Genomic DNA, 56,588 nt, shown 5'->3' on the forward strand with positions numbered 1-56,588 from the left:
CAGACTCCGCCGTACGTGGGCTCACCCGACCCGGGCCCCCCGATCCCCGCCGGGCCCGGCGGGGATCGGGTCCGGTCCATGTGTGGTCGCCGAGGACGGGGGCTCCTCGGCGACCGGCGCGCAACGCGTCCCATGCGCGGCCGGTCCGCGCTCGACCCATGCGGCCGGTTCACCGTCACCCGTGCGCGGATCACGCTCCCGCGGCGAGGGTGGTTCGGGGCCCGCCGCCGGTGGAATACCCAAAGGGATCCAGGACGGATCGAACACCGGTGGCGATCGGGCGATCCCACACCAAACCTCCGGGTCCGCTACGCGCGTCGGCCACGGAGCGCAGTCGACCGACTCCTTGCGCAATCGTCCACATATGCGGCCAAACGGGCGCGGCGCGTGGTAAACCCAAAATCTGGGTAATGGTAACCACTCCGCTTGGCAAGGATTCCCGCTTCGAGTCGACCGCCCCCTCGTCGCACCGGTCATCGACACGGCAGCATCTGCGGCGTCGATGTCACTCGTGACAGATCCGTCACATGGAGGAACACCCACGTGAAGAGACACACTCTCGTCGCGTTCGCAGCCGCCACTACCTTGGTGGGCGGGCTCCTGACCCTCGCACCGCCGGCTTTGGCGGACGACTCGCCCGCACCCCAGGCCGAGTCCGCATCCACCCCCATCGCCTGGAAGAACTGCGGCAGCTCGAACTACCCGACGCTGGAATGCGGTTCACTCCAGGTCCCGATGGACCACAGCAACCCCGGCGGTCGGCAGATCACCATCGCGGTGTCCCGGATTCCGCACACCGCGGCGAAGTCGCTCGGCCCGCTGCTGGTCAACCCCGGCGGCCCCGGTGCGCCGGGTCGAGGACTGGCCGGCTACGTCGCGAAGAACCTGCGCCCCGAGGTGGCCGCGCAGTTCGACGTGATCGGCTTCGACCCCCGCGGTGCGGGTGCCAGCGAGCCGCACCTGGACTGCGTACCGGGCTTCAACAACCCGGTCCGTCCGGACACCGTCCCGGACAACTTCGGTGACGAACTGACCAACATCAAGCGGGTGTACCAGTACGCCCAGGCGTGCGGCGACAAGTACGGCGACTTCCTCAAGCACATGAACACGCCGGCCTCGGCCGCGGACATGGACTCGATCCGCGCCGCCCTCGGAGCCAAGCAGATCAGCTACTTCGGGTACTCGTACGGTACTTACCTCGGTGCGGTCTACGCCAAGCTGTTCCCGAGCCGGGTCAAGCGACTGGTGCTGGACAGCATCGTCGACCCGAGCAAGGACAGCATCTGGTACGGCGGCCAGCTCACCCAGGACGTCGCCTTCAACAACAACATGAAGGCCTTCTTCGGTTGGGTCGCCAAGTACGACGCGAACTACCACCTGGGTACCGACCCGGCCAAGGTCGAGCAGGCCTGGTACACGATGCGCGACAAGCTGAGCAAGAACCCGGCCGAGGGTGTCGTCGGCGGCGCCGAGGTCGAGGACGCGTTCGCGCAGGGCGGCTACAACGACTCGACCTGGGCCGAACTGGCCGAAGGCTTCTCGGGATACGTGGTCGACAACGTCACCGCTCCGCTGCGTACCGCGTACGAGGATCTGGCGGCGGCGAGCCCGGGCAACGACAACATCAACAGCGGCTACCTGGCCACCCAGTGCCGGGACGCGGCTTGGCCCAAGGACTGGGCGACCTGGCACCGGGACGCGGTGAAGACCTACGCCAAGGCGCCGTTCCTGACCTGGAACAACGTCTGGTTCAACGCGGCCTGCGCGTTCTGGCCGACGTCGAGCCTCAAGCCGGTGAACGTCGCCAACGACAGGTTGCCCAAGACCCTGCTGTTCCAGGCGACCAACGACGCCGCGACCCCGTACGAGGGTGGCGTCACGATGCACCGCCTGCTCCGTGACTCGGCCCTCGTGGTCGAGCAGGGCGGCCGCAACCACGGCATCTCGCTCAGCGGCAACAGCTGCCTGGACGATTACCTGAACGAGTACCTGGTCACCGGCAAGACCCCGAAGGGCAGGGGCCACGGCCCGGCCGACGCGGTCTGCGGGAAGCTCCCCGACCCGGTACCGAACCCGGCGGGAGCGGACCTGAAGACCGCCGCCGCGCCGAAGCTCTCCAAGACCGACCTGTAGGTCTGCGCCACGGCGCCACGGCGCCACGGCGCCACGGCACCGCGAACGCCGAGGCGAGGCGCCACGGCGCCACGCCGACGCGACAACCGCACTGCGCGTACATCCGGGCCCGCCGCGAAATCGGCGGGCCCGGGTGCGTTCCCAGGCGGCCCTGAACTCCTGCCAACCGCCCGGTGGTTCACGTCCGTTGTGCGCGCCGGTGCGATGTGGCCGACCTCGTCCTGCCGTAAGGTCTGCTGCCGAGGTTCCGGTGAAGGGGGACGGCGGTGCACCTGACGGGTGTCGGCAAGCGATATGCCCTGCGCGGCCCATGGGTGCTGCGCGGAGTGCACCTACACCTGCCGCGCGGTGGGCTGGTCCGGGTCGAAGGCGACAACGGCAGCGGCAAGTCCACACTGTTGCGGGTCGTCGCCGGGGTCTGCGAACCGACCACCGGCAGCGTCACCGAACGTGGCTCGGCCGCCTACGTCCCCGAACGATTCCCGCCCGAACTGCCGCTCACCGCCCTGCGATACCTCACCCACCTGGGCCGACTGCACGGTCTCACCGGCCGGGAGAGCCGGCGGCGGGCCGAGGACTGGGCCGAGCGGCTGGACTTCGTCGACAAGGTACGGGCGCCGCTGCGCGGGCTGTCCAAGGGCACCTGCCAAAAGGTGGCGGTCGCCCAGGCGTTCATGGCCGAACCGGATCTGCTCGTCCTGGACGAGGCGTGGACCGGACTCGACGCCCCCTCGCGCGACGTCCTGGACGGTTGTGTCGTCGAGCGGGTCGAGGCCGGCGCGACCGTGGTCTTCGTCGATCACGACCCGCGCCGCCTGGCGGACGAAGTGACCGACACGTACCGGGTCGAGGCGGGTGCGGTCGCGCCCGCGATCTCCACCGCGAACGCGATCCGGGTGGTGATCGACATCGACACCGGCCACCGGCCCGAACTCGACCGCCTGCCCGGCGATCCCGTCCGCGAGGAGACGCGACCGGGCGTGCTTCGGCTGCACAGCACCACGGCGCACTCCGACGCGTTGTTGCGTCATCTGCTCACCGCCGTGCCCGGGGTCGGCGTGCGCGCGGTGCACCGGGAAGGAGACGGCGCGTGATCTCCGCCGTGGTGCGATATCAGGCCGCCCTGGTGTTGCGGTCCCATCGATGGGTGCCGCCCGCGCTGGTCTACGCCGCGGTGATGGCCATCGGCGCGGCCGGCGGCGACCCGTTGCTTGCCTCGTTCGGGTGGGCCGCCGCCGCGATCATGCCGATTGCGGTGTGGCTCACGCGGGTGTCCGTCACGGTCGAGCCCGCGGCGGCCCGACACACCACCTCGGCCGCGGTCGGACCCGGCCGGGCGCATCTCGCCGCGCTGTTGATCGCCCTGGTCCTGACCTGTGTGCTCGCCGCGCTGTGCACCGCGGCCCTGGTCGCCTCGACCGACCGGATCGCCGACCACGCCACGCACGGCGTGAGTCGGGGCGAGGCGATCGCTGCGGGAGCGGTGGCCCAGCTGGTCACCATCCTGGCGGGCGTCGCGATCGGCGCGCTGACCAACCGCCCGCTGATGCGGCGCCCCGCGTACGCCGTCCCGCTCGCGGCGCTGGCCACCCTGACCGCACTGGTGGTCACGGGCAGCCCGGCGGCGCGCGTCCTGGAGGTGGTCACCGAAGCCGCCGAGCACGACCGGGTCGACCTGCCGATCACCCAACTCGCGATCGTGGCGAGCGTGTTCGTGCTGTCGGCCGCGGCCGCCTGTCGAGTCGCGTCCCGGGTGGAACACGACTGAGCCGCACCGCGTCCGCACCGGGTCAGGATGCGCCGAGCCACTCGGCCAGGTAGGGCGGGATCTCCTGGTCCCGGTCCGGGCGGATCGGGCCGCGGGTGGTGGTCAGCGGGACCACGCCGGCGTAGTGCGGCAGGTCGAGGTCGTCGGGGTCCTCGGCCAGGCCGTGGTCGCGGATCTTCGCCGCGACCCGGTCCAGTTCCAGTCGGAAGACCGCGGTCTGCGCGTTCTCCTTCGGGCTGGGTTGGCGGACGTCGTCGGCGCGACCCGGGACCAGGTGGTCGATGATCACCCGGTAGGCGTGCGACTGCTCGTCCGGGTCGGTGACATGCACCAGCGGGCCGTGTGCGATCACGCAGCGGTAGTCCATCGAGTGGTGCATCGCCGAGCGGGAGAGCACCACCGAGTCCACGTGGGTGACCGAGACCGCCACCGGCAGGCCCTCGGCGCCGCTCGCGCGCGCGGCCAGGGCGAGCTGTCCGCCGCTGGAGGTGTGCAGGTACAGCCGTTCGCCGTCGCGGCCGAACGCGAGCGGGAGCAACTGCGGCAGGCCGCCGAGGGTGAACGAGACGTGGGCGAGGAAGCCGGCGTCGAGGATCGCGTGTACCGCCTCGACGTCGTAGCGCATGCGGTCGCGGTGGCGATGCGGGGTGGTGGCCGCGGTGACGGGGTAGTCGGTCATTCCGAAGATCCTTTGTACTAGTTCAAAATGGTCATTGGGGTAGTACAATAGGGCCGGCTCCGGGGAGGATGTCAACGGCATAATCCGACGATCCGCCGGATGTGGACCCGCGGCCGGAATCCGCTCCCGGATCCGGCTTCGCATCCCACCCCCGGAAGCCGCCGCCCCGGCATCTCGCAGCCACACCCCGCAGCGCGACGCCCAGACGCAGGAGAACCATGGCCATCACCGGTCGCACCGCCGCCGACATCGCCGCATCCGTCGAACGCGACCTGCACGCACGCGAACTCGCACCCGGCGACGCGCTGCCGCCGGTGCGCGCACTCGCGACCGAACTGGGCGTCAACGCCAATACCGTCGCCGCCGCGTACCGCACTCTGCGCGAGCGGGGCATCGTGGAGACCCACGGTCGGGCCGGCACCCGGATCCGAGCCCGCCCGGCGACCACCCGGCGCGACGACCTGGGCCCCGGCGTGCCACCCGGCACGCGCGACCTGTCCAACGGCGAGCCCGACCCCGCCCTGCTGCCGTCGCCAACCTTCCCCGATCCGAGCGGCTGGCGACCGCTCTACCTGCACGGCGCTCTGTACGAGCCGTTCGCCGACGCGGCCCGGGCGGTGCTGCGCGCCGGCGGCGTGGGCACCACCCACCTGGCCGCCACCTCCGGCGCGCTGGACGGCATCGAGCGTGCGCTCACCGCGCACCTGCGGCCCGGCGACCTGGTCGCGGTCGAGGATCCGGGCTGGGGCAACCTGCTCGACCTGCTCGCCGCGCTGAACCTGACCCCACGGCCGATCCCGGTCGACGACGACGGCCCCGACCCGGCCGCGACCGAGGCCGCGCTGCGCGCCGGCGCCCGCGCGTTCGTGGTCACCACCCGCGCGCAAAACCCCACCGGCGCCTGTGTGTCGGCCGAACGGGCCGCCGAACTGCGCCCCATCCTGGCCGCGCACTCGCACGTGCTGCTCCTGGAGGACGACCACGGCAACGACATCTCCGGCCTGGACCTGCACACCCTCACCGGTGTCGGCACCCACTGGGCGCACATCCGCTCGGTGTCCAAGGCCTACGGGCCGGACCTGCGCTGCGCGATCCTGACCGGCGACGCGGTGACCGTCGACCGGATCGGCGGTCGGCAGCGGCTCGGCCCCGGCTGGGTCAGCCACGTCCTGCAACACGCGATCGCGCACGCGTGGACCGACCCCGACGTGGCCGAACACATCCGACTCGCGCGCGAGACGTACCGGGTGCGCCGTACCCGACTGATCGACGCGTTGCGCGCCCGTGGAGTGGCCTCGGTCGGTCGGACCGGGATCAACGTGTGGATCGAGGTGCCCGACGAAACCACCGCCGTGGCCGGCCTGCTCGCCCGGGGCTGGGCGGTCGCCCCCGGCTCGCGATTTCGGATCACCTCCGCGCCCGGCCTGCGGATCACCGTGTCCACCCTCACCGCCGAGGAGACCGAGCGGTTGGCCGACGCGGTGGCCCTGGCGGTACGGACCGGGAACCGGCGGCAGACGCGGTGAATCCCCGGGGCGGGTCATCGCGTGGGCGAATCATCCGATATGAATCCGGTATGAGAGGTGGGGCAAACCGAACCACCAGGTCGGGGGGTGTCACCCTCGATCCGGGTGCCCCGCGCCGGGGAGCATGAGCACACTCCACCATCACGACCGTTACGCCCCCGAGGATGCCCCCATGCACACGTTCCTGAAGGCCCCGTTCACGAAACGGACGTGGGCCGAGGCCGGCTACGCGATCCTCACCTTCCCGCTCGCGATGTTCGGATTCGCCGCGATCTTCCTGTTCGCGGTCTTCGGGGTCGCGCTGACCGTCACCCTCGTCGGCCTGCCGATCCTGGCCCTCGCGGTGATGGGCGCACGGGCCTGGGGCGGTGTGCACCGGGGGCTCGCGCGCGCCATGCTCGGGGTCGAGACGCCGCCGCTGCGCACGTTCCGGCCCAAGCGCGGCCCGCTCGGGCTGCTGGGTTCCTCGCTGGGCAACGCCGAGGGCTGGCGGGCGATCGCCTACCACGTGCTCAAATTCCCGCTGAGCGTGCTGACGCTCCTGGTGACCGGCACGTTCTGGTGCTACGGGCTGGTCATGCTGGCGTACCCGCTGCTCCTGGTCGTGTTCGACCCGCACACCACCGACGCGCACGGCGTCGACCGCCGCTCGGGAATACAGATCAACGAGCTGTACTTCGACACTTGGCCGCTCGCGCTGCTGGTGAGCCTGTCCGCCATCCCGATCCTGCTTATCGCCCCCTGGGCGGTCCGCGGGGTCGTCCACCTCGATCGGTTGCTCATCCCCGCCCTGCTCGGGCCGACCAAGTCCGCACAGCGGGTGGCCGATCTGGAGGAGACCCGGGCGATCGCCGTCGACGACTCGGCCGCGACGCTGCGCCGGATCGAACGCGACCTGCACGACGGCGCGCAGGCCCGACTCGTCGCGCTCGCGATGAACCTCAGCATGGCCAAGGAGAAGTTGGACACCGAGGACACCGAGCGGCCGATGGACGTGGACCGCGCCCGCACGCTCGTGGACAGCGCGCTGGGCAACGCCCGCGAGGCGATCGTCGAACTGCGCGACCTCGCCCGGGGCATCCACCCACCGGTCCTGGACCAGGGCCTGGACGCCGCGCTGGCCACCCTGGCCGCATGCAGCGCGGTCCCGGTGCAGGTGCACACCGACATCGACGTGCGTCCGCCCGCCACGATCGAGACCATCGCGTACTTCTGCGCCGCCGAATTGCTCACCAACGTCGCACACCACTCCGGCGCGAGTGCGGCGACGGTCGATGTACGGGTCCGGGACGGCCGGTTGCGCATGACGGTCAGCGACAACGGCGGCGGCGGGGCGAACGCGAGCAAGGGAAGCGGCCTCACCGGCCTGGTCGAACGCGTACGCACGGTGGACGGCACGCTACGGATCGTCAGCCCACCGGGCGGGCCGACCGAGGTGACGGTGGAACTGCCGGCCGGCGGGTGAGTACCGACCGGGACACCGGGACCGAGGGGTGGTCGGGGCATGGGACGATCGAGCCCATGCGCATCGTCATTGCCGAAGACGCCGCGATCCTGCGGGACGGCCTGGTTCAACTGCTCCTCGACCGCGACCACGAGGTCGCGGCCGCCGTCGCGGACGCCGACGCCCTGCGGGCGGCGGTGGTCGAGCACAAACCGGACGTGTGCGTGGTCGACATCCGGATGCCGCCGACCCACACCGACGAGGGCCTGCGGGCCGCGATCGACATCCGCCGAAGCCACCCCGGCATCGGGGTGTTGGTCTTCTCGCAGTACATCGAGACCCGGTACGCCGCACAACTGCTCGGCGGCAACGCGGCGGGCGTCGGCTACCTGCTCAAGGAACGCGTCGTGGACACCCGGGACTTCACCGACGCGCTGGAGCGGGTCGCGGCCGGCGGCACCGCGCTGGACCCCGAGGTGGTCACCCAGCTGTTCGGCGCCGGACTGCGCAGCGGCGGTCTGAGCACGCTCACCCCGCGCGAGCACGAGGTACTCGGGCTGATGGCCGAGGGCCGCACGAACGCGGCGATCGCCAAGAAGCTGGTGGTGACCGAGCGCGCGGTGGAAAAGCACGTCGGCAACATCTTCACCAAGCTCGACCTGCCGCCTTCGGACACCGATCATCGTCGGGTGATGGCGGTATTGCGCTACCTACAGCTCTGAGCGCCGGCCGGCTCCGAGCGCCGGCGCCGGGGAGCGGTGTGGGATGTCCGGATCGCCCCCTCCGTGATCCGCGCATCCCACACCGTCCTCGGGCCGACCGCGGCATCGGCCGCGGCGGCCCCGGGGCGGATCTCCTCAGGGCAGTGCCGGTTCCCCGCCCCGCACGTCGGCCCGCGTACAGTCGACCGCGTTTCGCGCGCCGAGCACGATCGAGGTGAACGCGGCCGGTTCGGGGCCGGCCGCGGGCGTGATGGTGCCCACCTCGTGCGTCCCGTAGGCGGTCTCGTCCGCACCGTCCACGCCCAGTGCGACGATCGCCGACACCAGCGCCGCCAGGATGCCCGCCGTCGCCGCGGGCACGGCGAGCCCGCGAGTCACCCGACCGCTCTCACCGGCCGGGCGGCACGCCACGCCCCGCGCACCCGTGTAGCGGTGCTCCGCCGCCGCCACTCCGGCGCCGAATGCCAAGGCGTGGCCCGGTCGTTCCGAAGGCAGGTCGCCGCCTTCGGCCGGATGTGCCGCTCGTCCGTCGCGCTCCACCAGGGGATGCGCGCCATCGAACCCGTGCCGCTCGGGTCGCCGTCGAACCTGGTCGGCGCCGTGGCCGGCTGCGGGTCCCGCCGCAGCAGCCGCGAGCACGGGGCGGGCGCCCGGTGGCCGCCGCCACCGGGCGTTCCCGCATACGCCAAGGGCGCCCCAAGCCGCGCCCCCGTGGGCACCGGATCGGTGGGAGCCGCGCTTTCGCTGCGGTCGAATACACGCATGCGCGACCTCCCCCGAAACGCCGTGCCCGCCCCACCCCGGGCGGGCACGGCGTAGCGCGAGGCTAGGGCCGTTCCTTGTGGGTTTCCTGTGAACGGGCCGCCGGGGAAGGGATTTTCCCGGCGGACCGGGGCGCCGCGCGGGATTTCGGTACGTCGGCCCGGGTCCGGGACACGGCCGACGCGGGCCGGGGGTTTGACGTGCCGGGCGCGGGCGGATTCGCCGGCCCCGGGGTTCGGATGCCCAACCAGGCGCGCTCTTGGGCCGCGACCGGGTCGGCGCGCAGCGGCAGGACCACCTCGATCCGGGTGCCCCGTCCCGACGGCGGTACCCCGACGGTGACCCGGCCGCCGTGCAGCGCGACCTGCTGGGCCACCAGGGTCAAACCCAGTCCGGCGCCGGGGCTGTCCGGGCCGCGCCGAAAACGCTCGAAGACCACCTCGCGCAATTCCGGTGCGATGCCGGGCCCGTCGTCGTCCACGCACACCACGCCGCAGTCCATCCCGGGCAGCACCTTCACCAGCACCCGACCCGCCCCGTGCACCAGCGCGTTGCCCACCAGGTTGTCCACGAGCAGGCGCAGCCCGGGTGCGAGTCCGTACACGACCACCTCGTGCGGCGCCTCGACCCGCACGTCGACCGTCTCCGGGTCGGTCGACTCCTCGGCGCCGGGCCGGCGGCTCGGCGCGGCCCGGACCGCCGCGTGCGCGATCTCGCCCAACTCGACCGGCCCGAACGCCGATGCGTCCACCAGATCGCCCTGGGCGAGCGCGCGCAGCGCGGTCAACACCGACAACACCCGTTCGTGGCCCACCCGTAGGTCGGCGACCACGTCCTCACGCTCGGGCGAGGCCAGGTCCGGATAGGTGGCCAGCACGTCCAGATCGGTACGCATCCCGGTGAGCGGGCCGCGCAGTTCGTGGTCGACGGTGGCGGCGAACGAGCGTGCGGTCTCCAGCGCTTCCCGGGTGCGCGCGGTCTGCGCCGCGTACCGGCCCAGCACGTCGTCGAGGGTGCGGCCGAGTTCGTCCACCTCGACCACGCCGGACGGCACGTGCACCGCGTCGTGCGCACCGTCGTCCGGATCCAGCCGGGCGGCCCGGCGACGCAGCGCGCGCAGCGACCGGGTGGCCGCGGCGCCGGCGGCGAGTCCGGCCAGCCCGGACAGCGGCACCGTGAACGCGGTGACCACGTACACCCGGCGGCGCAACAGCGCGGCCTGCGCTGCGGGTTCGCCCGAGGGCACGAAAACGTACAACGAGCCGCCCGGCAGCGGCCGGGTCACCATCCGCCACGAACGCCCACCCGCGTGCACCGTCACCGGGGTCGGCGCCCGCGCGGGCAGCTGCGCATCCTCCGGCGGCTGGGGACCCACCAACAGCGGCCCCTCCGGGGTGTCGAGGCGGAGGCCGACATCCAGGGCCAGGCCCAGGATCCGGTACTGGCGGGTGCGGATCGCCTGTTGGCGCTCGTCCAGGTCGGCCCGGGCCAGGATCCGTGCGGGTGGGGTCAGGCGGTCGGCCCGTTGCTGGAGCTGCTGCTCCTGACGTTGCATCAGGTCGTGTCGGGCCCAGCGCACCACGAGGGTTCCCGCGCCCAACACGAGCAGGGGCACCAGGACGGCGACCGACAGTGCGACCCGGGTGGAGAGCTTCATCCGGAACCGCCCGAGGCACGCAGGACGAAACCGACCCCGCGCACGGTGTGCAGCACGCGGGGTCGACCACCCGCCTCCAACTTGCGGCGCAGGTAGCTGACGAAGGTGTCGACCACGTCCGTGCGCACGTCGAAGTCGTAGCCCCAGACCCGGTCCAGCAACTGATCCCGGGTCAGCACCAGGCCCGGATTGCGGGTGAAGACCTCCAACAGCGCGAACTCACGACGGGTCAACTCCAGGGTGGCGCCGTGGCAGGTCGCGACGTGCGCGGCCACGTCCACCGCGACCGGGCCGACCCGCAGGACCGGCTCGCCGGCGCCGACCGTCGGGCGCCGGCGGAGTAACGCCCTTAATCGAAGGTCGAGTTCGCGCAGATCGAAGGGTTTCACCAGGTAGTCGTCGGCGCCGCTCTCCAACCCCGCGATGCGATCGGCGGTCTCGTCGCGCGCGGACAACATCAGGACCGGCGTCTCGGCGCCCCGGGCCCGCAGCGCGGCGCACACCTCGATGCCGCTGACCCCGGGCATGGCCACGTCCAGGACCACTACCTGCGGGTCGAGCGTGCCGGGTGGGATCGACGCGGCGGGCACGATCGGCGCTGCGGGCGCGATCAGTTCGAGTGCGCGGCCGCCGTCGGGAGCCAGGGTGACGCGGTACCCGGCCAGGCGCAGGCCACGCTCCAAGGCCCGCCGGATGGAGGGGTCGTCGTCCACGACCAGGACGTGCGGCGGGTGGTCGGTGTCCGGTTCCGCGGTCACCGGGTCGCGGCCTCCGTTTCCGCGGCGGATGCATGCGGTATATGCCGCCGGCCGAACGCCTCGATGCGATGTGTGCTGCCCATGTCGTCGGCTCGACCCATGTCGTCCCCCGGAAGGCTGTTGCCGCTGTCGCCGAAGTTGTCGGTGCACAACCTATGGCGGGAAAGCATGTGCTGTACGGCGAATGACGGCTCGTCAACGAGGTGGTGGGGAAGGGGCGTCGGGGTGGTCGGGGGGGTGGTGTGGAGGGAGGGGCGGGCAGGGTCGCCCGGGGCGTGTCCGTCGCCGTGGCGGACATCCAGCGGAACCAGTTCGTGCGGGTGATCGGGATCTGCGGGTTGTGCAACAACCACAACACGTGCCCGGCCTGGTCCCGGGTCCACGGCTCGCCGGAGACCTGCGCCTTCGCCAACCGGGCGCGCAGGTCCTCGCCGTCCACCACGCGGGCGATCCGCGAGTACTCGCGGTCCTTGCACCGATGCCGGCGGTACAGCACGAGTTCGACGAGGTCGATCAGCCGGGCCCGGGCCGGGGCGTGGTGCCCGGGGACGGCGAGCAGCCGGATCAGCCGCTGCTTGGTGCTCCAGACCTTGGCATGCCGGGTCCATTCGACCGGATACCGGGCCTCCCATTCCAGATAGGTCAGCGCGTACGGCAGCCCGCCCCAGTCGGGCACCTCGGCGGGCGCGGGCGGCTCGGCGAGCAGGGCCGCGGCGGGCGTGCGCAGCCACGCGGTGCGAAAGCGCCGCCAGGCCGCCTCCTCGGCGGTGACCGAGCGGGGCACCCGCAGCACGATCGTGTCGTAGGCGGCGCGGGCCTCGCGGGTTTCCCGGGTCACCTCCAGATACCGGTCCAGGGCGCGTCGGTGCGCGATCTCGTCGTCAGACACGAGCGCGCGCATCCAGCCCAGCCGGGTGTCCCAGTCCTCGATCGCGCCGCGTTCCGTCACGCCGACGATCTACCCAGGTGTCCGCAGAACAAGTCCGCCATCGGGCGAGCCGCGCCGGGGGACTCGTCGCGGTGGACCGCGGGGTGCCCGCTTCGACGGGTTTCGGGGGGCCGGGGTCGGCGCGCGCGTGGCGCTTGCGGCGCTGGGTGTGTCCGCTTCGACGGGTTTCGCGGGCCCGGGCTGCGGTCTCTGTGGGGCTTGCTGCGCTGGGTGTGTCCGCTTCGACGGGTTTCGCGGGCCCGGGTCGCGGTCTCTGCGGGGCTGGTGGCGCTGGGTGTGTCCGTTTCGACGCTTTCGGGGCCCGGGCTGCGATCCCTGCGGGGCTCACGGCGCCGGATCTGTCCGCTTCGGGGTGCGGCGAGCGGACGGTCGCCGTGCGTGAGGGGCGACGGTCCGGCCGCAGAGCAGAGGGCTCGGGGGCGATGCGCCGGCGGGGGTGCTCCGGCGGGGTCGGGGCGGGGTGGTGGGATTCGCCGGTCCGGCGGCCGGGTCAGGCGCTGCCCGTGGCGAGTTGGGGGGTGCGGGTGATGCGGCCGGTGAGCGCGAGCGGTGGGGTGTTGGGGTGGGTGGGGCGCGGGGGGAGGGCGGCGACGCCGGAGCGGTTGGGGCCGGCGGTGGCGAGTTCGGCGCGGATGCGCACCTCCATCAGGGCGCCGGCGGGTGCGGCCAGTGCCTTGGCGAGGAGTTCGCAGGCGGCTTCGGTGCGGCCCTCGGCGCGTTCGACCACTGCAAGCGCGTAGAGCGCGTAGGCGCCGACGGGGGTGAGCCCCTTGGTGCCGGTCAGCCGCAGGGCCTGCCAGGCGCCGTCGCGCGCCTCGGCGATCCGGCCCTGGGTGGTCGCGGCCATCGAGAGCGCGGCCAGGAACCACGCGGCCAGCGTGCCCTGCCCGGTGGAGCGGGCCAGCCGCAGGCCCTCGGCGGCGTGCGTCTCGGCCTCCACGGCCCGCCCGGACAGTGCGCCGGCCACCGCGAGCGGCATCAGGGCCGCCGCGAGGGCGCCTCGGGCGCCGTGGGTGCGCAGTACCGCAGCCTCGTCGAGGAGGACCTCGTAGGCGGCCTGGTCGGTGGCCGCCGCGTGGACCGCCAGCGGGGTGACCTCCCACAGCGCGATGCCCAGGCCGTACAGCCGGGCCCGGGTGGCCGGGGCGACCATCGCGGGCGAAACGCCGTCGGCGCCGAGTGCGGCCACGACGGTGCGCAGCGGGTCGTCGTCGGCCAGGGGGAGGGCGGACAGGGCGGCGCGGGCCTGGGTGGTCCGGGCGCGGTCGCCCGCCTCCCATGCGGCGCCGGTCGCGGCGAGCAGGAGCGCGGCGCGGCCGTGGGCCGCTTCCAAGAGCAGTGCTCCCGCTTCGGAGCGGTGTCCTTCGGCGTGCCGAAGGGCGGCGCGGAGCCGGATCGCGGTGCCGGACGAGTGCGCCGAGGCGCCCTCGTCGACGACGCCGGGCAGGTCGGTGGCGTCGGCGGTGTCGAGCAGGGTGCGGGCACGGGCCGGGAAGCCCGCCTCCCACGCGGCGTATGCCGCGGCCACGTAGCGGCGGCGGGCCACGGGGGCGTCCGAGGTCAGTCGGGCGGCCTGCTCCCAGGTCGCGGCGGCGGCGCCCGCGCCGAGCTCGCGGCGGGTGCGGCCGGCGCCGGCTTCCAGGGCGGCGGCGAGATCGGCGTCGGGGCCGGTGGCGAGCGCGGCCAGGTGCCACGGTCGCCGGTAGGCGAGAGCACCGCTCGCGGCGTAGACCAGTGCTCCGTGCAGTGAGCGGCGCTCCGCGGGGGTGAGCGAGCGGCGCACCTCTTCGCGTGCCGCCGCGTTCCGGAACCGCACCCGGTGTTCGGCGGCGTCGACCAGCCCGGCCCGCAACACCGCGAGCCGAGCGCTCCGCCCGATGCCGATCCGGCGGCCGGCAACGGCCAACTGGTCCAGGTCGGCAGCCGGTTCGAGCGCGGCCAACGCAAGCAGCCGACGCGCATCCTCGGGCAACGCCGCGAACGGTACGTCCCCACCCGCGACCGCCGCGCCGGAACCCGGCCGGCGCCCCCCGGCCCCGGCGGCGCCCCGGGAGGTCTCCGTCGCCGGCCGCGCCGCCGCAACCGCGTCGAAAGGCGCGACGCCCTCCGGGAGTCGCCTGCCTGCGGCGCCGACTCCGTCGCCGGCGGCCGCCGTTGCCCGCTCTGCGCCGTCGGCGACCGGGAACACGGCGTCCGCCGGGCCGGCTTCCGGCCGACCGCGTCGGGTGTCCGACGCCGGGTGGCTCGTCACGGGCTCCGTTGCGTGGGTTGTGCGATCGGTGTCGGTGTCGTTGATGGTGGCCGTGGCCGTGTCGGCGTCGATGCCGGTAACGGTGCCCGTGTCAGCGCCGGTGTCGGGGCCGGAGGGCCGGCCGGCGGAAGCCGCCCCGCCCATGGCCGAGCTGTCGCCGACCCTGCGATCCGAGGCTGCCCGCTCGGCTGCACCGGGTTCGACCCCGCTGCCGCCGATCGCGCTGCTGTCGGCCGCGCTGCCGACCATGGCTCCGATCGTGCCTTCGCCCGCGGTGCCCGCGATGCCCGCGGTGCCCGACGCGCCCGTCGAGCCGGCGATCCGCTCGCCCGCGCCTTCGCCCGCCGCGCCCGCCGATGCCGGCGCCTCCGCCGCGCCCGCATCGCTCGCGACCCGTGCGCCCGCGTCCCCGGCCGGCTTCGCCGCTGCCGAGTTCGCGTCCGCACCCGCGCCTTCCCGCGTCGCGCGAAGGACGGCGATCGGCACACCCTCGGCGCGCCGCGCGATGTAGGCGACGACCGCCGCCGAGGCCGCGTCGAGCCAGTGCGCATCGTCGACGAGGATCAGGACCGGTTGTTCCCGGGCGGCGATCAGGACCAGCGAGCAGGCCGCCGCGGCCACCACGCCGCGATCGGCCGCGCCGGGAGCCAGGCCGAGCGCGGTGCGCAGCGCCTGGGCCCGGGTGTGCGGGAGTCGGCCGATTCTCGGGTGCAGGCCGGCCAGCAGCTGGCGCAGTGCGGTGTAGGGGAGGGCGCCTCCGCCGCGCGGTCCGGCCGTGCGCAGCACGGTCATCCCCTTCGCCTGCCACATCGCCTCGCCCAGGAGCGTCGTCTTGCCCGCCCCCGCGGCCCCGCGCAGCACGATCGCTCCGCCGTCACCGGCGCGCGTCCGTTGCAGCAGTGCCGTGACGGCGGCCAGTTCGTCGTTCCCTCCGTGAAGCACGGAAACTCTCCTCGCATCTCGCTCACACCCCCGTGGTGTGGCCGGCGGCCCCGCCGGATCCGGCCGGACCGCCGCACTATGAGCCTGAGCTTGCCCGTTCCCGGTCAACACATGTTCAACATTCACTCAACGTGTGAAGTCCGGACCAAGTAATTACGGACATGTGACACCGACATCGGGTCGACGTCACGCCGGCATCCGGCTGAATATCCGTCAGTCTTTCGGCTGAAGGTCCGTCCGAATGCCCGTCAGTCCTTGTACTCCGGTCGTCGCTTGTCCTTGCGGGCCCGAATGGCCTCCTCGAAGTTCTCCGTGGTCAGTCGCACGTACAACTGGGCGTGCCCCTCGTGGTCCATGTGCGAGTGCATGCTGCTCGCCTCCATGCCGGACCACAGCAACCGTTTGGTCACTTCCACCCCCACTCGACTGAACCCGATGATGCGCTCGGCGAGTTCGTACGCGTCGTCGAGCAACTTCTCGCCCGACACCACGCGCGACACCAGTCCGATCCGCTCGGCCTCGGTCGCGTCCACGTCCCGTCCGGACAACATGATCTCGAATGCCCGAGACGACCCGATCGCCCGGGGGAGCAAATAGCTGATTCCGAGCTCGCTCGCGGTGAGTCCGTTGTTGATGCCGGCCGCCCGGAAGTAGGCCGTGTCGGCGGCGATTCGGATGTCGGTGGCGGTGGCGAGGCAGAAGCCGCCGCCGATCGCCGGGCCGTTGATCGCGCCGATCACCGGTTGGTGCATCCGGCGCAGTCCCAGGATCACGTCGTCCAGGATCTCCATCGAACGGCGGGCGATGCTGGTTCGGGTCAGACCCTTGATGCCGGGGATCCGGCCGGAATTCTCCAGATCCGCACCGGAGCAGAAACCCCTCCCGGCGCCGGTCAATATGACGACACGCGTATCGTTGTCGGCACTCACGGCTTCCAGAGCCTCACGAAAGGGGACCATGACGTCGAAGGCCATGGCGTTCATGCGGTCCGGTCGATTGAGGGTGATGAGCGTGACATGGGGGCGGGGCTTGTCGACGAGTACGAAGGACATGGGGGCGTCATCCTCGGCATGATTGAGGGGCAAAGGGCTTCGAGTCGCACGGTGTCGGACCGGGCGACCGGGGAACCGAAGAGTGCGAATCCGGTTCCGGTGCCGCCGATCGGGACGAGTCGCCCGATCGTCGACCGGGCGGTCGACCACGAACCGGCCGACGCGACACGTTCGGTGTCGCGCCCATGGTTCGGGGCGCGTGCCCGGTCCGCGGTGCGCGCCTGGTTCGGGGCCCGCACGTGGTTCGGGACACGCAAGCCATTCTTGACCAAGTCAACGAAACCGCTCAAGGCCGATCCGCGGCTCTTCGACGCCTTCGCGGGCGACTACGACCGCTATGCGGGACTGTGCGACCCCCTGGGCGAGTGGCTGGCCGGGCTGCAACTGACCGGTGACCGTGCGTTGGACGCCGGCTGCGGCTCCGGCCGCCACGCACTGGCCCTGGCCGGCTCCTACACCGACGTGCTCGCCGCGGACGTGAGCGCGCCACTGATCGAGGTCGCCCGGGTGCGCCGCCCGCACGAGCGGATCCGCTACGAGGTGGCCTCGCTCACCGACGTACACGACGGCGAGGGCTTCGACCTGGTGCTGAGCATGGGCACCCTGCACCACCTCCCGGACCTGGGCGCGGCGTTGGCGCACCTGAAGTCGCTGGTCCGACCCGGCGGCGAGATCGTCCTGGTCGACAACGTGGCCACCGTGCCCGCCGCGACGCGCCGGCAGTACATCGCCGGTGCCGCCCGCGAACTGGCCCGCGACCTTCGTCACATGCGCGCCCGGGACGCCTGGTGGTTGTACCGCTTCCGCACCGGCGCGGCATGGCTGGACCACCTGATGTCGGACCACTACCTGACCCGCGCGCAGTATCGGGCCCGCTACGGCGCGGTCTTCCCGGGCGCGGACTTCGTCGACCTGTCCTTCGCCACCGCGATGCGCTGGCGCCGGGCCGACGGCTCGGCGGCGGTATAGGAGGTCGGCGCGATGCCCGGACAGGCCACGACCCCGACCGCGCCGGTGCGGGTCGACCTGGGCGCGGTGGCATACCCGACGGCGCAGGTCGACATGACGCGCTGGGTCGCCGAGCGGCAGCAGGAACTCGCCCCCGACCGGCTGTTCTTGCTCACCCACCCGCCGGTGATCACCTACAGCGCGCGCACCCCGGCCGCCGACCTCCCGGATCCGGCGTCACCGATCCCGCTGGTCGAGGTGGACCGTGGCGGCCACGCGACCTACCACGGGCCGGGTCAGCTGATCGGCTACCTGATCGTCGACGTGCGCGCGCTGGGCCCCGGCGACCTGGTGCGCCGGGTGGAGAACGGCCTGCTCGCCGCCCTGGACACGCTCGGCTTCGCCGCGATCCGGCGCGAGACTCCGCCCGGCGCACCGAGTCTGGTCGGCATCTGGACGCCCGACCACCGCAAGCTCGCGTCGATCGGAATGCGGATCCGACGCGGCGTCAGCAGCCACGGCTTCGCACTCAACATCGACCCCGACCTGAGCGCGTTCACCACGTTCACCGCGTGTGCTCTCCCGGACACGACGATGACATCCCTGGCCGAGCTCGCCGCCGAAGCCGGCCGCGCGACCCCGACCGAATCGGCCGTCCGCGACGCGGTGGCCGGCGCGCTTGCGGAGGAACTGGCGGGCCGTTAGGCGGTCTCGCCCCCGCCGATCCGCCCGCTCGGGTGTCGGAGCCGGTCGCCGGGGTGTCTGGTCGGTCGGGCGGTGCGTCGGACCCGGTAAAGGAGTCGGCACGTGTCGTCCGTCCGGCACGCGGGCGGGGTTCGGTCCGGTGCTTCGCATCCGTGTTGCTCGTCCGCCATGCGGCCGGCCATACCCTGTTCGGCTCGGCCGACTCGGGCTCGGTGGCCCATCCGGCCACACCCGGCGCCCGCCGCCCACCACCCGTCGGGTCGGCGGCGGGCGAGGCGGGGTCAGTCGGCGCGGATGCCGGTGACGTCCCACAGGTGGTGGATCGGGTCGTGGACGAAGTAGCGCGCGAAGGACTCGACGGTGAAGGTCGTGCCGTCGCTACGGTTGCCGGTACGGGTCCACTGGTCCTCGGCGACCGCCGCGAACGCGTCGGCCAGCGTGGCGCCGGCCGTCGCGAGGTCGGCCGCGACCCGGATCGGGTCCTGCTCGGCATAGCGCGATTCGACGGCTGTGGCGTCCTGGTCCCAGTTCGCGAAGTCCGGGCCGTCCTGCGTCAGCATCAGCCGCAGGCGCTCGTCGAACAGGACGAAGACGTCGCGGACATGGCACGCGTACTCGGTCGGAGACCAGGTGCCCGGGTTCGGCCGGACGCGCAGTTCGTCGCCGCCGGAGACGAGCAGCTCGTGCCATGCGGCGGCGTTCGCGCGGGTCAGGGCGGGGACTCGGGCGCGCGGGACGGCCGGGGTGTCCAGGCCGCAGTCGGGACAGGCCGACTCGAGGACCCAGGTCCAGCTCTTGGTCTCGGGAGTGATCATGCGCCGAGAATGGCCCACCCGACCCGGCTCGAACAAGGCATTTCCCCGCGAAGGCTACCGTTCGCCGCGGGCTACCGGTCCGCCGCGGGGCCGGCGACGTTCGCGATCATGCGTCGCAGGACGCGCACGGTGGTGGCGTAGTCCGCGTCCGTGATGCCGTCGTGGATGTGGGCGCGCACGGAGGGGCCGATCGCCTTGACCCGCAGCCGGGCCGCTTCCCCCTCCGGGGTCGCCGCCAGCAGGTGGTCCGGCGTCTCGGCGAGCCAACCGCGGGCGACGAGCGCGGCCGACTCGGCGGCGAGGTCGTCGCCGGGCAGCAGGTACTCGCTCATGGCGGCGGTGAGGTCGGCCACCGAGCGCGGCTCGCCGTCGGGCGAGAGGTCGTCGGTGGAGAGGTGCCGCAGCAGCCAGAACTGCGGCTGGGTGAGCCCGAGCTCGGCCTGCCGGCTGCGGATGTAGGCGATCACCTCACGGTGCGCGAGCCCGGTCCAATAGCCGACGGGCTGCCCGGCGAGTTCGGCGTCGGTCTCGGTCTCGGTCTCGGTCTCGGCGACGGTCTCGGTCGTGGCTTCGGTGTTCATCGGCGTGTCCCTTCCGGCCTGTGGTGATCATGAGACTAATCCGCACGAGGGAGCTCCGAATCCGTGGCGCTACGGGGGTTCCACGGTGCCGCCGGCATCGAGCGCGGGACCGGATCGCCCTTCGCGAACGCGGACGGTCGGGGCGCCGCCGCCCGAGCGTGATTCGTGCCGCATGTGGACGACCCGCCCTCGCCCGGCCGCGGCACGTCCTACGATCGGGGACATGTTCGTGATCACGTTGACCTACGTCGCCCCCCTCGAGGACGTCGACGCGCTGCTGGCCGGGCACCTCGAATGGCTCGACCGGCATTACGCGACCGGCACGTTGCTGGCTTCCGGCCGTCGGGTGCCCCGTACCGGTGGAGTGATCCTGGCGCGTGCCACGGATCGGGCCGCGCTCGACGCCGTGCTTGCGGAGGACCCGTTCCGTCGCGAGGGTGTGGCGACGTACGACGTTGTCGAATTCGTGCCCACCAGGACCGCGCCCGGTCTCGAAGGGCTGCTCCCGGCGGACTGAAGTGCCGTCCATAGCCGTTCATTTCCAGCACATTTGATGGCGATAACTCACCAATTGAGACAACAAACGAGTACAGGCTTCCGCATTCACGCCTTCGGGTGATTTCGTGTTGAGAACACACCCGGTTCGGGCGATGGGCGTCGTCCACTCGCCGGGGCGTGCATTCCGCGCCGGGTACCCCAACCGCAGCACCCCTTCTCCGCTCGGCGCCATACCCGGGTACACCGGACACGACGGCACAGCTTGCGACAGGACGTGTGGGGGAGGCGCTGACCGATGCGCGTGCGAGAGACCCGACTGCCGGGGTGGCCTGCGGAATTGTTCGTCCCCGAACTCCCGGTGGCCACCGCCCGGCTGCGTCGACGGGTCGCCGACTCGGTTGGTCCCGACGGCGCGGTGCGCGGTCCGTGCCGCAGCCGTGTGCTCGAATCGGCACTGTTGTTGCGCCTTCTGGAGCGCACCGGTATCGAAGCCGATCACCACCGTCGGGTCACCGGTTTCCTGACCGATTGCCTGGCCGGCGCCGAACCCCTGGACCGGTTGCTCGCAACGATTGCTTTACGCCACGTCGGCGACACCTCCGAACACGGCGCGGGCGACCTGCTCGACCGATTTCTGCGCCGGGCGCCGGCATTTCTCAATGCCCGCAAGCGGGTCATGCTGGAAACCGTGCTGTCCCTGCTCGGCCCACCGCGCCGGGCCGCCCGCCGGCCGTTCGACCCGGACGCGTTCGAAACCGGCAACCTGCATCCGTGGGCGCACGTGCAGACCGTCGCGCTCAAGGTCGCGCTCGCCGACCTCACCGGTCACGCGGACGAGATCGCCCCGGCCGAACTGCGCCTGCTCGTGGACACCCAGCAGGGCCCGGGGGTCTGGGAGGGCAACATCCTGGTGCACCTGCTGGTGCTGCACGCGCTCGCCGACCGGCCGCATCTGGACGCGCTGCTCGTCAACGGCGTGGCCAAGGCACTGGCCCACCAACGTGCCGACGGTGGGGTGCCGTTCGTGACCGACACCGACACGTGGTGTGCGGTCACCGCGGGCGTCGCGCTGGACGCCTCCGGTGCGCCGTACGAGGTCCGCCGGCGGATCGGCGACCACCTCGCGGCGGGCCAACGGCCGGACGGCGGTTGGTCGTACACCGACGCGGCGGTGCTCGCCGACGTGGACGACACCTCGGTGGCGATCGAGTTCCTGCACGCCACCGACCCGGTGCGCTACCGGCGCACCATCGACTTCGGCCTGCGCGCGTTGTGGTCCTATCAGGGTCCGGACGGCGGATTCCCCACGTACATCACCGGTGCGCCGTCGGAGGCGTGCATGACCGCCGCCGCGGTCAACGCACTGAGCGTACGCGCGTCACGACACGTGCAACGGATCACCGCCGGGCGCCGGTTCCTGGCCGCCGCGCAACACCCCGACGGCACCTTCGAACCGGACTGGAGCCGAAGCCGCTACCACTCGATCTTCCGCGCCCTGCTGGCCATCGACGCCTGCGGCCCGGACGCCTACCGGGCCACCGTCAAGCGGGCGCTCGTCGCCATCCGCGAGGGGCAGAACCCGGACGGCGGCTGGGGCCAGCAACCCGGCGACCCCAGCGACGCGATCAGCACCGCCTACGCCCTGATCGCGTTGTGTCGGCAGAGCGACCCGCGCCCGGTGGCGCGCGGCGTCGAGCACCTGCTGGCCGCACAACGCGGCGACGGCGGGATCGAGTCGGTACCGGACATGCTCGGCACCAGACCGTTCCTGTACGTGATCCCTTGTCTGGCCGACCACTTCACCCTGCTGGCCCTGGGTCACCTCGGCAATCGACTGGCCCTGCGCGCGCATCGTCGTTCGGGTACCCCGCGGGGCCGGGGCGCGTCGGCGGCGCAACCCACGACTCTGCGCGCTCCCGCGCCCGGCACCGCCGGATTGCGCGGCGGGGGCAGGAACACTCCAACGCAGACCGGCGAAAGGAGCCCGGCGTGAGCACACCCACCGTCGTCGACCTCCCGATCAGCTTCCATCTGCCGAAGCTCGCGAACCTGTTGCCGATGACGTTCCATCCCGAGACCGACCGGCTGATGCGCGAATCGCGCTGGTGGGCGCACCGGCACCTGGGCTTCGCCTACGCCGGCGACGCCGCTCGGATCGACAAGAACGTGGACGGAACGCTGCTGGTGTCGTTGTCGGTTCCGCACGCCGACTACGAACTCGCCCTGACCACAGCCAAGGTGATGAACTACCTGATCGGCATCGAGAACAGCCTGGTGGACAAGGCGGGACTGGGCGGCAGTTCGTTCGCCACCCGCAACGTCTTCGGCCGCTTCATGTCCGACCTGCTCGGCTGGGGGGACGGCTCGACCCCGCTGCGCGAGGACTTCTCCTGGTTGCGCGAACGCATGCCGCCCGCCCGCTGGATTCGTTTCGTGTCCTACATGGAGGACTTCGCCCACGGCTTCACCACCGAGCTGGAGAGTTGGCGCGACGCCGGGATATCCGACTACGACACGTACATGGACGACCGTCGGCACAGTCTGGGCGTGCGCTGGTTGTTCGGCTTCGCCGAGGAGGGCGTGCCGGGTGTGGCACTGTCCCAGGAGGCGTTTCGCACCGCCGAGATGGTGGCCCTCCACAACACCGCGATAGACGGATACACGCTGATCAACGATCTGGTCTCGTACCGCAAGGAACTGGTCATGGACGACCGGGTGAACCTGGTCTACTACCTCGGGGAGGCCGAGGGGCTCGACCTCGAAGGCGCGATGAACAAGATTTGCGGGCTGATCGACGCCACCGAGCGCAAGTTCCTCGACCTGCGCGACCGCATCCTGGCCGGCCCGCACGGCGGCGAACCGGGGATGCGGGCCTACCTCGACGAGGTCGGTCACGTGATGACCTCCAACCTGTGGTGGGCCACCGTCAGCAAACGCTACGAACCCGGCGGACTGGGCTGGGACGGCTCGACCGCCGGCACCATGACCTTCCACCGGGACCGCGCCGTGTTCGTCCCGGATCCCCAGCCGGGCGGGTGAGCGGCCGCCAACCCCGTGCCCGCCGCGGCCGGGCTCCCGCCGAGGCCGACGGCGACCCGGCGACCGACCGCGTGCGACTCGCATCGGCCCCTTGCCTTTCCCGGCGATCCCCCGCCGACGCGCGCCGTCCGCGCGTCGGCGGACTTTGCCCGAACCTGACACAACGTCAAGGGTGCTTCGGGGCGGCTTTAATCATTCACTCATGTAGCACGTCCATGCTGCCTACATGGACTTTCCGCGTTGTGGCACCCCGCGTCATGCGGTTCGATCCGGCTCGCACCCCGCACGGAGGGCGCGACCGCCGGTCGCGCCCCGGCGAAATCGGCGGGCCCGCGGCGAGGTGATCGCCGAGTTCGGGGCAGGCGCTTGTTGATGGCCATCTCCTTCGACGACAGGCGGACCCGCGGACGCCGCCCGACCCGGGCGCCGAAACCCACGACCGGCCCGCGACCGACCGGCCCGACCACGACCCGCCCGACCACGACCGGCCCGCACGCCGCCGGCCGCCGGCCGCACCTGCACCGGATCGACCTGATCCGTGACATCGCCTTCCTGTGCGTGATCGTGGTGCACGTCATCGGCGTCACCTACCCGTTCCCGGGCGAGGGCCCCGCGTTCACCCAACTCGTCCTGCACGCCACGCGCGCGGTGTTCTTCTTCGTCAGCACGTTCGTGCTCTTCCACAGCGCCTACGGTCGCCCGCTGCGGGTCGGCGCCTTCCTCGGCAAGCGCTTCAAGCTCCTGGGCGTGCCGTATCTGCTGTGGTCCACCGCCTACTGGGTGCTGGGCGACCACACGCGGATCCGGCACGACCTGCCCGGCGCGCTGAGCGATCTGCGCGGCGGCATCGTCTGGGGCGGCTCCTGGTACCACCTGTACTTCCTGCTCGTTTCGCTCCAGATCGCCGTCCTGCTCCCGCTCCTGCTCAAGCTGGTCCGGGCCTGCGCCGGTCGGCACCTGCTGCTGCTCGCGGTCGCCGGCATCGGGCAACTCGCGGCGCTGATGGTGCTGTTCCACGAGACACCGCTGAGCGGACCGCTGGAGTGGTATCGCATCCACGGCGGCATGCTGCTGCCCACCTACGGCTTCTTCGTGCTGGCCGGCGCGCTCGTCGCGGTACACCTGGACACCTTCCACGCCTGGGTCCTGGGCCACACCCGGACCATCTGCGTGGGCACGCTCGCGATGCTCGCGCTGACCTACGCGTGGTACCGGCACACCGTGACCGCGGGCCGGGACACCGCGACCGCCTCGATCGCCACCCAGCCGGTGAGTCTGCTGTGGGGGCCGGTCGCGGTGCTCGCGCTGTACGCCGTGGCCACCCGCTGGGAACGCGCCCGGACGCCGATCCCGGGTCGGCGCGCCGCCGCACGCGGAGCGCAACTGGCCTTCGGCGTCTACCTCGTCCACCCGATGATCCTGCGGCTGCTGGAACTGAACGGGTTCGTCGCCGCGTTGCCGTGGTCGCCCGCCGTCGACACCGCCGTACTGGCGGCCGTGGTCGCGCTCGCATCCGCCGGATTCGCCTGGCTGGTCGCGCGGACCCCGCTGAGCCCGTGGCTGATCGGCCGCGAGCGGGCGCGGGGCCGGCGGGCGGACCGGTCCACCCGGTCCGCCCGGCGGGCCGGGCCGGCGCCCGCGGGTCAGCAGACGGGCAGCAGATCCTTCGCCGAGCCGGTGGTCTCCAACCAGGCCTCGGGCGCGTAGCCGACGCCCTGGCCGGTGGTCACGAGTACCCACTGGTCGCTCTTGCCGCCGCGCCAGCCGTACACGTTCGCACCCTTGGCCCGGCAGGTCGCGGTCAGTCGGGTGCCCGCGCTCACCTCGGCGACGGTCTTGCCCCCGCCCGGCTTCTCGCGTATCTCCAGGCCGATCGCCTGGCGTGCGATGACCGCCAGCTTGACCGTCGAGGTGGGCGAGGGCACCGACGACCCACTCGGCCGCGCGGACGGATTCGCCGCCCCGGAGGCATTGGGCAGCGCGGTAGCCGCGGCCGACTTCTTGCCGTTGTCACTGCCCCCGGAGGACAACAACCACCACGCCAGGATCACGATCGCGCCGACGATCACCGCGCCGATCACCAGACCGTTCCCGGTCCTCGGCGGGCGCGGACCACCCGCGCTCGCCGCCCTACGGGCGAGCGTCATTCGACGCCAATCGAACCGGGACGATCCCGCAGACGGCATGGTGACTCCTTCACACGGACGTGCGGTGGTACGAGGGAACTCGGTACGTGCCAATCGGTACTCGATTCTTCCGTGTACCGACCCCGTCACGGTAAAGCGATCCGGAATCGCCGCGCCGTATGATTCCCGGCCACATGTCGTATCCGACCCCTATGGTCGGCTCATGACCTCTGCGTTGCCACGGATCAGCGACGATGAACGACGAGCGCGTTTGGGCATTCGGCATCGCCTGGCGCCGGGCGCACGGGCCGCGAACGCCGAGGACGCGGCCCGTGCCGTGCTCCTGCTGCACGCCACCGACCCCGCCACGGTGTACATGTCCACCTGCGCGCGCCTGGCCGAACCGTCGTCGGCCGAGGTCGAACGTGCGCTCTACGACGACAAGTCGCTGGTCCGGATGCCCGGCATGCGGCGCACCGTCTACGTGGTGCCGCGCGAGATCGTGCACGTGGTCCAGCGCTCCAGCACCGACGCGGTCGCGATCACGCAGCGCCGGGTGATGCTCCAGTTCCTGGCTTCGGGCGGTTACGACGAGGCGTGGCTGGACGAGGTCGAGACCGCCACCGTGGCCGCGCTGACCGAGTTGGGCGAGGCGACGGCGATGCAACTGGGCGAGGTGGTACCGCAGTTGCGCACCCAGATCCGGGTCGCGATCGGCAAGCCGTACGAGGCGAACCAGGGGGTGTCCACGCGGCTGCTGTTCACCCTCTCGTGCGAGGGCCGGATCGTCCGGGCCAAGCCGCAGGGTTCGTGGTTGTCCAGCCGGTTCCGGTACACCATCGCCCCGCCGCTGCCGGAGATCGGCAGGACCGAGGCCAAGGCCGAACTGGTGCGCGGGTGGCTGGCCGCGTTCGGGCCCGGCACGTCGGACGACCTCAAATGGTGGACCGGCTGGACGGTGGCCGACACCCGCCACGCACTCGCGGCGGTGCGTGCGGTGGAAGTCGCCTTGGACAACGGGAGCGTCGGCTACGTGCTGCCCGGCGACGAGGAGCCGGGCCCGACGCCGGAGCCGTGGGCGGCGCTGCTGCCGGCGCTGGACGCCACGCCGATGGGTTGGAAGGAGCGGGACTGGTACATCACGCCCGACCTGCGCGAGCGCCTGTTCGACCGGATGGGCAACATCGGCCCGACCGTGTGGTGGAACGGCCGCGTTGTCGGCGGGTGGGCCACCCGGGCGGACGGAGAGGTGGTCTGGCAGGCACTGGTCGACCTCCCGCCCGAGGCGAACAAGGCCATCGAGGCCGAAGCCGCCCGACACACCTCGTGGTTGGCCGGCATGTGTGTGACCCCCCGCTTCCGGGTGCCCCTGGAGCGCGAGCTGAGCGGCTAGGACCGCTGCGGCGTCGCCGGATTCAGGGCCGGCCGGCCGTCGCGGACAACTCGGCGGCGGTGCGCGTGGTGCGGGGTGCGGTGGTGTAGACGATCAGGAGCAGGTCGGGGTCGCCGGGAAAGGACAGGCTCTCGTAGGCGGTGTCCAGCACGCCGCCGTCGGCGGTGCGCAGGCGCTTGGTGCCGTGGGTCTTCTCGGCCACCTGGTGGGCGTCCCACAGCGGTCGAAAGCGCGGGTTGCCGGCCGACAACTCCTCGACGAGGGCGGCCATCCGCGCATCCGCGGTGTGCCGCGCGGCCTCCAGGCGCAGGAACGCGACCGTGTCGGCCGCGACCTGTTCCCAGTCCGGATAGAACCGACCCGCGTCCGGCGACAGGAACGTGTGCCGCGCCATGTTGCGCTCGTGCGGCGCCATCGCGCTCAGCCCCATCACCGCGTCGGCGGCCGCGTTCCAGGCCCGCACGTCCATGCACGGGCCGAGGACGAACGCGGGCGCGTCGATCCGGTCCAGGAGCACCTGTACCCCCGGCCGGGCCGTCGACGGGGCGACCCGCCGCGCGCTCGCCCGGGTCGGCCGGGCCAGATCCCACATGTGCTCGTACTCGGTCGGATCCAGCCGCAGCACGCGCCCGATCGCATCCAGCACGGCGTCCGAGACGTGCTGCCCCCGGCCCTGCTCCAGCCGCACGTAGTAGTCCACGCTCACACCGGCGAGCTGCGCGACCTCCTCGCGCCGCAACCCGGCCACCCGACGCTTGCGCCCGAACACCGGCAACCCGACCTCCTCGGGCCCGACCCGGGCCCGACACGCGCGGAGGAAGTCACCCAGTTGTTCGAACGACGCATTGCTCATGCCCGGACTCTAATACCGTGCCCGGCACCGCGCCCCACCCGCGCTTTCCCCCGCCGACCGGTCCCGAGGGTGGTACGGGCAGACCCAGGAAAACGCGGGCTCTGGGTGTGCGTCGCGGGCGCGGGCAAGGTTGGCCGGGTCGGCGGGGAACACGCCTCGCCCACCGCTTGCAATTGGAGTCTTCCCATGAGCTACACCGCGCTTGCCGGTCGGATCGCCGTCGTCACCGGAGCCGCCAGCGGCATGGGCGCCGAGACCGCCCGGCTGCTCGCCGCCCACGGCGCGCACGTCGCGCTGCTCGCCCGCCGCGAGGACCGGCTCAAGGACCTGGCCGCCGAGATCACCGCGGCCGGCGGCACCGCCCTGGCCGTCGCGGTCGACGTCACCGATCAGGATTCGGTGGACGCCGGCGCGGCCCGGATCCGGGCCGAGCTCGGCCGGGTCGACCTGGTCGTCAACTCGGCCGGGGTGATGCTGCCCAACCCGCTCGACGACGGCCGGATCGACGAGTGGACCCGGATGATCGACACCAACGTCACCGGCGCGCTGCGGATCATCCGCGCGTTCACCGCCGACCTGGTGGCCGCCGCCGCGGACGGGCGGGCCGCCGACCTGGTGGACATCTCCTCGATCGGCGCGCACGTGACCTTCCCGAACTACGCGGTGTACGGCGCGACCAAGGCCGCGCTCACCCACCTGTCCGCGTCCCTGCGCAGCGAACTGGGCCCGCGCGACGTGCGGGTGACCAACATCGAGCCGGGCCTGACCGAAACCGAACTCGGCTCGCACATCGACAACGTCGACCTGGGTGAATCGGGCCAACTGGGCGCCATGTTCGATGCGATCGGCAGCCTGGCCGCGAGCGACGTGGCCGATCTGGTGGCATACGCGGCAACCCGGCCGCGCCACGTCAACCTGCGCCAGATCGTGATCCTCCCGACCCGCCAGGCGTGAATCGCGGCGCGCCGGACCGACTCCGGCCGCGATCACGCCGGTTCGGCCCGCCGGGGTGATGTTGCGCCGGCCGGGGGGTGTTGACTATGACTTGTCAGGCCCGCCCGCCACCCCGTACGAGGAGCCTTCCGTGGCGTTGTTTCGTCGCCAGTCCCGCAACCAGCAGAACGCCGCCTGGGGGCAGGACGTGCGCGGCGTCCTGATGAGCGCGCCGCCGGATCGCATCCGCCAGGATCTGCGGCTGATCGTCAGCCGACCCGGCCCGCACCTGGGCATGCAGGGCATGGTGTGGCCGCTGGGCGATCGCGGCGAGATCGTCGCCGTGGCGTGCGTCAAGGGTCCGGACGGCGTCGCCGTCACGGTCGAGACGCCGATGGTGCAGCACTGGGGGATGGCGGTGGAGGACGTCTGGCTCCAGGCCGCGACGAACCTGCGGATGGAGGGCTACGGCGGCACGCCGATGGACATCTCCACCGGCAGCACGCTGCATTCGCTGCTCGGCCAGGGCTGGCCCGGCTCCGCCCAGCTGTTCCGGCTCGGCGAGGCGATCGGGGACCCGCTGCGGGCGGGTGCGCTGGTGTCGCTGCCGGTGGACAACTGCCTGCTCGCGCTGCCGCTGACCTCGCAGCGCACCGTGGGCATGGCCGGCTTCGTGCTGAAGACCGCCCAGGAACTGACCCGGGACCAGCAGGCCCTGTCCACCGGGATGTTCTGGTGGCACGAGGGCATCCTGGAGGAACTCGAAGTCAACTGGCAGGGGCCGGAGCACGCCAGGCTGACCGGGTCCGCGCGATTCGGGCAGGTGGTCCGGGCACTGCCGCCCCAGTGAGTGATCCGTACCGGCCCCGCTTCCGCCGTCCACTCCGTACCGAGGTGCCGTCATGCCCGCTGTGTTCTCCGAACTCGTCGTCGACGCGAACGACGTGCCCACCCTCGCCGAATTCTGGCGTCGAGTGCTCGACTGGGACCTCACCGTGCAGGGTGAGGACATCGAGCTGAACGCGCCCGACGGGTCGCTGCCCACGATCCTGTTCGTGCCGGTCCCCGAGGGCAAGGCGGTCAAGAACCGGCTGCACATCGACGTCAGCCCGGCGATCGGCTCGGACCAGGAGAGCGAATTGGCCCGCCTGCTCGCCCTCGGTGCCAAGCCCGCCGACGTCGGCCAGGGCGAGCAGAGCTGGCACGTGCTGACCGACCCCGAAGGCAACGAGTTCTGCCTGCTGCGCACCCCCAAGTAGCCGGGCACCCGCGATCCGCCGCCCGCCCCCGCCCCCGCCGCGCGGGCGCGGGCCCAGGCGCGCGGCACCTCCGGCTCACGTCTCGGTCAGCCGGTACCGGTAGTGCTCCCGCTCCACCGTCCACGTGCGCGCGGCCGGTTTTGCCGCGTCCGGGAAGGCGGTGCCCGCCGGGACCGCCTCCAGGCGCAGCCGGTCGGCGTTCACCACCGGCGCGCCGGCCACGCCGTAGTACAGCTCGACCGCCGCGTCACGGTCGCCGTAGACCAGGATGCGGTCCCGGACGAGCACCGCGAGCGCGGGCCGCTCCGGGTCGAACAGGCCCCACGTCATCGCATCGCCCGGATGCCCCAGGAACAACACCGAGCGCGGTTCGGCCAACGCGAATCCGGTCAGCCGCACGTCCACCGGACCCAGCGCCGGGCCCGCGTCCACCGCGCCGTGGTCGAGCAGGTCGCGCAACACGTCCAAGGCGGCCGGCGGCAGATTCTCGCCGATCACCGCGAGGTCGCCGGTCAGCGCGTGGGTCCGGCCCGGCCCGGCGTGCGGGCCACGCAGCTGGAGGAACCCGCAGCGGGCCACCGACGCGCTGGTCAGCGTCCCCTCGGCGGTCCGCTCCCACGCGACGGCCAACTCCAGGCCCGGTCGCAGCCACATCGGGGCGACCAGGACGCCGTCCGGCGCGAGCTGCTCCACCCAGGCCGGCGGCAGATCCGGCACCCCCACCGTGGCCTCGATCCGGTCGAACGGCGCCCGGTCCGCGACCCCGGCCCAACCGTCCCCGGCCCGTACGTCCACGTGCGTGCCGAGCCCGGCCAGGCGCCGTGCGGCGGAGCCCGCCAGCTCGGCGGACACCTCGATGCTGACCACCTCGCCCTCGGGGCCGGCCAGCCGGGCCAGCAGGGCCGCGTTGTACCCGCTTCCGGTACCGATCTCCAGCACCCGCATCCCGGGGCGCACGGCGAGCTGTTCGAGCATCAGCGCGACCATCGCCGGCTGGCTGACCGTGCTGTCCGGCAGCCCGCGTTCGTCGGTGGACAACACCACGACCCGGTCCTCGTAGGAGCGGGCCGGCGAGGTGGCCCCGGGGGTGAACAGTTCGCGCGGCACCTGCGACATCGCGTTCGCCACCGCCTCGGTGCGTACGCTCCCGGTCAGCCGCAGCCGCTCCACCAGCGCCATCCGCAGGCGGGCCGCCGCGCGCTCGTCGCTCATGGCCCCCGTGTACCCGCCCGAACGGGTGTCGGCACCCGGTACGGCGCTTCGGTGCCCGCGGCGCGCCCCCCGGCTCGGGTCGTGCGCCCCCGCGGTGTGCTCACGGGTGGGCGGCGCGGGATCCGGTGCGGGCGACGATCTCGTTCGTGGACAGGTAGGCGTCGGTCTTCTCCAGGTTGCCCATCCGGCCGTCCAGATCGGACATGAAGCCGAGCCGGACCAGGTCGTCGCCGGCGAACGCGTGCTGCACCCAGTTGGACAACACCCGGGTGCGCGCCCGGATCGAGGGCACGGTCATCAGGTGGTATCCGCGGGTGATCGCCTGGGCGGGCAGGCCGCGCATCTCGTACCCCAGCGGCCGGGCCACCGCCTGGGTGCCGCCGAGGTCGACGACCAGGCCCAGGTCCTTGTGCCGGAACGGGCTCAGTCGCCCACCGCGCAGCGACGCGACCACGTTGGCCGCGGCGATCTTGGCCTGCCGGTGCGCGTATTGCGCGGTGGGCGGGCAGATCGCGCCGTCGCCCTTGGCCAGGTCGGGCACGGCCGCGGCGTCGCCGAGGGCGAACACGTCCGGGTGGCCGGGCACGGCGAGATCGGCGGCGACGGCGAGCCGGCCGCGGACCAGTTCGGTGCCCATCGTGCCCACCAGCGGGCTCGCGGTGACGCCCGCCGTCCACACCAGCGTCCGGCAGGGCAGCTTCTCGCCGGTGGTCAGCGTCACCGAGTCCTCGGTGATCTCCTGCACGCTGATCCCGAGCCGCACGTCCACCCCGCGCTTGGCCAGCATCTGCAGGGTGGCCTTGCCCAGGTTCTCGCCGAGTTCGGGCATCAGCCGAGGGGCCACGTCCACGATCATCCAGCGCACCTGCGCCGGGTCCAGGCGCGGGAAGTGCCGGAGCGAATTGGTGGTGAGCATCTCCAGGCACGCGGCGGTCTCCACGCCCGCGTAGCCGCCGCCGACCACGATGAACTGACAGCGCGACGCGCGCTCGGCCGGGTCGGTGCTGGAGTTGGCGATCTCCAACTGGGCGATCACGTGATCGCGCAGGTAGACCGCCTCGGCCAGGTTCTTCATGCCGTGCCCGTAGGTGGTCAGCCCCGGGATGTCGAAGGTGCGGGTCACGCTGCCCGGGGCCAGGACGAGCTTGTCGTAGTGCTCGTTGGTGATGTCGCCGGAGATCTTGCGGACGACGCACACCTTGGCCGCGAGGTCGACGCCGATCGCGCCGCCGGGCAGGACGTGGGTGCGCTTGAACATCCGATGCAGCGGCACCGCCGTGGTGCGCGAGGACAGTACACCGGCCGCGACCTGGGGCAGCAGGGGACGGTAGACCATGTAGTCCATCGGACTCACGAGCACGATCTCGGCCTCGCGCGGCCCGAGGGTTCGTTCCAGTTTGCGCACCGTCTCGAACCCGGCGAATCCTGCTCCGACGACGACCACCCGCTGCACCATGGTTGCCCCTTCCGGGAAGGCTCGGACAGGAAGCCCGAGACCATTTGGCACATTTTGTCCAAACATATGGGGATCGTCGGTGGGACACGACCGGGGCGGGCCATCCGGGGCGGAGTGCCGGCGAGGGCTCGGACGGCTCAGCCGGCCGGGCGCCGGGACCGACCCAACGCGAAGCCGGCCGCGACACACAGGACCGGGGCGGTCAGGAAGCCGGCCACCAGGTTGAGGCCGCCGTAGCCGGCCAGGCCCAGGACCGACCCGGAGGCCGCGCCGCCCGCCGCACCGGCCAGGTTCATCAGCAGGTCCGACACGCCCTGCACCCCCGGTCGCTCGCCCGCCGGCACCGATTCGCCGAGCAGCGCCGACCCGGCGACCAGACAACACGACCAGCCGAAGCCGAGCAGGATCAGGCCGACCATGGTGCGCCACGTGGAGTGGCCGGAGGTGCCCGCGACGAACACGGCGAGCAGCAGCACGAACTGGCCGCCCAGGATCACCGGGATCCGGCCGAATCGGTCGGCGGCCCAGCCGACCACCGGCGACAGGGCGTACATGCCCGCGATATGCAGGCTGATGGTCAGCCCCACCAGGGTCAACGCGGTGCCGTGGTCCTTCATGTGTACCGGTGTCATCGCCATCACCGACACCATCACCACGTGTCCGAACGCCACCGTGGCCAGCCCGAGCATCGCCCGCGGCGCCCGGCGGACGACGGTCAGCGCACCGCGCAGGTCACCGCGCGGCTGTTGCCGGTCGCCGAGGTCGGCGCGGGCGATCAGCAGCGGATCCGGGCGCAGCGCGACCCACAGGATGCCGCCCGCGCCGGCGAAGGACACGATCGAGAACAGGAACGGCCCGGCCAGCTCCGGCAGGCCGAGGGCGCGCCCGATCACGGCGCCCGGCTCGTTCAGGTTGGGGCCCAGGACCGCGCCCACGGTGGTCGACCACACCACGATCGACAGGGCCTTGGCCCGGCCCGCGTCGTCGGCGAGGTCGGTCGCGGCGTACCGGGACTGGAGGTTGGCGGCGGTTCCCGCGCCGAACACGAGCAGCGCGGCGATCAGCAGCGGGAACCATTCCAGTACGGCCGCCAGGATCACCCCGCCGGCCGCGAGCGTCGCGAGCCCCCAGCCGGCGGTGAGCGCGACCCGGCGCCCGTGTCGGGTCGCCGCCCGCGACATCGGGATCGCGAACACCGCCGCGCCCAGGGTGATCGCGGTGGTCGCCAGGCCCGACCAGCTCTTGGATCCGGACAGGTCCTCGGCGAGCAGCCCGCCGACGGTCAGCGCCGACCCCATCCCCACACCGCCGACCACCTGCGCGGCGATCAGGATGCGCACGGTCCGCCGCTGAAGCGCCGATCGGTCGACCCGCTCGGGGTCGGCCGACTCGGATATGGCCGGATCCAAGTCGGTCATGCCGGGTTCACCACCAGATCTGGAAGGGATACACGAAGCACAGCGTGACGGACGGGCCCGGGTCACCCCAAGCCGGGGCGATGGTGACCGGGTCATCGGGTGCTGGTGACCGGGTCGCCGGCGATGGTGATCAGGTCACCGGGCGATGGTGATCAGGTCGCCGAGTCGGTGCGGATCGTCGCGAGGACAAGATCATTCCACTGGAGCGGACGGGCGGTCGGCTGCGATGATGCGGGCGTTCCGGGACGCGGGCGTTCCGGTGGGATGGTCGACGATCGTGGGGGAGCGGATATGTTCATCGCCGAGGTGGGCGGAGTCGAGGCGCCGGATACGGCGACGGCGCGGGCCGCGTACGGGGTCTGTGCGGAGTACGCGGAGATCGGGCTGCGCAACCACTCGGTACGGTCGTACTTCTGGGCCGCCTCGGTGGGGGCGGCCCGAGGGATCGGGTTCGACGCCGAACTGCTCTACGTCGCGGCGCTGTTGCACGACCTGTCGCTGACCGCCCCGTTCGACAGCCACACGCTCGCGTTCGAGGAGGCGGGTGCGCAGCTGGCCCGGGTCTTCGCGGCGGGGGCGGGCTGGGCGGAGCCGCGCCGGGATCGACTGGCCGAGATCATCGTGCTGCACATGCGCGACGCGGTGCCGGCGGAGGCGGACCCGGAGAGCCATCTGCTCCAGATCGCGGTGGGCGCGGACGTGTCCGGGCGGGCACTGGATTCCTTCGATCCGGACTTCGCCGCGGCGCTGTTGACGGCGGTGCCGCGGGCCGGGTTCGCGCCGGCCTTCCTGCATGCCGCGCGCGATCAGGCCGAGCGGAAGCCGACGAGTGCGGCGGCCGAACTGATGCGGAGCGGATGGGCCGAGCGGATCTCCGGGAATCCGCTGGATCGCTCGGATCGCTGACGTGGGGTTCGTAAGGGAGGCGCGGCCGGCTGTGCCCACTTGCCGTCCGGTGCGTGCGCAGGCGCCGGCGGGTGGGCCCGGTTGCGGGCCGGCGCATGCCCGCCGGGCGCGGCCGGGTGTGTTCGGCCTCGGCCCGGGTATGCGCAGGCGCCTCGGACCGCACGGATCGGCTGACTCATGACGCTGCTCGACGAAGACCAGGCCTGGGCGCTGCTGCGTGCCCTGGACGACCCGGAGCATCTGACGGCTCCGCCGGACTACGACCCGGTCGCCACGCACGAGCGTTTCGACCGACTGGTCGAGCGACTGGAGGCGGACTTCGGGTGTCGCTGTCCGGTCGAGGGCACGGCCCGGGCGGCCAGTCGACACGGGGCGATCGTGGTTCCGGCGGCGGCGCTGGCGGGGACCGGGCGGATCACCCTGGTGGTCAGCAACTTCGGCGACCTGGTCGCCACGAGCGTCGACGCGCCGGACGATCACCCCGTCGGCGCGGCGCCCGCGTACGTCTCGCCGGTGGACCGGGAACGGGTCGAGGCCGCGCTCGACGACCTCGGCTATCGGGTCGTGCCGGAGGATCTGTTGCGGACGACGTACGACGGGACGAGCCGGCTCGCGGACCACTACACGGTCGAGGACGGGCCGACGTGGTGGATCAGGTTCTTCGACTACCCGTGACCGGGGTGCGGGTGCCTGGGGTGTGGGTTCTCGTGGGGCTGCGCGGGGCCGCGCGGACTGCGTCGTCTGCAACGGGCGTCGGGAGCGCGGGGCGGTGTCGGCGAGGGTGGTCGGGTGCGCGTGGGGGCTGCCCGGTCCGGGGCCGTCGGTCGTGGCGGTTCGACCATGCCTGGGTATGGTGACTGTTCCATGACGCTTCAGGTGCCGATCGGGGACACGTTGCGGGCCGTGTTCGGCCCGCCGAAGAAGGCGAAACTCCTGGACAGCAGCCCGCGTTCGCGGGTGTGGCGGGTGGAGTTCGGCGGTGAGCGGGCGATCGTCAAGCAGATCAGCGACGCGGGCGACAACCGGTACGGCGCGCCCGAGCGGTTCGCCCGCGAGGTCGCGGGCCTGCGGCTGGCCGCCCGAGGCCCGGTCGGCCCCCGGGTGCTGGGCGCCGACCCCGACGGGTGCGTCATGGTGCTGGAATACCTCGACGACCTGGGCCGGACGGACGACTGGATGCCCGGCCACGCCGAGGCCCTGGCCCGGCTGCACGCGCTGACCGGCCCGGCGGATGCCGCGGAACTGCCCGCGTGGCGACCGCCGAGCGAGGCCGACGCGGACTCGTTCCTGGCGCTGGCCACGACCCTCGGCGTACCGATCCCGCCGGGCGTACCCGACGAGTTGGCCGCGCTGCTCACCCGACTGGATCCGGCCGGTCGGCATGCCCTGCTGCACGGCGACCCGTGTCCGGGCAACGACCTGCGGACCGTCGACGGGGTGCGCTTCGTCGACTTCGAACAGGCCGCGCTGGGTGACGGTCTGGTCGAACTGGCGTACTTCCGGATCGCGTTCCCGACCTGTTGGTGTGCGATGTCGGTGACGGGAGCGCCGTTGGCCGAGGTCGAGGCGGTATACGCGTCGACATGGCGGACGTTGACCGGACAGGCCACGGACACGGAGGCGGGGATCGCCGACGCGTGCGCGGGCTGGCTGATCCGCGGCGACGCGCTGGTCGAACGGGCGCACCGGGACCAGGCCGACCAACTGGCCCGCGTCCCGGTCGCGGACTTCACGTGGGGCCCGGTCTCGGCCCGCGAGCGACTGGTCCACCGACTCGACGTCGTCGCCGCCACGACATCCGAACCACTCCACGAACTGGCCACCCTGGCACGCCGATTGCGCCACCACCTGCTCAAGACCTGGCCGACCCTCCACCCCTTGCCGGGTCCCGAAACACGCCCCTGGTAACGCGACGCCGGGGTACGCCGCGCCGGGCCATGCCTTACCGGGCTGCGCCGCCCGGCCTGGCGGCGCCGCGCTCCGCCGCGCCTTGCCTGGCTCTACAGCACTTCGGCTCCACTGCGCCGCCACGCCTGGCTCCACAGCCCGTGCTCCGCCCCGCTGCGCCGTTGTTCGGCCCCGCGCTGCATCCCGTCCCGCGTCGCTGCGCCGTTGCGGCATGCCATGTCTCGATTCGCCGCGCTCTGTCCTCCGGCGCGGCTTCGCCCCGTTCCGGGCGCGCGCCGCGCCGCGCCGCGTGTTCCGCCCGGCATCGCCTCCGCGCCACGCCCGGCGCGGCCGCCCCGCGCCACGCCCGGCGCGGCCGCCCCGCGCCACGCCCGGCGCGGCCGCCCCGCGCCACGCCCGGCGCGGCCGCCCCGCGCCACGCTGTGCCTTGCTCTGGGCCGCCTCGTCCCTTGCTCTGCTCCGCTGACCTCTCGGCGCCTCCGCTCGGCCTCGGGGGCTGGATCGGTTGCGACCACTACATGTGAAGTACTATAAATGTAGTCGTTGATGGACGGCGTCAGTACACATCGCCAGACAGGAAAAGAGACCGCATGCGAAAGCTCACGTACCTCATCGGCGCGACCCTCGACGGCTTCATTGCCGACAAGGACGGCAATTTCGACTTCTTTCCGGTGGGCGAGGACGTCCTGGCGCACCTCGTTGCCGAGTATCCGGAGACGATCCCGGCGCATGTCGCCCCGCACGTGGGGATTGCGCCCGATGCCGAGTTCCGGCACTTCGACACGGTCGTGATGGGCCGGGCCACGTACGAACCGGGGCTGCGGGCCGGGTTCGCCGATCCGTACAGCCACCTGCGTACGTACGTCGTCACCGGCAGCATCACCGAGAGCCCCGATCCCGGGGTGACCCTGGTGGCCGGCGACCCGGTCGCCAAGGTCCGCGAGTTGAAGGCCGAGCCGACCGGCAAGGGCATCTGGCTGGCCGGCGGCGCGCGTCTGGCGGGGAGCCTGATGGGTGAGATCGACGAACTCGTGATCAAGACCTACCCGATCCTGATCGGCACCGGGATCCCGATGTTGTCCGGCGGGTTCGACGTCACCGCGTTCACCCGCACAGGCGGCACGGTGCTCGCGAGCGGGATGTCCATCGCGACCTACGTCAGGACGTGACGGGGCAGCGGTCGTCGCCATGTCGTACGCGCGTCGGAGGCGCGGGCCGTCGGGTCCACGGTCAGTCGAGGGCGAGTTCGAAGTCCAGGACCCGGTGTTCGATGCGTAGGCCGGCGAGGGGCAGGGCCTGGCGTACGGCGCCCTCGGTGTCGCCGTCGAACTCGAATACCGCGAGTTCGCGCACGTCCGGATGGTCCCGGCGGATCGACTCCACCAGTTCGGCGATCAGGGCGCCGAGGATGTCGGGTGCGACGCCGGGTGCGGTGATCGCCTCGCCCGCGTTGAGGTACGCCCGGTCGTCCTCGACCGAGACGGTGAGTTCGGCGCCCTCGCCGATCAGGCCGACCCGGGGCGGCGGCAGCGTGCGTACCCGGACGGCGGGCAGTCCGCCCGGTGCCCACCAGCCGTTCGGGTCCACCGTCCAGATCCGGCCGATCTCGCCGGTGACCCGGGCCGCGAGCGCACGGGCGGCCGCGCCCTCCGGCCCGGTATCGGTGCCGCTCCAATGCAGCACCCGCGCACCGACGGCGCGGGCCTGCTCGGCGGCGCGCCGGTACATCAGTACGAACGCGTCCCGTTCCTCGGCGGTCGCGGGCGCGTCCCCGGCGTAGGACCCCCGAACCAATCGGCGGGCGAGTCGATCGGCCCGCTCGCCCTGGGCGGTGACACCGGCCTCGCCGTCGCCGTCGATGCTCACCCAGCCGAGCAACCGGCCGGCGCGACGTGCGGTGACCGTACCGATCCGATCGCCGGACGCGCTCGCGTCGACCTCGGCGTCGACCTCGGCATCGACATCGGCGTCCACGTCGGCGGTCGAGGAGGTCCGCGACGGCGGCGTCGGTGCGGGAAGGCCCGCCGACGCGTACACCTCGGTGGCATGCCGCTCCCCGACCGCAGGATCACTGTCCCATTCGAGGGAAATGTCGCGCTTCATGGACCCATCGTCCCCCGACCGGGTGGGCCACACACGGATCGGATACCGCCGTCCGGTCGAGCCGACTCGGCCCGACCGCGTGCGGGTCGGGGGCCCCCGGCCGGCCAGCGCCGTCGATGAGCGTGACTCGCCCGCTCGCCCGCGCCGGGCCGGCGCGAATCGGGATGCGCTGATCTGCGAGGCGGTTGCATACTCGGCGCATGGTCATGCCCTCCGATCGGTTCCGGGATCCGGGGAGCACCGAGTACGACTTCATCGGCTCGATCGTCGTGCGGTGCCCCGGTTGTGCGAAGGCTGCTCGTGTCGTTCGAGGGTCCGAAGTCCCCGATCCCGGGGGGCGGATGCTGTTCCGGCCGCGACGTCTGGTCTGCCGCGGCTGCGGACTGTCACGGGTGTGGGACGGCCGGCGTGTCACGCTCTCTCGCGGCATGGCTCGGCCCGCGGCGGATCCGTACTTCGGCATGCCGCTGTGGCTCCAGGTCGAGACCCGGCATGGGTGGTTGTGGGCGTACAACCTCGAACATCTCGATCTGATCCGTCGTTTCGTCCAAGCGTCGCTGCGGGAGTCGACGCCGTGGTACGACACCGGACCGAAGATGACCTTGGTCGCCCGCCTTCCGGCATGGATCAAGCGAGCGAAGAACCGGGACGAAGTCCTACGTGCCGTCGGTCGGATCCACGCCTCACTGGTTGCCGCCTGAGTTACCGCTCCCGACGCCGCTCGAACGAAGCGGCCTCGGGGAGTGCCCCGGTCCCGGCCCTCCGCCGTGGGGACAAGGCAGGGGCCGGGGTTGCCGGGGCCGGCGGCCGCGGTTTATTCGCCCAGGTCGCGTTTCCAGTGGTGGGTGATGTTGCCGATGCCCCAGACGAAGTCCGGGTCGGGGATGGGGATGGCGAAGGGGCTGGGCCAGTAGCCTTCGAGTTGGACCTGGCCGTTGCTCTGGTCGGCGACCGCCTTGATCGCGTTCGACTCGGCGTCGACGAAGGCCTCCAGCGGAATCAGGATCAGCTCGAGATCCTCGAAGATCTCGGTGGCCATTTCCAGCACGTTGTTGAACAGCTCCGACGAGTTCTCGATCAGCTCGACGGCCGCCTTGTTGAGGTGGATGGAGTACCAGAGGCCGTCCATCTCGCAGGCGGCCATGGGGCCGTCGTCCGCCAGGATCTGCAGGGCGAACGCGCGCAGGGCCTCGCCCGTCAGCCCCTGTTTCGCCGCCTCCTCCTCCCACGCCGGCCGAATCACGCCGAGCACGTCGCGCGCCGCCACGCGGGGCCTGGCCCGTGCCTCCAGGGCCCGGCGCGCCGCCGCCTCCACGTCGAGCGCCGCCGCCGCGTCGAAGCCCTCGATCCTCCGCCCCTCCAGTGCGGCCCGGAACCGGGCGGCCTTCTCTCGGACCTGCTCCTCGGTGACCTCGCCACTGCCGTTCGCCATGGCCCTCGTCCTCCCCCTGTCGTCAGGCGCGCTGATTCCCCCCGCGCGGATCCCCCCATTCGAGCGCAGGGCGTCGCGGAATCCCCATCGTGGAATCAGCCAACTTCCGGCGGTCGTCGGCCGAAACGGTGGGACGGTCACCTGCGGACCCCGGGTCCACACCGGTCCGGACGCGGACTCCGGCTCGCCGCCCGCTTGCCCACGGCCGGGTGGTGACCTGCCCGGTGCCCGGCCGGGGGCGGTCGTGCCCCAGGGGGTGGACGCGTTGCGGGCTACGGCTGGAGTGCGCTCACGATCGCGTCCGCGAAGCGGTCGGCGGAGCCGTCGGCGTAGGCGAGGAACAGGGACGGTTCGGTCAGCTCGAGTTCCAGCAGGGTGGGTGTGCCGTCGGCGGCCGGGATGAGGTCGACGCGGGCGTACAGCAGGGGGCCGACCGGGATCTCGGTCAGCACCCGGGCGGCGACGGCGAGTTCCGCGGCGGAGGGTTCGCGTGCCTCGATCCGTTCGCTGCGATACAGGTCGCCGACCGTTTCGGCGGTGCCGTCGAGCATGGGGCCCTTGCGGACGGCGTGGCTGAAGACGCCGTCGAAGTAGACGAGTGCGGTCTCGCCGACGGTGTCGACGGCCTCCAGGTACGGCTGGACCATCACGGTCCGGCCGTTCGCGAGCAGGTTCGTGGCGTGCCCGGCGGCGAGCGCGCGCTGTTCGGGCGAGGCCAGGTCGTAGCGCTCGGTGTCGAGGGAGCCGGCGCTGATCGCGGGCTTGACCACATGCGGGCCGGACGTGGGCAGCGTGACGGTCGAGTCGGGCTCCAGCCACATCGTCTCCACGACGGGCAGGCCGGCCCTGGTGAGGTCGCGCAGGTAGGTCTTGTCCGTGTTCCAGGCGACGATCGACGCCGGGTTGGCCAGGCGCGGCACGCGCGCGGCCCACTCGATGAACTCCTTGCGGCGCGCCGTGTAGTCCCATACCGAGCGCAGGATCACCAGGTCGTAACCGGCCCAGTCCACCGCCGGGTCGTTCCACACGGCGGCCTCGGCGCGGATGCCGCGAGCTGCCAGCGGTTCGAAGAGCAGGCGCTCGTCCGGGTCGAGGTCCGGCAGCTCGGCGCAGGTGACGAGGGCGACGCGAGGTTCGATCATGCGGTCAGATTATCCGGACACGCGGATGGAAGATCACACAAGTCCTGCCGTGTCTCGTATGAACGAACGACGAGTTGGTCGATGCGATCTTCCGACGGCCGGCGGTGCACCGCTCAGGGCGGCCGTGCCTGGGGTGCGCTGCGGAGGCGGAGGCGGAGGCGGAGGCGGGGACGGCGACGCGCGGCGGGCGTCGACGGCTGGCGACGGCGGGGCGACCCGACCCGACCCGGTCCGGTCCGGTGGCCGGCGGTCGGATTCGGGATGGTGCCCGATGGTCGGGTCCGCCGCCGGGAGTTTCGGTACGTCTCCGGTGGTGAGAACCATGACAGGGATCAAAGCTTGGGGGCACCGTGGTCGGCACATCGGACAACGCGCCCTTCGGGCCCGCCGAGGTCGTCGCCGTACGCCACGGCGAGAGCATGGCCAACGCGGCCTTCGCCGCCGCCACCGAAGCTGCCCTGCGCTCCTCACCGGCGGATGGGCTGCCCGAAGCGGGCGACGGGATGAACGGGTTCGATCCCGCGATGGTCGGTCGGGACGCCGACATCGCGCTCACCGCGCGGGGCGAGGATCAGGCCGGTGCGGTCGGGCGACGGCTCGCGCTCAGGGGCGAGACGCCGGACGTGGTCCTGGTCTCGCCGTACCGCCGGGCGCGTTCGACGATGCGCATCATCGCTCGCGAGGCCGCCCGACTGGGCCTGCTGTTGCCCGCGCCGCGTCGTGACGAGCGGCTGCGGGATCGCGAGATGGGGGTCCTGGAACTGCGGACGGCCGCCGCGATCGAGCGGCTCCACCCGGAGGAGGCCGAGCGTCGACGGCGGGTCGGCGACCTGTACTACCGCCCACCCGGCGGCGAGTCGCTCGCCGATGTCGCGCTACGGCTGCGCACGCTGCTCACCGACCTGCGGCACGAGGCGCCCGGCGCGCACGTGCTGATCGTCGGGCACGACGCGACCGTACTGATGCTGCGTTACATCCTGGAGGGCCTCACCGAGACGGACGTCGACCGCCTGATCCGGACCGACCCGGTGGGCAACGCCTCGATCTCCCGCTGGCGCGTTCGCGACGGGCGGCTGCGCGCGATCCGCTACAACGACATGCGGCATCTGCGCGGGATCGACGTGCGCTGAGCGGGCACGGGTCCCGCCGGCGACCGAGGATCGGCTGTCGCGGTCACGGTGCTCGCGGCGGCCGGCGGTCGGGCACGGGGGAGTGGGCCCGACCGCCGGCGCCTTGATACCCACGGGATACGGCTGCGCCGTCGCGCACTGGGGGTGTCAGGTCCCCTCCCGTCCCGTTCGGTGCCCTCTGGTTTCCCCTCCGCGAGGCCGGAAAACCGTCTCCGATCGAAGAGGTCGAACCCGGCCGGACCAGGCTGCCAACCGATCGCGGACACGTCCATTCGGAGGCGATAGCGCCATTACCGAACAGAAACTTGACGATGTGTCAGTAACCGGAAGAGGAACCCTCGCGCCCCATTTCGCCGCTGATCAGCCGCTTGATCACCGATCGGGCGCCCCGCTCCGCACGGGCCGGTCCGACCCCCGTCACGCCCCGACAACCGTCCGGTCGTCGGCTGCGCGTTCGTGCCGACGACCGGCCGCCACGGTGCCGCGGTCACTCCTTCGACAACCGCTCCAGTGCGCCGATCAGGTCCGGGTACCGTCGGGTGCGGGCGCCGCCGTCGACGCCGTACACACTGCCGGAGACGAACGAGGCCTCGTCGGAGGCCAGGAACAGGACCACGGCCGCCACCTCCTCGGGTTCCGCGAACCGGCCCAGCGGGGCGTTCTCGACGTACTCCTCGACCACGCCCGGGACATGCCACATGCCCGCCGTGGCCTGCGTGCGGATCAGGCCCGGGGCCACCGCGTTCACCCGGATGCGGGACGGCCCGAGTTCGAGCGCGGCCACCTCGGTCAGGGCGACCACGCCGGCCTTGGCCGCGCAGTACGCGCCCATTCCGCGACCGGCCTGGACCGCGTTGAGCGAGGCGAGGTTGACGATCGAACCGGCGCGGCCGTCCTGGGCGCGCATGACCCGGCCGGCGTGCTTGACGGTCAGGAACGCGCCGTTCAGGCACAGGTCGACGACGCGGCGCCAGGCGGCGTAGTCGTGGTCGGCCAGTTCGGCCGCCGTGCCGCCGCCCGCGTTGGCCACCGCGATGTCCAGGCCGCCGAACCGGTCCACGGCTGCCTGTACCAGCGCCGCCACGTCGTCCTCGACGGTCACGTCGGACAACCGGGTGACGCATCGCTCGGCGCCCAACTCCTCGGCGAGCGTCGCCAATCCGGCCGCATCGATATCGCCCGCGACCACGTACGCGCCCTCGGTGGCGAGGCGGTGCGCGACGGCCCGCCCGATGCCCGCCGCCGCCCCGGTCACCAGCGCCACCTTGCCCGCGACGCGTCCCGCGCCGACACCGCCGTCGATCCGCGTGCTCACGCCGTGGTCCCCTTCGTGTTCTCGTAGTCCTTCACGGCCCCGCCGACGGCCTGCGCGGTCTGGTCGCGCCAGGTCCCGGACAGGCCCACCTGCCAGTCCTGGGAGGCCAGCGGGCCGTGCGCGGCACCGGTGAAGTACGGGATCACCTCGCGCGCGATCAGTTCGTAGGAGCGCTTCGTCGCCTCCGGGTCCGCGAAGTCGGCGCCCATGAACAGGTAGGTGCCGAAACCGCCGGACTTCTGCCACAGCCGCTCGATCTGACGGATCGCCATCTCGGGCGTGCCGCAGATGAACGAGCCGGTCCGATTGCCGTGGTCGATCCGCTCGGCCAGTGGTGTGCCGGTGTCCAGCGGGATCGGCAGTACCTTGGCCTGGTAGTTCTGGATGCCTTCGAGGCCGTACGCCACCTCGCGGCGCGCCTGCTCCTCGGTCTCGGCGATGTGCATCATGCCCATCAGCCGCCACTTGGACCGGTCCATGGTCTGTCCGTGACGACCCGCGACCTCGTTCGCGATGCCCCAGTGCGTGCCGAGCGCGTCGAAGCCGCCCTCCTGGCTCGCGGCGATCGAGAGCATGCCCGCGCCGAACCGCCCGGCCGTGCGCGGACCCGCCGGGGAGAAGGTCGCGGCGACGGCGAGTTCCAGCGAGGGGTGGGTGTACGGCCGCAACTGCAGGCGAGCGTCGCGCAGCGTGAACCAGTCGCTCTCCCGGGTCACCGGTTCGCGGCCGGCGAGCAGTGCGACGATCGCCTCCAGCGACTCCTCCATCATCGCCCGCTGACGAGCGGTGTCGATGCCCAACATGTGTGCGTCGGACGCGAGTTGACCCGGGCCGACGCCGAGCATGACCCGGCCGCGGGTGAGGTGGTCGAGCAGGACCAGCCGATCCGCGACGTGCAGCGGGTGGTGATAGGGCAGCGAGACGACACCCGTGCCGAAGCGGATGTGCCGGGTACGGGCCGCGGCGCTCGCGATGAACAACTCGGGCGAGGCGACGATCTCCCAGCCACCGGAGTGGTGTTCGCCGATCCAGGCCTCGGCGTAGCCGAGCCGGTCCAGGTGCTCGACCAGGGCCAGGTCCTGTTCCAGCATCAGGGTCGGGTTGCGTCCCGCCTGATGGAACGGGGCCAGGAAGACCCCGAACCCGAGCGGACTGCGCTCGCCCAGGGCGACCTGCCGGGCGATCTGCTGCGGTTCCGTGTGTGCCACCGCGACTCCTTGGATATCCCCGAAACTGATGAGCCGTCACCGTTCCAGGTTGCGATGCGCGAATCAATAGTTGCACTATGCGAAAGGTGTCGGCCCGCGCGTGCCCTCGCGGCCGGTGCGATCGCCACTCCTTCCCGTGGCATCGACACTCCGGCCGGTGGCCTCGGCCCTCCTCCCGGTGGCCTCGGCCCTCCTGCCGGCGTGTCCCGTGCCCTCCTCGCGGCGCGCTACCGTGCGGGGAGCCCGAAATGCGTTGGCCCGGTCGGCGTGGAGCGGGTAGGAAGGGTTGTCACCCTCGGGACGCCCGGGGAGACCACCCTCGGATCCCCCCGACCGCAGGACGAAGGACGCGCCACGCCATGGGCTACATCGATGTCAATACCGTCGGATTCACCTTGCCCGACGGGCGTGTCCTGCTGGACGAAGTGTCCTTCCGCGTCGGTGACGGCACCACCGTGGCGCTGATCGGTGCGAACGGCGCCGGCAAGACCACGCTGCTCCGGATCATCACGGGTGAGCTGAAACCCGACAGCGGCGCGGTCGCCCGAACGGGAGGCCTCGGCATCATGCCGCAGTTCGTCGGCCGGATCCGGGACGCGTCCACCGTGCGCGACCTGCTCGTCTCGCTCGCCCCGCCGCGGATCCGGGACGCGATGCGCGCCGTGGACGAGGCCGAGCTGGCGCTGATGGAGAACGACGACGAGAAGCACCAGATGCGGTATGCCACGGCGCTCGCCGAGTTCGGCGACGCGGGCGGGTACGACATCGAGCCCGCCTGGGACCAGTGTTGTCAGGCGGCGCTGGGCACCACCTACGACGGCGCCAAATGGCGCGAGGTGCGCACGTTGTCCGGCGGCGAGCAGAAGCGGCTCGCCCTGGAGGCGCTGCTGCGCGGCCCGGACGAGGTGCTGATCCTCGACGAGCCGGACAACTATCTCGACGTCCCGGGCAAGCGCTGGCTCGAACAGTCGCTGCGCGAGAGCCAGAAGTCGGTGCTGCTGGTCTCGCACGACCGCGAACTGCTCGCCCAGGCCGCCGACCGGATCGTCACGATCGAACTCGGCGCGGCGGGCAACACGGTCTGGATCCACGGCGGCTCGTTCGGCACCTACCACGAGGCCCGGCGGGCCCGGTTCGAGCGCTTCGAGGAATTGGGCCGGCGCTGGGACGAGGAGCACGCCAAGCTCAAGGCGTTGGTCCTGATGTACAAGAACAAGGCGGCGTACAACGACGGTCTGGCCTCGCGGCTGCAGGCCGCGCGGACCCGGCTGCGCAAGTTCGAGGAGGCCGGGCCGCCGCAGAACATCCCGCGCGAGCAGGACGTCAAGATGCGGCTGCGCGGCTCCCGCACCGGCAAACGCGCGGTGATCGCCGAGGCGCTGGAACTGACCGGCCTGATGCAGCCGTTCGACGCCGAGATCTGGTACGGCGACCGGGTCGCGGTGCTCGGCTCGAACGGCTCTGGCAAGTCGCACTTCCTGCGCCTGCTCGCGGCCGGCGGTACCGATCCCGAGGTCGAGCACGAACCGGTCGGCGACACGGTGATCGCGCCGGTGGCGCACACCGGCCGGGCCCGGCTCGGGGCACGGGTGCGGCCCGGTTGGTTCGCGCAGACGCACGACCACCCCGAGTTCGTGGGCAGGACACTGGTCGACATCCTCGGCCGGGGCGACGAACACCGCAGCGGGCTGGGCCGCGAGGGCGCCGCGAAGGTGCTCGATCGGTACGAACTCGCCTACGGCGCCGAGCAGCCCTTCGACACCCTCTCCGGCGGCCAGCAGGCCCGATTCCAGGTGCTGTTGCTGGAACTCTCCGGCGCCAACCTGCTGTTGCTCGACGAGCCGACGGACAACCTGGACCTGGTCTCGGCCGAGGCGCTCCAGGACGCGTTGGAGGCGTTCGACGGCACCGTGCTGGCGGTCACCCACGACCGGTGGTTCGCGTCCTCCTTCGACCGCTTCATGGTCTTCGGCCAGGACGGGCGGGTCCGCGAGACGGACGGCCCGGTATGGGACGAGGGACGCGTCGAGCGCGCCCGCGGCTGAGCGAAGCAGCCGGGTGGGGGCGGGTGCCGGGAACCGGAATGACGTCGACGGGCGCTCTGCCCTACGGTTCGGCGGATGCATCCCCACTTCGACGCGGCGAACGAATCGAACGAGCCGACCGGATCGCCCGACCCGAACGACGTGATCATCCGGTGCAACGACCGTCCGGCCATTCGAATTCGCCTGCGCGACGCGGTCAGCCCGGACGACGAGGTCGCCGCGCGCTACACGGCATCGCGGCTCGTGCACTACACCGTCGAGATCCAGGCGCCCGGGATGGCCGCGCATCTCGATCGGGTGGTCGCCTGGACCGGCGAGGCCAGGGAGATAGACGGCTTCCTGACCGATCTCGCCCGTGACTTCGGCGGCTGGGACGGCGAACGCCGCTGGCACACCGACGATCACGACCTCACCGTCACGGCGGCCTTCCGGTCCGGCGGGCGGGTCGAACTGACCTGGGAGCTGCGACCGCGGCGGATGGGCGGCTGCGGCTGGGCGGCCTCGGTGACCCTGGTGGTGGAGGCGGGCGAGCAGTTGGCGGCGCTCGCGGCGGACGTCCGCCACTTCCTGTCCTGTCCGGGCGGATGAACGGACCCCGCTCCACCCCGTGCGGCCCGCGCGGGCCCGGCTCGTCGGGCCTCCGACTCACCCGTGCTCGGTGAAGGCCGAGGCGATCGCGTCGCGGTCGCTGCCCGAGGCGATGAGCAGGCGCAGCAACACCCGCGCCTTGTACGGGTCGAGCAGGCCGGCATTGAGCAGACCGCGGCGTTGCAGGTCGGTTTCCGAGCCCGGCGCGCCGTAGGTGTGCCGCAGCACGGAACCGGCGCCGGTACGCGAGGTCAGTACGACGGGGATGCGCGCGGCCAGTTCGCCGAGCACCGGCGCCAGCCCGGCCGGCACGTGGCCGACCCCGAATCCGGCGACCACCAGGCCCCGTTGGTCGGTCGGGAAACCGGCGAGCAGCGCGCCGTCGTCGTCGAGGGTGACCGAGTACAGCGCGACCCGGGCCGAGGTGAGCGCGGCCGGCTCCGGGATCGGCAGCGGCGCGTGTACCGGCGGTGTGGCCAGGATCCGTACCCGGCCCTCGACCACGACCCCCAGTGGTCCGGTGTCGGGCGAGCGGAACGTGGCGGTACTCGTACTGTGCGTCTTGCGCACCCGGCGCGCGGCGTGGATCTCGTCCCCGAACACCACCAACGCGCCCAACCCGCGCGCGGGTTCCGCCGCCGCGACCCGGGCCGCGGCGAGCAGGTTCGCGGGGCCGTCGGGTCCGGCCAGTGTCGGGTTGCGCATCGCGCCGGTGAGCACGAACGGCTCCGGGTGCGGCCAGACCAGGTCGACGAGGTAGGCGGTCTCCTCCAGCGTGTCGGTGCCCTGGGTCACCACGACTCCGGTCGCCCCCGCGGCGACCGCGCGAGACGCGGCGGCGACCACGTCCAGGACCTGAATGAACGTCAGACTCCCGCTGGGCACCGCCTGTACGTCCTGCACGTCGAGTGCGACACCCAGATCCGCGAGGCCCGGCACGGCGGCGGTCAACTGCGCGCCGTTCAGGCGGGCGACGACCGTACCGGCATCCGTGCCGACCGCACCGGCCATCGCGATCGTGCCTCCGAGTGTGAACAACGCGACGCTCATCGGCGGAGCCTCCTCATCGATGCCTTCAGCGAACGCCGCCAAGGTAGCCGCCCCCGACGTCGGCCGATGGCCGGCGCCGTCCCGAGCGACACCCGTGCGTCGCCGGCGGCGCCGTGGACGCGCTGGGCCGGGTTCCAACACCGGGCCCGGACGTGCAGCGACCCCGAGGGACGGAGGTCCACTCGGGGTCGCCGGGGGATTTCTGTGTTGCCCTGCCGCCGTCCACTGTCCGGCGGTGCCGCGTGCCGTTCGGCCGGTGGTGACATCGTCCGGTCGGTCCGGATCGTGCGTCGGGGGTCACCGTCGCCGTCACCGGGTGAGCAGCTGCAGGTTCCGACGCATGCGTACCGATTCGACCGCGGCGGCGCTCTGCACCACCTCGTGGGCCACCCGCTCGGCACGCCGGGCCTTGGCGGCGGCGCGCCGGGTGCGCAGGGCCTTCATGACCAGGCGGTCCTGTTCGGCACCGGCGAGAAGCTCCTGCTGACGGGTCTTGTAAAGCTCGTACTCGATCACTGTGTCCACCTTCTGTTACTTCGACCCGGTCTCCCCGGCTCGTGGTAACAGCTTCTCGTCCCAGTGGGGGTCCGGACATGAGGCGGATGCCGCATCTATCCCGCACCCCGAACCCGGCCCGATACCTAAGCAGCGCCGAGGAGCCCTAAGGCGGAGTAAGGCGGAGTAAGGCGGCCTAAGGCACCCTCTGAGGCCCCTGAGCCGGCCCGGTCCGCAGGGCCGAGCGGCGGTGCGGGCGCGGCTAGTTGCGACGGTGGGCGGCAGGCCGATCGATCGATCGTATGCGGAGATATACCGCCGATCGGCGCGGCGGACAACCGCCGTGTGCGGGGTCCCGGCCGACCGAGGCGGGCACGCGCGCGGACGCGGCCGGGAGCACGCGTCGGGCGGGGCGACGGGTCGAGGAGCGGCGATGGCGGTACCGACGCCCGTCGGGCGGGGCACGACGCGGCCGAGATCGGCTCCGCCGTGCCTTCCGGGGCGGCACGCGGGCTCGACCCCGGGCCGGCTGCCGTCGCCCGGCCCGCGAGGATGGCGGTCATGGCGTCAACCGTGCTCGCATCGCTGACCGTGCCCTGGATCTCCACCGCGCACCGGATGGACGTACTGCGCTGTACCGACCCGCCCGAGGGCTACACCGTCACCACCGCCTTCGTCCTCGCGTTGGACGGCCTCGGGCGCACGCTGCTGACCCGGGTGGACCGACCGGGACGCGGCTGGGAGGTGCCGGGCGGGCACCTGGACCCGGGGGAGACCCCGGTCGGGGCGGCGGCGCGCGAGCTCGCCGAGGAGGCCGGGCTGCGGGTGGCCGCCGAGCGCCTCACCCTGTTCGGTGGCCAGCGGATCACCCTCCTGGACATGCCGCCGGCCGACTACCGCTATCCGCGCCGGACGTTCCAGGCGTTCTTCACGGTGCGGCTGCCGGATCCGGGCGCGCCGACCCGGCCCGACCCCGGGTCCGAGTGCGACGCGGCGGAGTGGGTCGAGCCGGCCGAGGTGGCCGCGCGTTGCCCTGGCGCGGCCTGGCAGGCGCTGCACGCCGCGCTGCTCGGCTGAGACAGCCGCCGCGGCCCGGCGCCGTCGTACGGCCGGGCGGTCGTACGGTCCCGCCCGCCGATCCGGGGTCGCCCGACGTCGACGGCCCGCCCCGCCCGCCGATCCCGGGCCGCCGCACCCCCCGACTTCGCACCGACCCGAAACGGGCTAATCTGCACCGATGATCACCGTCTCCACCGCCAACGTGAACGGCCTGCGTGCCGCCGCCGGCAAGGGCTTCACCGAATGGCTGAACACGACCGAGGCCGACGTGGTGTGCCTCCAAGAGGTGCGGGCCACCCCCGACCAGCTCGCCGACGAGGTGCGCGACCCCAAGGGTTGGCACGCCTACTACGCCCCGGCGACGGCCAAGGGCCGGGCCGGCGTGGCCGTGTACAGCCGGGTCGAGCCGACCGCGGTGCGGATCGGGTTCGGGTCGGCCGAGTTCGACGCGGCCGGGCGGTGGATCGAGGTGGACCTGCCCAAGGTGACCGTGGCCAGCCTGTACCTGCCCACGGGCGAGGCGGAGACGCCCAAGCAGGAGGAGAAGACCCGGTTCATGGCCGACCTGGTCGCGCACCTGAAGGTGATGCGGGCGACGGCGGCGATCGGCGGGCGCGAGTCGTTGGTGTGCGGGGACTGGAACATCGCGCACACCGAGCACGACATCAAGAACTGGAAGGGCAACGTCAAGAAGTCCGGCTTCCTGCCGGAGGAGCGGGCCTGGCTCGACGCGTTGTTCGGCGCGGCCGACTGGCACGACGTGGTCCGCCGGATCCACCCCGACGGCCCCGGGCCCTACTCGTGGTGGTCCTACCGGGGGAAGGCGTTCGACACCGACGCGGGCTGGCGGATCGACTACCACGTGGCGACCCCGGCCCTGGCGAACGCGGCGGTCACCGCCGTGGTCGAACGCGCCGACACCTACGCGGAGCGCTGGTCCGACCACGCGCCGGTGACCGTGGCCTACGACATCTGAACCGCCCGAGGCAGCCGAGCCCGCAGCGATCCCGGCCCGGACCGCCCGCCGGCCGAGCCGGGCCCATTCGCGGGGCCCGGTCAGGGATCCGCCCGCTCGGCGCCCGGTCGGGGATCCGGTCGCCCCGCCCCGATCAGGAAACCGGGCGCGCCGGGCCCGATCGGCGAACCGGACGCACCGGACCCGGTCAGCGACCCGGGCCGGGTCGGCCCGAAATCGTGCCCAGCGCGTGCCCGAGCCGGGCCAACCAGGCCGCCTCCGGCCCCAGCGCCGACGGATGCGCCGCGCGGAACCTGTCCCAGTCCGGCACCGACCAGGACGCGACCTCGCCCGGGGCGATCGGCACCCCGCCCACGACCCGACCCAGCAGCTCCGGGCGCAGCCGGGTGTGCGGCGATTCGGCGAGCAAAACCGCGTCGTACAGGTCCTTGGCGAAGATGCCGGCCTCGGCCGCGTCCCTGCGCAACCAGCGCAGCTTCCAGGCCAGGGACAGCGCCCGGCTCGCCGCCGGCGCCACCACCGGCGGGCCGCCGCCCGCGCGCGGGATCGCCGTCCAGCGCGCCGGCTCCGGCACCCACTCGTCGAAGGCGTAGTCGACCCGGATCGTGCCTTCCGGCAGCCCGTCCGCACGCCAGGGGACGATCAACCGCACGCCGCGCGCGCCGTCGCCGTCGCCGTCGCCGTCGCCGTACGAACCTCCACCCTCGGAGTGCGCGCGACCGGCGTCCAGGACCACCCCGGCGCCCGCATCGGGGCACCTCGCCAGGGCCTCGAAGAGTTCGTGGTGCGGTGACTCGCCCACGTCGGCCCACTCGTCGTCCCACTCGGCGTCCCACTGGTCCTGGTACTCGTCGTCGTACGGGTCGTCGCAAAGGGCGTCGACCTGTACCCACGCGGTGCCCTCGGGCGGTGGGCAGGCCCGGATGCCCCGCGTGTCGAACTCCTCGTCGCACCACAGGTCACCCGCGCCCGCGCCCGCGAACACCTCGGGCCACTGTTGGACCGCGGCACGCTCCGGGACGTGCGGGTGTGGGCGATCCGGTCGGACCGGCCGGATCGGCGAGGGCGACACGACCCAGTCCAGATCACCCGGCTCGCGCGCCGCCGCGCCCAACCACGCGATCAACGGCATGCTTCCGCGCAGCACCAGCGCGCCGGCCGAGGGGCCCTCGGTGCACAGCCGCAGTGCGTGCTCCAGCGCCCGCCGCCGAGCGGCCCACCAGCGCCGATGCTGCGTCGGGTCGGCGAACGTCGGCACGTCGATCCCGCGCCCGCGATCGGAGGCCGGGCCGTTCGGTGTGCTCGCGGTCACCTGCTCACCCGCTCACCCGCTCACCCGTTGCCCGGCTCACCCGCTCAGCCGGGCGGTGGGGCCTGCGGTCGCCGGGTCGTCGGTTCGGTCCGTCGTCATGGCGAGTGCCGAAGTGGGGTGGCTCCAGCTGGACTTCTTCCGGCAGCGCGCGCAGCACCAGTGTGTGGTCGTCATCGCCATCAGCTCGGCCATGCGCTCGCGCGTGACGTCGTCGGCCGGGGTATACACCATCATCCGGGTCTCCGGCACGCTCGGCAGCAGCTTGGTGCCCGCGAACTCCATCCGGCCCAGCTGCTTGTGCATGATCCGCTTGACGTGCCGATTGCCCGAGCCGACCTCGCGGCGCGCCCACAGCCGGGCGAACTTCGGACTGCTGCTCGCCAGGCGTCGCACGAACGACTCCCACTCCGGTTCGCCCACGTGCCGGGCGAACGAGGCCTGCAACTCGGCGACCATCCGCGGTTCCTCGAAATCCCGGTCGAGGAACGGATTGCACGGGTCGGGCGACATGAACGTGGCCCAGATCACGTTGCGTTCGTCGGCCGCCTGCTCGACCAGGCCGGGAAACAACTTGTGGTACGCCTCGTTCCAGGCCAGTACGTCGTACCGGGCGTTGTACACGGCGGCCGGATTCGGGACCAGGTTGTCCAGGATCTCCTGGATCTCCACCGGCAACGTCGTCCCCGACGGCGCCTCGATCTCCCACGGCACCTGGGCGAGTCGGTACAGGTGGGTGCGCTCGGCCGCGTCGAGCCCCAGTGTGCGGGCCACCGCGTCCAGCACCTGCACGCTCGCGTTGATCGGACGGCCCTGCTCCAGCCACGTGTACCAGGTCACCCCCACGCCGGCGAGCATCGCGACCTCCTCGCGGCGCAACCCGGGGGTGCGCCGGCGCAGGCCCGGCGGCAGGCCGACGTCCTCCGGGGTCCGGCGCTCGCGCCGGCTGCGCAGGAATGCGCCCAGTTCGGTGCGTCGGCTGGCGGTGTGGGTGCTCATCCGGCCATCCTCGTGCCTGCCGTGGTTCGCTGCCAGGTGCTCTCGGTACCAGGATCGACAGGCTCTCGGCAACAGGACCACACTGCCCGCACGCTCCTGGCATGACCACCACGACCGCGGCGCCGGACACGGCGCGACGCGCCCATCCGCTCCTGCTGACCGCACTGCTCACCGCCCAGTTCATGGCGTTGCTGGACACCTCCGTCGTCAACGTCGCCGGCCCCACGATCCGTACCGACCTGGACACCAGCGGCGCGGGACTGCAACTGGTCATCTCCGGCTACACCATCGTCTACGCGATGCTGATCGTCACCGGCTCGCGGCTGGGCGGTCGGCACGGCTTCCGCCGGGTGTTCGGCATCGGCCTGGTCGTCTTCACCGCAGCGTCGCTGCTGTGCGGCCTGGCCTGGGACGACACCTCCCTGATCGCGGCCCGCGCGATCCAGGGCGGCGGCGCCGCGCTGATGGTGCCGCAGGTGCTCAACCTGATCCAGGCCACCTACGCGGGCGCCGACCGGGCCCGGGCGATGGGGCGGTACGCGGCGACCATCGCGGGCGGCATGGTCGCCGGCCAGGTGCTGGGCGGACTCCTGGTCAGCGCCGACCTGTTCGGGCTGTCCTGGCGGCCGGTGTTCCTGATCAACATCCCGGTCGGGATCGCGCTGTACGTGCTCGCCCGGCGGGTGTTGCCGGCCGGTGGCACCCCCGCGGCACGCGGCCTGGACGTCCCGGGCCTGGCGCTGCTGGCTCCCGCGCTGCTCGCGCTGGTCGTCCCGCTGGTGATGGGGCACGAGTTGGACTGGCCGACCTGGGGCTGGTTCAGCCTGGGCGCGTGCGCCGTGCTGTTCGGGCTGTTCGCGATCGTCGAACGACGCGCGGCGGCGCCGCTGATTCCGGTTGAGCTGCTGCGGGTGCCGGGTGTGGTGGCGGGGGCGGCCACGCTGCTGTTGGCGATGACGGCGTTCGGCGGGCTGATGTTCGCCACCGCGTTGTACGTGCAGAGCGGGCTGGGCTACAGCGCGCTGGAGGCGGGGCTGACCTTCATCCCGTCCTCGGTCGTGTTCGCGACGGTGTCGCTGCGGTGGCAGCGGTTGCCCGCGGCCTGGCATCGGCGGTTGCCGATGATCGGGATGCCGATCGGTGCGCTCGGGTTCGCGGCCACCGCGTGGGGGTTCGGCAGCGGGCAGCCGCTGGCGGTGCTGCTCGCCACGATGATCCTGAGCAGCTGCGGACTGGGCGTCGCGTACAGCCCGGTGATGATGCTCGCACTGCGCCGGGTTCCGCTGCCGCGGGCATCGGACGCGTCCGGGCTGATGGTGACGATGATCCAGCTCGGGCAGGTGCTCGGGGTGGCCGCCTTCGGCACGCTCTACCTGTCGGTGGGTGCCGACTTCCACCACGCGGGCGAAGTGACGGCGTGGGCGATCGCGGCGACGGCGCTGGCCACCACGGTGCCGGCGGCCCGGTTGGCCCGGTGATCGGGAGCCGGGGCCGGCGGGTCGGTGAATGCGAGCCGGGGCGGTCGGGTCGATGCTCGGGAGCAGGAAGCCGGCGCCGGGAGCCGGCTCGTTCATTTCGGTCGGTGGTCGGGGCCCGGTTCCTCAGCCGGTGTTCGCCGCCGCGTCCGCGGCGTCCTGGGCGGCCAGGACGCGGTGGCCGTGTTCGACCGACCAGGCGCCGAGAGCGCGGAACGGGACCAGGAGGGTCTCGCCGAGGTCGGTCAGCGCGTACTCGACGCGCGGCGGGGCCTCGGCGTAGGCCCGGCGGATCACCAGGCCGTGGTATTCGAGTCGGCGCAGCGTCTCGTTGAGCACCTTGGCGCTGATCCCGCCGATCTGCGCGGCCAGCGCGCCCGGCCGCATCGGGCCGTGGGCCAGGGCGTAGACGACCACGCTGTTCCAGCGGTTGGTGAGCAGGTCGAAGCCGATCCGGGCGCGGCAGTCGGCGACGAACTCGCCTTCGTGCTCGGTCACGTCGTGCGCGCCTTCGCGTCGGGTCACCTCGTGCTCGCCTTCGCGTGGAGTCGCGTCGTACTTGTCCCCGGGCTCGGTCATGGGTCCATTGTGGCCCGGTCGATGGTTACCGAATGGTGTGGATCGGCCCGCCTAGCTTCGAGGAGTCGGAGACGGCGAGGGTCGGGGACGACCTCTCGAAGCGAGCGGGGTGGTTGCGGTGCGAATCGGAATTCTGGGTGCGGGCAACATGGCGGGCGCGTTGGGCGCCAAGTGGGTCGAGGCCGGGCACGATGTGCTGATCGGGGCACGATCGGCGGAGCGGGCGCAGGCGTTGGCGAAGCGGATCGGGGCCCGGGCGGGCGGTTTCGCCGAGGCGGCCGAGCACGGTGACGCGGTGTTGGCCTCGGTCGGGCACGCCGCGACCGCCGAGGTGATTCCGCCGGTGGCGGGCCTGTTGGTGGGGAAGGCGGTGCTGGATTGCGCGAACCCGATCGTGCCGGGGCCGGGCGGCCTGATGTTGACCACCGACGGCGGGCCGTCGGCGGCGCGCACGCTCGCGAACGCGGCGCCGGGGGCGCACGTGGTCAAGGCCTTCCATCTGGGCGCGGCCGAGCTGTGGGCGGGTCCGCACGCGGCGGGACTCGCCGTGCCGCTGTGCGGGGACGACCCGAACGCGCTCGCCGTGGCGCACACGTTGGTCGCGGCGCTGGGCGCGGTGCCGCTGCCGGTCGGCGGGTTGGATCGGGCGGGCTATCTGGAGGCGACCGCGGCGATCGTGATCGGGATGTGGTTCGCCGACCAGGACCCGCGGACGATGTTGCCGGCGGCGGAACACGCGCACGGGTAGGGCCGCGACGTCGTCCCTACGGGCCCTCGCCCAGGTACTCGATCAGGACCGGTACGTGGCTGTGGTCCGGATCGCGGACGGCGGTGAGCAGGGTGAGGCGGCCGTCGCCCGCCCGGGCGAGCAGCGCGGCGCGGGCCGCGTGCGCGGGTGCGGTGTCGAGTTCGTCGCGGTAGCGGGCGCGGAACACCTCCTCGGCCAGGCCGCCGGCGTGCCAGGCCCGGCGCAGCTCGCTGGAGGGGGTC

52 protein-coding genes (1 of these 52 running past the window's edge) are annotated in these 56,588 nt (G+C 72.4%); 28 read left to right on the forward strand and 24 right to left on the reverse strand.

What is annotated here, in order from left to right; all coding sequences use genetic code 11:
• Positions 1-543: 543 nt before the first annotated feature.
• From ACIBM5_RS32310 to ACIBM5_RS32320, 3 genes are all read left to right on the forward strand, one after another.
• On the forward strand, positions 544-2,133 hold the full coding sequence (locus ACIBM5_RS32310; RefSeq protein ID WP_396010150.1) for an alpha/beta hydrolase: 1,590 nt from the start codon (positions 544-546) through the stop codon (positions 2,131-2,133).
• Between the two features lie 266 nt (positions 2,134-2,399).
• Positions 2,400-3,227 (forward strand): ATP-binding cassette domain-containing protein, encoded by an 828-nt coding sequence (locus ACIBM5_RS32315; RefSeq protein WP_396010151.1) that lies wholly within the window; start codon positions 2,400-2,402, stop codon positions 3,225-3,227.
• Positions 3,224-3,901 carry an ABC transporter gene (locus tag ACIBM5_RS32320; protein ID WP_396010152.1) on the forward strand — a complete coding sequence of 226 codons (678 nt, stop codon included), beginning with the start codon at positions 3,224-3,226 and terminating at the stop codon, positions 3,899-3,901. Before ACIBM5_RS32315 ends, ACIBM5_RS32320 begins: the two co-directional genes overlap by 4 nt.
• A 22-nt stretch (positions 3,902-3,923) precedes the next feature.
• On the opposite strand, the gene ACIBM5_RS32325 is transcribed toward ACIBM5_RS32320, so the two are convergent.
• Positions 3,924-4,580: a pyridoxamine 5'-phosphate oxidase family protein gene (locus tag ACIBM5_RS32325; RefSeq protein ID WP_396010153.1), complete on the reverse strand. Its 657-nt coding sequence runs from the start codon at positions 4,578-4,580 to the stop codon at positions 3,924-3,926.
• 218 nt (positions 4,581-4,798) lie between these two features.
• Between ACIBM5_RS32325 and ACIBM5_RS32330 the strand changes: the two genes are divergently transcribed.
• The 3 genes from ACIBM5_RS32330 (at position 4,799) to ACIBM5_RS32340 (ending at position 8,272) form a co-directional block, all read left to right on the forward strand.
• Entirely contained in the window at positions 4,799-6,106 is a 1,308-nt protein-coding gene (locus tag ACIBM5_RS32330) for an aminotransferase class I/II-fold pyridoxal phosphate-dependent enzyme (protein ID WP_396010154.1), read from the forward strand.
• Positions 6,107-6,278: 172 nt separating this feature from the next.
• Complete coding sequence (locus tag ACIBM5_RS32335; RefSeq protein ID WP_396010155.1) at positions 6,279-7,571, forward strand: sensor histidine kinase; 1,293 nt, start codon at positions 6,279-6,281, stop codon at positions 7,569-7,571.
• Between the two features lie 56 nt (positions 7,572-7,627).
• On the forward strand, positions 7,628-8,272 hold the full coding sequence (locus ACIBM5_RS32340; protein ID WP_391585998.1) for a response regulator: 645 nt from the start codon (positions 7,628-7,630) through the stop codon (positions 8,270-8,272).
• Between the two features lie 135 nt (positions 8,273-8,407).
• Here the strand turns inward: ACIBM5_RS32340 and ACIBM5_RS32345 are convergent, their stop codons facing one another.
• The 5 genes from ACIBM5_RS32345 to ACIBM5_RS32365 form a co-directional block, all read right to left on the reverse strand.
• Positions 8,408-8,740: a hypothetical protein gene (locus ACIBM5_RS32345; RefSeq protein ID WP_396010156.1), complete on the reverse strand. Its 333-nt coding sequence runs from the start codon at positions 8,738-8,740 to the stop codon at positions 8,408-8,410.
• A gap of 358 nt (positions 8,741-9,098) precedes the next feature.
• Positions 9,099-10,691 (reverse strand): sensor histidine kinase, encoded by a 1,593-nt coding sequence (locus tag ACIBM5_RS32350; RefSeq protein ID WP_396010157.1) that lies wholly within the window; start codon positions 10,689-10,691, stop codon positions 9,099-9,101.
• Positions 10,688-11,449 carry a response regulator transcription factor gene (locus ACIBM5_RS32355; protein ID WP_396010158.1) on the reverse strand — a complete coding sequence of 254 codons (762 nt, stop codon included), beginning with the start codon at positions 11,447-11,449 and terminating at the stop codon, positions 10,688-10,690. The genes ACIBM5_RS32350 and ACIBM5_RS32355 overlap by 4 nt, the downstream gene beginning before the upstream one ends.
• A 1,439-nt stretch (positions 11,450-12,888) precedes the next feature.
• Positions 12,889-15,591 (reverse strand): AAA family ATPase, encoded by a 2,703-nt coding sequence (locus ACIBM5_RS32360; protein ID WP_396010160.1) that lies wholly within the window; start codon positions 15,589-15,591, stop codon positions 12,889-12,891.
• Between the two features lie 248 nt (positions 15,592-15,839).
• Complete coding sequence (locus ACIBM5_RS32365) at positions 15,840-16,643, reverse strand: enoyl-CoA hydratase (protein WP_391585992.1); 804 nt, start codon at positions 16,641-16,643, stop codon at positions 15,840-15,842.
• A 264-nt stretch (positions 16,644-16,907) separates the two neighbouring features.
• Here ACIBM5_RS32365 and ACIBM5_RS32370 point away from each other — a divergent pair, with 264 nt between their 5' ends.
• Positions 16,908-17,612, forward strand: a complete 705-nt coding sequence (locus ACIBM5_RS32370; protein ID WP_396010161.1) for a class I SAM-dependent methyltransferase — start codon at positions 16,908-16,910, stop codon at positions 17,610-17,612.
• Positions 17,613-17,624: 12 nt separating this feature from the next.
• Positions 17,625-18,296, forward strand: a complete 672-nt coding sequence (lipB, locus tag ACIBM5_RS32375; RefSeq protein WP_396010162.1) for a lipoyl(octanoyl) transferase LipB — start codon at positions 17,625-17,627, stop codon at positions 18,294-18,296.
• A gap of 281 nt (positions 18,297-18,577) precedes the next feature.
• Here the strand turns inward: lipB and ACIBM5_RS32380 are convergent, their stop codons facing one another.
• Together ACIBM5_RS32380 and ACIBM5_RS32385 are read right to left on the reverse strand one after the other, a co-directional pair.
• On the reverse strand, positions 18,578-19,111 hold the full coding sequence (locus tag ACIBM5_RS32380) for a DinB family protein (RefSeq protein ID WP_396010163.1): 534 nt from the start codon (positions 19,109-19,111) through the stop codon (positions 18,578-18,580).
• Between the two features lie 71 nt (positions 19,112-19,182).
• Positions 19,183-19,692, reverse strand: a complete 510-nt coding sequence (locus ACIBM5_RS32385) for a MarR family winged helix-turn-helix transcriptional regulator (RefSeq protein ID WP_396010164.1) — start codon at positions 19,690-19,692, stop codon at positions 19,183-19,185.
• 223 nt (positions 19,693-19,915) lie between these two features.
• Here ACIBM5_RS32385 and ACIBM5_RS32390 point away from each other — a divergent pair, with 223 nt between their 5' ends.
• The 4 genes from ACIBM5_RS32390 (at position 19,916) to ACIBM5_RS32405 (ending at position 24,936) form a co-directional block, all read left to right on the forward strand.
• Positions 19,916-20,209: a YciI family protein gene (locus ACIBM5_RS32390; RefSeq protein WP_396010165.1), complete on the forward strand. Its 294-nt coding sequence runs from the start codon at positions 19,916-19,918 to the stop codon at positions 20,207-20,209.
• A gap of 276 nt (positions 20,210-20,485) precedes the next feature.
• A complete protein-coding gene (locus ACIBM5_RS32395; protein ID WP_396010166.1) occupies positions 20,486-22,183 on the forward strand; it encodes a prenyltransferase/squalene oxidase repeat-containing protein in 1,698 nt (565 codons plus the stop codon).
• Positions 22,180-23,229, forward strand: coding sequence for a hypothetical protein (locus tag ACIBM5_RS32400; protein WP_396010167.1), 1,050 nt, complete (start codon positions 22,180-22,182; stop codon positions 23,227-23,229). The genes ACIBM5_RS32395 and ACIBM5_RS32400 overlap by 4 nt, the downstream gene beginning before the upstream one ends.
• A 372-nt stretch (positions 23,230-23,601) precedes the next feature.
• A complete protein-coding gene (locus ACIBM5_RS32405) occupies positions 23,602-24,936 on the forward strand; it encodes an acyltransferase (RefSeq protein WP_396010168.1) in 1,335 nt (444 codons plus the stop codon).
• On the opposite strand, the gene ACIBM5_RS32410 is transcribed toward ACIBM5_RS32405, so the two are convergent.
• Positions 24,873-25,415 carry a hypothetical protein gene (locus ACIBM5_RS32410; protein WP_391585984.1) on the reverse strand — a complete coding sequence of 181 codons (543 nt, stop codon included), beginning with the start codon at positions 25,413-25,415 and terminating at the stop codon, positions 24,873-24,875. The genes ACIBM5_RS32405 and ACIBM5_RS32410 overlap by 64 nt on opposite strands.
• A 163-nt stretch (positions 25,416-25,578) precedes the next feature.
• Here ACIBM5_RS32410 and ACIBM5_RS32415 point away from each other — a divergent pair, with 163 nt between their 5' ends.
• On the forward strand, positions 25,579-26,748 hold the full coding sequence (locus ACIBM5_RS32415) for a winged helix DNA-binding domain-containing protein (RefSeq protein ID WP_396010169.1): 1,170 nt from the start codon (positions 25,579-25,581) through the stop codon (positions 26,746-26,748).
• Between the two features lie 22 nt (positions 26,749-26,770).
• Here ACIBM5_RS32415 and ACIBM5_RS32420 read toward each other — a convergent pair whose 3' ends face one another.
• The gene (locus ACIBM5_RS32420; RefSeq protein ID WP_396010170.1) at positions 26,771-27,601 is read right to left on the reverse strand and encodes a helix-turn-helix transcriptional regulator; all 831 of its coding nucleotides are present in this window, start codon (positions 27,599-27,601) and stop codon (positions 26,771-26,773) included.
• Between the two features lie 186 nt (positions 27,602-27,787).
• On the opposite strand from ACIBM5_RS32420, the gene ACIBM5_RS32425 reads away from it, so the two are divergent.
• The 3 genes from ACIBM5_RS32425 to ACIBM5_RS32435 all read left to right on the forward strand — a co-directional run bounded on the left by ACIBM5_RS32425 (position 27,788) and on the right by ACIBM5_RS32435 (position 29,793).
• Positions 27,788-28,555: an SDR family oxidoreductase gene (locus ACIBM5_RS32425; RefSeq protein WP_396010171.1), complete on the forward strand. Its 768-nt coding sequence runs from the start codon at positions 27,788-27,790 to the stop codon at positions 28,553-28,555.
• A gap of 130 nt (positions 28,556-28,685) precedes the next feature.
• Positions 28,686-29,384: a hypothetical protein gene (locus ACIBM5_RS32430; protein ID WP_396010172.1), complete on the forward strand. Its 699-nt coding sequence runs from the start codon at positions 28,686-28,688 to the stop codon at positions 29,382-29,384.
• 52 nt (positions 29,385-29,436) lie between these two features.
• Positions 29,437-29,793: a VOC family protein gene (locus ACIBM5_RS32435; RefSeq protein ID WP_391585979.1), complete on the forward strand. Its 357-nt coding sequence runs from the start codon at positions 29,437-29,439 to the stop codon at positions 29,791-29,793.
• Between the two features lie 75 nt (positions 29,794-29,868).
• On the opposite strand, the gene ACIBM5_RS32440 is transcribed toward ACIBM5_RS32435, so the two are convergent.
• The 3 genes from ACIBM5_RS32440 to ACIBM5_RS32450 form a co-directional block, all read right to left on the reverse strand.
• Entirely contained in the window at positions 29,869-31,005 is a 1,137-nt protein-coding gene (locus ACIBM5_RS32440) for a protein-L-isoaspartate O-methyltransferase (protein WP_396010174.1), read from the reverse strand.
• Between the two features lie 100 nt (positions 31,006-31,105).
• Complete coding sequence (locus tag ACIBM5_RS32445) at positions 31,106-32,461, reverse strand: NAD(P)/FAD-dependent oxidoreductase (RefSeq protein ID WP_396010176.1); 1,356 nt, start codon at positions 32,459-32,461, stop codon at positions 31,106-31,108.
• 137 nt (positions 32,462-32,598) lie between these two features.
• Positions 32,599-33,879, reverse strand: coding sequence for an MFS transporter (locus ACIBM5_RS32450; protein WP_396010177.1), 1,281 nt, complete (start codon positions 33,877-33,879; stop codon positions 32,599-32,601).
• Positions 33,880-34,170: 291 nt separating this feature from the next.
• On the opposite strand from ACIBM5_RS32450, the gene ACIBM5_RS32455 reads away from it, so the two are divergent.
• From ACIBM5_RS32455 to ACIBM5_RS32470, 4 genes are all read left to right on the forward strand, one after another.
• Positions 34,171-34,785, forward strand: coding sequence for an HD domain-containing protein (locus ACIBM5_RS32455; protein ID WP_396010178.1), 615 nt, complete (start codon positions 34,171-34,173; stop codon positions 34,783-34,785).
• Positions 34,786-34,962: 177 nt separating this feature from the next.
• Complete coding sequence (locus tag ACIBM5_RS32460) at positions 34,963-35,460, forward strand: hypothetical protein (protein WP_396010179.1); 498 nt, start codon at positions 34,963-34,965, stop codon at positions 35,458-35,460.
• Between the two features lie 189 nt (positions 35,461-35,649).
• Positions 35,650-36,693, forward strand: coding sequence for a phosphotransferase family protein (locus ACIBM5_RS32465; RefSeq protein WP_396010180.1), 1,044 nt, complete (start codon positions 35,650-35,652; stop codon positions 36,691-36,693).
• A gap of 590 nt (positions 36,694-37,283) precedes the next feature.
• On the forward strand, positions 37,284-37,862 hold the full coding sequence (locus tag ACIBM5_RS32470) for a dihydrofolate reductase family protein (protein ID WP_396010181.1): 579 nt from the start codon (positions 37,284-37,286) through the stop codon (positions 37,860-37,862).
• A 61-nt stretch (positions 37,863-37,923) separates the two neighbouring features.
• Here ACIBM5_RS32470 and ACIBM5_RS32475 read toward each other — a convergent pair whose 3' ends face one another.
• On the reverse strand, positions 37,924-38,796 hold the full coding sequence (locus tag ACIBM5_RS32475; protein ID WP_396010182.1) for a hypothetical protein: 873 nt from the start codon (positions 38,794-38,796) through the stop codon (positions 37,924-37,926).
• A 200-nt stretch (positions 38,797-38,996) separates the two neighbouring features.
• On the opposite strand from ACIBM5_RS32475, the gene ACIBM5_RS32480 reads away from it, so the two are divergent.
• The gene (locus tag ACIBM5_RS32480) at positions 38,997-39,497 is read left to right on the forward strand and encodes a hypothetical protein (protein ID WP_396010183.1); all 501 of its coding nucleotides are present in this window, start codon (positions 38,997-38,999) and stop codon (positions 39,495-39,497) included.
• Between the two features lie 113 nt (positions 39,498-39,610).
• On the opposite strand, the gene ACIBM5_RS32485 is transcribed toward ACIBM5_RS32480, so the two are convergent.
• Together ACIBM5_RS32485 and ACIBM5_RS32490 are read right to left on the reverse strand one after the other, a co-directional pair.
• Entirely contained in the window at positions 39,611-40,228 is a 618-nt protein-coding gene (locus ACIBM5_RS32485; RefSeq protein WP_396010184.1) for a hypothetical protein, read from the reverse strand.
• 272 nt (positions 40,229-40,500) lie between these two features.
• Positions 40,501-41,370, reverse strand: coding sequence for a RimK family alpha-L-glutamate ligase (locus tag ACIBM5_RS32490; RefSeq protein ID WP_396010185.1), 870 nt, complete (start codon positions 41,368-41,370; stop codon positions 40,501-40,503).
• A 350-nt stretch (positions 41,371-41,720) separates the two neighbouring features.
• Here ACIBM5_RS32490 and ACIBM5_RS32495 point away from each other — a divergent pair, with 350 nt between their 5' ends.
• Positions 41,721-42,500 carry a histidine phosphatase family protein gene (locus ACIBM5_RS32495; protein WP_396010186.1) on the forward strand — a complete coding sequence of 260 codons (780 nt, stop codon included), beginning with the start codon at positions 41,721-41,723 and terminating at the stop codon, positions 42,498-42,500.
• Positions 42,501-42,987: 487 nt separating this feature from the next.
• Here ACIBM5_RS32495 and ACIBM5_RS32500 read toward each other — a convergent pair whose 3' ends face one another.
• Together ACIBM5_RS32500 and ACIBM5_RS32505 are read right to left on the reverse strand one after the other, a co-directional pair.
• Complete coding sequence (locus ACIBM5_RS32500) at positions 42,988-43,815, reverse strand: SDR family NAD(P)-dependent oxidoreductase (RefSeq protein ID WP_396010187.1); 828 nt, start codon at positions 43,813-43,815, stop codon at positions 42,988-42,990.
• Positions 43,812-45,023: an LLM class flavin-dependent oxidoreductase gene (locus ACIBM5_RS32505; RefSeq protein WP_391585966.1), complete on the reverse strand. Its 1,212-nt coding sequence runs from the start codon at positions 45,021-45,023 to the stop codon at positions 43,812-43,814. Before ACIBM5_RS32505 ends, ACIBM5_RS32500 begins: the two co-directional genes overlap by 4 nt.
• 359 nt (positions 45,024-45,382) lie before the next feature.
• Between ACIBM5_RS32505 and ACIBM5_RS32510 the strand changes: the two genes are divergently transcribed.
• Both ACIBM5_RS32510 and ACIBM5_RS32515 read left to right on the forward strand, forming a co-directional pair.
• A complete protein-coding gene (locus ACIBM5_RS32510) occupies positions 45,383-47,068 on the forward strand; it encodes an ABC-F family ATP-binding cassette domain-containing protein (protein WP_396010189.1) in 1,686 nt (561 codons plus the stop codon).
• Positions 47,069-47,143: 75 nt separating this feature from the next.
• Positions 47,144-47,656, forward strand: coding sequence for a DUF6228 family protein (locus ACIBM5_RS32515; protein WP_391585964.1), 513 nt, complete (start codon positions 47,144-47,146; stop codon positions 47,654-47,656).
• A gap of 57 nt (positions 47,657-47,713) precedes the next feature.
• On the opposite strand, the gene ACIBM5_RS32520 is transcribed toward ACIBM5_RS32515, so the two are convergent.
• Together ACIBM5_RS32520 and ACIBM5_RS32525 are read right to left on the reverse strand one after the other, a co-directional pair.
• Positions 47,714-48,706 carry an asparaginase gene (locus ACIBM5_RS32520; RefSeq protein WP_396010190.1) on the reverse strand — a complete coding sequence of 331 codons (993 nt, stop codon included), beginning with the start codon at positions 48,704-48,706 and terminating at the stop codon, positions 47,714-47,716.
• A 309-nt stretch (positions 48,707-49,015) separates the two neighbouring features.
• A complete protein-coding gene (locus tag ACIBM5_RS32525; protein WP_396010191.1) occupies positions 49,016-49,222 on the reverse strand; it encodes a hypothetical protein in 207 nt (68 codons plus the stop codon).
• A 540-nt stretch (positions 49,223-49,762) separates the two neighbouring features.
• Here ACIBM5_RS32525 and ACIBM5_RS32530 point away from each other — a divergent pair.
• Both ACIBM5_RS32530 and ACIBM5_RS32535 read left to right on the forward strand, forming a co-directional pair.
• Entirely contained in the window at positions 49,763-50,278 is a 516-nt protein-coding gene (locus ACIBM5_RS32530; protein ID WP_396010192.1) for an NUDIX hydrolase, read from the forward strand.
• A gap of 160 nt (positions 50,279-50,438) precedes the next feature.
• Positions 50,439-51,236, forward strand: coding sequence for an exodeoxyribonuclease III (locus ACIBM5_RS32535; RefSeq protein WP_396010193.1), 798 nt, complete (start codon positions 50,439-50,441; stop codon positions 51,234-51,236).
• Between the two features lie 187 nt (positions 51,237-51,423).
• Here ACIBM5_RS32535 and ACIBM5_RS32540 read toward each other — a convergent pair whose 3' ends face one another.
• Positions 51,424-52,548 (reverse strand): nucleotidyl transferase AbiEii/AbiGii toxin family protein, encoded by a 1,125-nt coding sequence (locus ACIBM5_RS32540; RefSeq protein ID WP_396010194.1) that lies wholly within the window; start codon positions 52,546-52,548, stop codon positions 51,424-51,426.
• Between the two features lie 36 nt (positions 52,549-52,584).
• On the reverse strand, positions 52,585-53,544 hold the full coding sequence (locus tag ACIBM5_RS32545) for a helix-turn-helix transcriptional regulator (RefSeq protein ID WP_396010195.1): 960 nt from the start codon (positions 53,542-53,544) through the stop codon (positions 52,585-52,587).
• A 101-nt stretch (positions 53,545-53,645) separates the two neighbouring features.
• On the opposite strand from ACIBM5_RS32545, the gene ACIBM5_RS32550 reads away from it, so the two are divergent.
• On the forward strand, positions 53,646-55,022 hold the full coding sequence (locus tag ACIBM5_RS32550) for an MFS transporter (RefSeq protein ID WP_396010197.1): 1,377 nt from the start codon (positions 53,646-53,648) through the stop codon (positions 55,020-55,022).
• A gap of 123 nt (positions 55,023-55,145) precedes the next feature.
• On the opposite strand, the gene ACIBM5_RS32555 is transcribed toward ACIBM5_RS32550, so the two are convergent.
• On the reverse strand, positions 55,146-55,517 hold the full coding sequence (locus tag ACIBM5_RS32555; protein ID WP_396010274.1) for a winged helix-turn-helix transcriptional regulator: 372 nt from the start codon (positions 55,515-55,517) through the stop codon (positions 55,146-55,148).
• A 199-nt stretch (positions 55,518-55,716) separates the two neighbouring features.
• Between ACIBM5_RS32555 and ACIBM5_RS32560 the strand changes: the two genes are divergently transcribed.
• The gene (locus ACIBM5_RS32560; protein ID WP_391585955.1) at positions 55,717-56,346 is read left to right on the forward strand and encodes an NADPH-dependent F420 reductase; all 630 of its coding nucleotides are present in this window, start codon (positions 55,717-55,719) and stop codon (positions 56,344-56,346) included.
• Positions 56,347-56,362: 16 nt separating this feature from the next.
• Here ACIBM5_RS32560 and ACIBM5_RS32565 read toward each other — a convergent pair whose 3' ends face one another.
• On the reverse strand, positions 56,363-56,588 hold the 3' portion of the coding sequence (locus tag ACIBM5_RS32565) for a DUF488 domain-containing protein (RefSeq protein WP_396010199.1). 158 nt of this gene lie beyond the right edge of the window; 226 of the gene's 384 nt are visible here — the last part of the coding sequence; the start codon falls outside the window, past its right edge — the gene reads right to left on this strand; it ends in the stop codon at positions 56,363-56,365.

It is taken from the genome of Embleya sp. NPDC050493, from assembly GCF_044458105.1.
Classification (GTDB): domain Bacteria; phylum Actinomycetota; class Actinomycetes; order Streptomycetales; family Streptomycetaceae; genus Embleya.

Coding starts and splice junctions, on each gene's coding strand:
- ACIBM5_RS32395 (WP_396010166.1), top strand. CDS start 20,486: ATGCGCGTGCGAGAGACCCGACTGCCGGGGTGGCCTGCGGAATTGTTC.
- ACIBM5_RS32485 (WP_396010184.1), bottom strand. CDS start 40,228: ATGGCGAACGGCAGTGGCGAGGTCACCGAGGAGCAGGTCCGAGAGAAG.
- ACIBM5_RS32475 (WP_396010182.1), bottom strand. CDS start 38,796: ATGAAGCGCGACATTTCCCTCGAATGGGACAGTGATCCTGCGGTCGGG.
- ACIBM5_RS32420 (WP_396010170.1), bottom strand. CDS start 27,601: ATGAGCAATGCGTCGTTCGAACAACTGGGTGACTTCCTCCGCGCGTGT.
- ACIBM5_RS32410 (WP_391585984.1), bottom strand. CDS start 25,415: ATGCCGTCTGCGGGATCGTCCCGGTTCGATTGGCGTCGAATGACGCTC.
- ACIBM5_RS32340 (WP_391585998.1), top strand. CDS start 7,628: ATGCGCATCGTCATTGCCGAAGACGCCGCGATCCTGCGGGACGGCCTG.
- ACIBM5_RS32425 (WP_396010171.1), top strand. CDS start 27,788: ATGAGCTACACCGCGCTTGCCGGTCGGATCGCCGTCGTCACCGGAGCC.
- ACIBM5_RS32490 (WP_396010185.1), bottom strand. CDS start 41,370: ATGATCGAACCTCGCGTCGCCCTCGTCACCTGCGCCGAGCTGCCGGAC.
- ACIBM5_RS32350 (WP_396010157.1), bottom strand. CDS start 10,691: ATGAAGCTCTCCACCCGGGTCGCACTGTCGGTCGCCGTCCTGGTGCCC.
- ACIBM5_RS32535 (WP_396010193.1), top strand. CDS start 50,439: ATGATCACCGTCTCCACCGCCAACGTGAACGGCCTGCGTGCCGCCGCC.
- ACIBM5_RS32330 (WP_396010154.1), top strand. CDS start 4,799: ATGGCCATCACCGGTCGCACCGCCGCCGACATCGCCGCATCCGTCGAA.
- ACIBM5_RS32450 (WP_396010177.1), bottom strand. CDS start 33,879: ATGACCGACTTGGATCCGGCCATATCCGAGTCGGCCGACCCCGAGCGG.
- ACIBM5_RS32515 (WP_391585964.1), top strand. CDS start 47,144: ATGCATCCCCACTTCGACGCGGCGAACGAATCGAACGAGCCGACCGGA.
- ACIBM5_RS32390 (WP_396010165.1), top strand. CDS start 19,916: ATGTTCGTGATCACGTTGACCTACGTCGCCCCCCTCGAGGACGTCGAC.
- ACIBM5_RS32380 (WP_396010163.1), bottom strand. CDS start 19,111: ATGATCACTCCCGAGACCAAGAGCTGGACCTGGGTCCTCGAGTCGGCC.
- ACIBM5_RS32335 (WP_396010155.1), top strand. CDS start 6,279: ATGCACACGTTCCTGAAGGCCCCGTTCACGAAACGGACGTGGGCCGAG.
- ACIBM5_RS32530 (WP_396010192.1), top strand. CDS start 49,763: ATGGCGTCAACCGTGCTCGCATCGCTGACCGTGCCCTGGATCTCCACC.
- ACIBM5_RS32455 (WP_396010178.1), top strand. CDS start 34,171: ATGTTCATCGCCGAGGTGGGCGGAGTCGAGGCGCCGGATACGGCGACG.
- ACIBM5_RS32385 (WP_396010164.1), bottom strand. CDS start 19,692: ATGAACACCGAAGCCACGACCGAGACCGTCGCCGAGACCGAGACCGAG.
- ACIBM5_RS32435 (WP_391585979.1), top strand. CDS start 29,437: ATGCCCGCTGTGTTCTCCGAACTCGTCGTCGACGCGAACGACGTGCCC.
- ACIBM5_RS32405 (WP_396010168.1), top strand. CDS start 23,602: ATGGCCATCTCCTTCGACGACAGGCGGACCCGCGGACGCCGCCCGACC.
- ACIBM5_RS32365 (WP_391585992.1), bottom strand. CDS start 16,643: ATGTCCTTCGTACTCGTCGACAAGCCCCGCCCCCATGTCACGCTCATC.
- ACIBM5_RS32460 (WP_396010179.1), top strand. CDS start 34,963: ATGACGCTGCTCGACGAAGACCAGGCCTGGGCGCTGCTGCGTGCCCTG.
- ACIBM5_RS32510 (WP_396010189.1), top strand. CDS start 45,383: ATGGGCTACATCGATGTCAATACCGTCGGATTCACCTTGCCCGACGGG.
- ACIBM5_RS32445 (WP_396010176.1), bottom strand. CDS start 32,461: ATGGTGCAGCGGGTGGTCGTCGTCGGAGCAGGATTCGCCGGGTTCGAG.
- ACIBM5_RS32550 (WP_396010197.1), top strand. CDS start 53,646: ATGACCACCACGACCGCGGCGCCGGACACGGCGCGACGCGCCCATCCG.
- ACIBM5_RS32415 (WP_396010169.1), top strand. CDS start 25,579: ATGACCTCTGCGTTGCCACGGATCAGCGACGATGAACGACGAGCGCGT.
- ACIBM5_RS32440 (WP_396010174.1), bottom strand. CDS start 31,005: ATGAGCGACGAGCGCGCGGCGGCCCGCCTGCGGATGGCGCTGGTGGAG.
- ACIBM5_RS32480 (WP_396010183.1), top strand. CDS start 38,997: ATGGTCATGCCCTCCGATCGGTTCCGGGATCCGGGGAGCACCGAGTAC.
- ACIBM5_RS32325 (WP_396010153.1), bottom strand. CDS start 4,580: ATGACCGACTACCCCGTCACCGCGGCCACCACCCCGCATCGCCACCGC.
- ACIBM5_RS32520 (WP_396010190.1), bottom strand. CDS start 48,706: ATGAGCGTCGCGTTGTTCACACTCGGAGGCACGATCGCGATGGCCGGT.
- ACIBM5_RS32465 (WP_396010180.1), top strand. CDS start 35,650: ATGACGCTTCAGGTGCCGATCGGGGACACGTTGCGGGCCGTGTTCGGC.
- lipB (WP_396010162.1), top strand. CDS start 17,625: ATGCCCGGACAGGCCACGACCCCGACCGCGCCGGTGCGGGTCGACCTG.
- ACIBM5_RS32545 (WP_396010195.1), bottom strand. CDS start 53,544: ATGAGCACCCACACCGCCAGCCGACGCACCGAACTGGGCGCATTCCTG.
- ACIBM5_RS32470 (WP_396010181.1), top strand. CDS start 37,284: ATGCGAAAGCTCACGTACCTCATCGGCGCGACCCTCGACGGCTTCATT.